Annotated in this window: 51 protein-coding genes (2 of these 51 cut by a window edge); 31 read left to right on the plus strand and 20 right to left on the minus strand. The window is 63.7% G+C overall.

Annotation, left to right across the window (positions count from 1 at the left end; all coding sequences use genetic code 11):
* On the minus strand, window positions 1–356 hold the 5' portion of the coding sequence (locus ACIQUF_RS06020) for a GNAT family N-acetyltransferase (protein WP_403129441.1). 295 nt of this gene lie to the left of the window's left edge; the window shows 356 of its 651 coding nt (coding positions 1–356); it begins with the start codon at window positions 354–356; the stop codon falls past the left edge of the window.
* A 162-nt stretch (window positions 357–518) separates the two neighbouring features.
* On the opposite strand from ACIQUF_RS06020, the gene xthA reads away from it, so the two are divergent.
* Complete coding sequence (gene xthA, locus ACIQUF_RS06025) at window positions 519–1331, plus strand: exodeoxyribonuclease III (protein ID WP_403129443.1); 813 nt, start codon at window positions 519–521, stop codon at window positions 1329–1331.
* Between the two features lie 78 nt (window positions 1332–1409).
* Here xthA and ACIQUF_RS06030 read toward each other — a convergent pair whose 3' ends face one another.
* Together ACIQUF_RS06030 and ACIQUF_RS06035 are read right to left on the minus strand one after the other, a co-directional pair.
* Window positions 1410–2162 carry an anti-sigma factor family protein gene (locus tag ACIQUF_RS06030; RefSeq protein ID WP_403129445.1) on the minus strand — a complete coding sequence of 251 codons (753 nt, stop codon included), beginning with the start codon at window positions 2160–2162 and terminating at the stop codon, window positions 1410–1412.
* Window positions 2159–2680 (minus strand): sigma-70 family RNA polymerase sigma factor, encoded by a 522-nt coding sequence (locus ACIQUF_RS06035; RefSeq protein ID WP_403129447.1) that lies wholly within the window; start codon window positions 2678–2680, stop codon window positions 2159–2161. Before ACIQUF_RS06035 ends, ACIQUF_RS06030 begins: the two co-directional genes overlap by 4 nt.
* Before the next feature lie 130 nt (window positions 2681–2810).
* Between ACIQUF_RS06035 and ACIQUF_RS06040 the strand changes: the two genes are divergently transcribed.
* The 4 genes from ACIQUF_RS06040 to ACIQUF_RS06055 all read left to right on the plus strand — a co-directional run bounded on the left by ACIQUF_RS06040 (window position 2811) and on the right by ACIQUF_RS06055 (window position 6304).
* Entirely contained in the window at window positions 2811–3857 is a 1047-nt protein-coding gene (locus ACIQUF_RS06040; RefSeq protein ID WP_403129449.1) for a catalase family peroxidase, read from the plus strand.
* Window positions 3854–4387, plus strand: coding sequence for a cytochrome b (locus ACIQUF_RS06045; RefSeq protein WP_403129451.1), 534 nt, complete (start codon window positions 3854–3856; stop codon window positions 4385–4387). Before ACIQUF_RS06040 ends, ACIQUF_RS06045 begins: the two co-directional genes overlap by 4 nt.
* 86 nt (window positions 4388–4473) lie before the next feature.
* Complete coding sequence (locus ACIQUF_RS06050) at window positions 4474–5679, plus strand: MFS transporter (RefSeq protein ID WP_403129452.1); 1206 nt, start codon at window positions 4474–4476, stop codon at window positions 5677–5679.
* A gap of 79 nt (window positions 5680–5758) precedes the next feature.
* A complete protein-coding gene (locus ACIQUF_RS06055; RefSeq protein ID WP_346613135.1) occupies window positions 5759–6304 on the plus strand; it encodes a cupin domain-containing protein in 546 nt (181 codons plus the stop codon).
* A 55-nt stretch (window positions 6305–6359) separates the two neighbouring features.
* Here ACIQUF_RS06055 and ACIQUF_RS06060 read toward each other — a convergent pair whose 3' ends face one another.
* Both ACIQUF_RS06060 and ACIQUF_RS06065 read right to left on the minus strand, forming a co-directional pair.
* Entirely contained in the window at window positions 6360–6953 is a 594-nt protein-coding gene (locus ACIQUF_RS06060) for a 2-hydroxychromene-2-carboxylate isomerase (RefSeq protein ID WP_403129455.1), read from the minus strand.
* A gap of 28 nt (window positions 6954–6981) precedes the next feature.
* A complete protein-coding gene (locus tag ACIQUF_RS06065) occupies window positions 6982–7713 on the minus strand; it encodes an SDR family oxidoreductase (RefSeq protein ID WP_403129457.1) in 732 nt (243 codons plus the stop codon).
* 88 nt (window positions 7714–7801) lie between these two features.
* Between ACIQUF_RS06065 and ACIQUF_RS06070 the strand changes: the two genes are divergently transcribed.
* Together ACIQUF_RS06070 and ACIQUF_RS06075 are read left to right on the plus strand one after the other, a co-directional pair.
* Entirely contained in the window at window positions 7802–8365 is a 564-nt protein-coding gene (locus ACIQUF_RS06070) for a TetR/AcrR family transcriptional regulator (protein ID WP_403129459.1), read from the plus strand.
* A complete protein-coding gene (locus tag ACIQUF_RS06075) occupies window positions 8352–8945 on the plus strand; it encodes a DUF4157 domain-containing protein (protein ID WP_403129461.1) in 594 nt (197 codons plus the stop codon). Before ACIQUF_RS06070 ends, ACIQUF_RS06075 begins: the two co-directional genes overlap by 14 nt.
* A 45-nt stretch (window positions 8946–8990) precedes the next feature.
* On the opposite strand, the gene ACIQUF_RS06080 is transcribed toward ACIQUF_RS06075, so the two are convergent.
* Window positions 8991–9983 (minus strand): bile acid:sodium symporter family protein, encoded by a 993-nt coding sequence (locus ACIQUF_RS06080; RefSeq protein ID WP_403129462.1) that lies wholly within the window; start codon window positions 9981–9983, stop codon window positions 8991–8993.
* A gap of 119 nt (window positions 9984–10102) precedes the next feature.
* Between ACIQUF_RS06080 and ampC the strand changes: the two genes are divergently transcribed.
* Both ampC and ACIQUF_RS06090 read left to right on the plus strand, forming a co-directional pair.
* A complete protein-coding gene (gene ampC / locus ACIQUF_RS06085) occupies window positions 10103–11251 on the plus strand; it encodes a class C beta-lactamase (RefSeq protein WP_403129464.1) in 1149 nt (382 codons plus the stop codon).
* A 299-nt stretch (window positions 11252–11550) separates the two neighbouring features.
* On the plus strand, window positions 11551–11883 hold the full coding sequence (locus ACIQUF_RS06090; protein WP_400803356.1) for a hypothetical protein: 333 nt from the start codon (window positions 11551–11553) through the stop codon (window positions 11881–11883).
* A 57-nt stretch (window positions 11884–11940) separates the two neighbouring features.
* Here the strand turns inward: ACIQUF_RS06090 and ACIQUF_RS06095 are convergent, their stop codons facing one another.
* The 4 genes from ACIQUF_RS06095 to ACIQUF_RS06110 all read right to left on the minus strand — a co-directional run bounded on the left by ACIQUF_RS06095 (window position 11941) and on the right by ACIQUF_RS06110 (window position 13971).
* Window positions 11941–12240 (minus strand): hypothetical protein, encoded by a 300-nt coding sequence (locus ACIQUF_RS06095; RefSeq protein WP_403129466.1) that lies wholly within the window; start codon window positions 12238–12240, stop codon window positions 11941–11943.
* Between the two features lie 142 nt (window positions 12241–12382).
* Window positions 12383–12571, minus strand: coding sequence for a hypothetical protein (locus ACIQUF_RS06100; protein WP_400803352.1), 189 nt, complete (start codon window positions 12569–12571; stop codon window positions 12383–12385).
* 140 nt (window positions 12572–12711) lie between these two features.
* Complete coding sequence (locus ACIQUF_RS06105) at window positions 12712–13032, minus strand: YbjQ family protein (protein ID WP_400803349.1); 321 nt, start codon at window positions 13030–13032, stop codon at window positions 12712–12714.
* 51 nt (window positions 13033–13083) lie between these two features.
* Window positions 13084–13971 carry an EamA family transporter gene (locus ACIQUF_RS06110; RefSeq protein WP_403129469.1) on the minus strand — a complete coding sequence of 296 codons (888 nt, stop codon included), beginning with the start codon at window positions 13969–13971 and terminating at the stop codon, window positions 13084–13086.
* Window positions 13972–14204: 233 nt separating this feature from the next.
* On the opposite strand from ACIQUF_RS06110, the gene ACIQUF_RS06115 reads away from it, so the two are divergent.
* The 9 genes from ACIQUF_RS06115 to ACIQUF_RS06155 all read left to right on the plus strand — a co-directional run bounded on the left by ACIQUF_RS06115 (window position 14205) and on the right by ACIQUF_RS06155 (window position 25152).
* On the plus strand, window positions 14205–15602 hold the full coding sequence (locus tag ACIQUF_RS06115; protein ID WP_403129470.1) for a purine-cytosine permease family protein: 1398 nt from the start codon (window positions 14205–14207) through the stop codon (window positions 15600–15602).
* Window positions 15603–15664: 62 nt separating this feature from the next.
* Window positions 15665–16258: a sugar O-acetyltransferase gene (locus ACIQUF_RS06120; protein ID WP_403129473.1), complete on the plus strand. Its 594-nt coding sequence runs from the start codon at window positions 15665–15667 to the stop codon at window positions 16256–16258.
* Between the two features lie 69 nt (window positions 16259–16327).
* A complete protein-coding gene (locus ACIQUF_RS06125) occupies window positions 16328–17383 on the plus strand; it encodes a GlxA family transcriptional regulator (RefSeq protein WP_403129475.1) in 1056 nt (351 codons plus the stop codon).
* Between the two features lie 83 nt (window positions 17384–17466).
* Window positions 17467–18672 (plus strand): NAD(P)/FAD-dependent oxidoreductase, encoded by a 1206-nt coding sequence (locus ACIQUF_RS06130; RefSeq protein WP_403129477.1) that lies wholly within the window; start codon window positions 17467–17469, stop codon window positions 18670–18672.
* Between the two features lie 212 nt (window positions 18673–18884).
* Window positions 18885–19724 (plus strand): glutathione-dependent disulfide-bond oxidoreductase, encoded by an 840-nt coding sequence (gene yghU, locus ACIQUF_RS06135; protein WP_403129480.1) that lies wholly within the window; start codon window positions 18885–18887, stop codon window positions 19722–19724.
* Window positions 19725–19861: 137 nt separating this feature from the next.
* Window positions 19862–21565, plus strand: coding sequence for an amidase (locus ACIQUF_RS06140; protein WP_403129482.1), 1704 nt, complete (start codon window positions 19862–19864; stop codon window positions 21563–21565).
* Window positions 21566–21652: 87 nt separating this feature from the next.
* Window positions 21653–22570 (plus strand): pyridoxal-phosphate dependent enzyme, encoded by a 918-nt coding sequence (locus tag ACIQUF_RS06145; RefSeq protein ID WP_403129484.1) that lies wholly within the window; start codon window positions 21653–21655, stop codon window positions 22568–22570.
* Window positions 22571–22776: 206 nt separating this feature from the next.
* On the plus strand, window positions 22777–23874 hold the full coding sequence (locus ACIQUF_RS06150) for a carboxynorspermidine decarboxylase (protein WP_403129486.1): 1098 nt from the start codon (window positions 22777–22779) through the stop codon (window positions 23872–23874).
* A gap of 33 nt (window positions 23875–23907) precedes the next feature.
* Window positions 23908–25152 carry a saccharopine dehydrogenase family protein gene (locus ACIQUF_RS06155; RefSeq protein ID WP_400803328.1) on the plus strand — a complete coding sequence of 415 codons (1245 nt, stop codon included), beginning with the start codon at window positions 23908–23910 and terminating at the stop codon, window positions 25150–25152.
* 49 nt (window positions 25153–25201) lie between these two features.
* Here the strand turns inward: ACIQUF_RS06155 and ACIQUF_RS06160 are convergent, their stop codons facing one another.
* Window positions 25202–26248: a class I SAM-dependent methyltransferase gene (locus tag ACIQUF_RS06160; RefSeq protein WP_403129488.1), complete on the minus strand. Its 1047-nt coding sequence runs from the start codon at window positions 26246–26248 to the stop codon at window positions 25202–25204.
* A gap of 152 nt (window positions 26249–26400) precedes the next feature.
* Window positions 26401–27978 carry a malate dehydrogenase (quinone) gene (gene mqo / locus ACIQUF_RS06165; protein ID WP_403129490.1) on the minus strand — a complete coding sequence of 526 codons (1578 nt, stop codon included), beginning with the start codon at window positions 27976–27978 and terminating at the stop codon, window positions 26401–26403.
* 141 nt (window positions 27979–28119) lie between these two features.
* Here mqo and ACIQUF_RS06170 point away from each other — a divergent pair, with 141 nt between their 5' ends.
* From ACIQUF_RS06170 to ACIQUF_RS06210, 9 genes are all read left to right on the plus strand, one after another.
* Complete coding sequence (locus ACIQUF_RS06170) at window positions 28120–29340, plus strand: putative DNA modification/repair radical SAM protein (protein WP_403129492.1); 1221 nt, start codon at window positions 28120–28122, stop codon at window positions 29338–29340.
* Window positions 29331–30173, plus strand: a complete 843-nt coding sequence (locus ACIQUF_RS06175; protein ID WP_403129493.1) for a TIGR03915 family putative DNA repair protein — start codon at window positions 29331–29333, stop codon at window positions 30171–30173. Before ACIQUF_RS06170 ends, ACIQUF_RS06175 begins: the two co-directional genes overlap by 10 nt.
* Before the next feature lie 250 nt (window positions 30174–30423).
* Window positions 30424–32592, plus strand: a complete 2169-nt coding sequence (locus ACIQUF_RS06180) for a TonB-dependent siderophore receptor (protein WP_403129494.1) — start codon at window positions 30424–30426, stop codon at window positions 32590–32592.
* 324 nt (window positions 32593–32916) lie between these two features.
* A complete protein-coding gene (locus ACIQUF_RS06185; RefSeq protein ID WP_403129497.1) occupies window positions 32917–35553 on the plus strand; it encodes a nitrate/nitrite transporter in 2637 nt (878 codons plus the stop codon).
* Window positions 35554–35584: 31 nt separating this feature from the next.
* Window positions 35585–39349: a nitrate reductase subunit alpha gene (locus ACIQUF_RS06190; RefSeq protein WP_403129500.1), complete on the plus strand. Its 3765-nt coding sequence runs from the start codon at window positions 35585–35587 to the stop codon at window positions 39347–39349.
* The gene (gene narH / locus ACIQUF_RS06195; protein ID WP_403129502.1) at window positions 39346–40902 is read left to right on the plus strand and encodes a nitrate reductase subunit beta; all 1557 of its coding nucleotides are present in this window, start codon (window positions 39346–39348) and stop codon (window positions 40900–40902) included. The genes ACIQUF_RS06190 and narH overlap by 4 nt, the downstream gene beginning before the upstream one ends.
* The gene (gene narJ / locus ACIQUF_RS06200; RefSeq protein WP_403129504.1) at window positions 40895–41626 is read left to right on the plus strand and encodes a nitrate reductase molybdenum cofactor assembly chaperone; all 732 of its coding nucleotides are present in this window, start codon (window positions 40895–40897) and stop codon (window positions 41624–41626) included. Before narH ends, narJ begins: the two co-directional genes overlap by 8 nt.
* A gap of 13 nt (window positions 41627–41639) precedes the next feature.
* Window positions 41640–42320 (plus strand): respiratory nitrate reductase subunit gamma, encoded by a 681-nt coding sequence (gene narI / locus ACIQUF_RS06205; RefSeq protein WP_403129506.1) that lies wholly within the window; start codon window positions 41640–41642, stop codon window positions 42318–42320.
* Window positions 42321–42332: 12 nt separating this feature from the next.
* Window positions 42333–43115: a peptidylprolyl isomerase gene (locus ACIQUF_RS06210; RefSeq protein ID WP_403129507.1), complete on the plus strand. Its 783-nt coding sequence runs from the start codon at window positions 42333–42335 to the stop codon at window positions 43113–43115.
* Between the two features lie 98 nt (window positions 43116–43213).
* Here the strand turns inward: ACIQUF_RS06210 and ACIQUF_RS06215 are convergent, their stop codons facing one another.
* The 3 genes from ACIQUF_RS06215 to ACIQUF_RS06225 form a co-directional block, all read right to left on the minus strand.
* Window positions 43214–44185: a biotin-dependent carboxyltransferase family protein gene (locus ACIQUF_RS06215; protein WP_403129509.1), complete on the minus strand. Its 972-nt coding sequence runs from the start codon at window positions 44183–44185 to the stop codon at window positions 43214–43216.
* Complete coding sequence (locus ACIQUF_RS06220; RefSeq protein ID WP_403129511.1) at window positions 44182–45069, minus strand: allophanate hydrolase subunit 1; 888 nt, start codon at window positions 45067–45069, stop codon at window positions 44182–44184. Before ACIQUF_RS06220 ends, ACIQUF_RS06215 begins: the two co-directional genes overlap by 4 nt.
* 93 nt (window positions 45070–45162) lie before the next feature.
* Window positions 45163–45921 (minus strand): 5-oxoprolinase subunit PxpA, encoded by a 759-nt coding sequence (locus tag ACIQUF_RS06225; RefSeq protein WP_403129512.1) that lies wholly within the window; start codon window positions 45919–45921, stop codon window positions 45163–45165.
* A gap of 119 nt (window positions 45922–46040) precedes the next feature.
* Between ACIQUF_RS06225 and ACIQUF_RS06230 the strand changes: the two genes are divergently transcribed.
* Window positions 46041–46958 (plus strand): LysR family transcriptional regulator, encoded by a 918-nt coding sequence (locus ACIQUF_RS06230; RefSeq protein ID WP_403129514.1) that lies wholly within the window; start codon window positions 46041–46043, stop codon window positions 46956–46958.
* 4 nt (window positions 46959–46962) lie between these two features.
* Here the strand turns inward: ACIQUF_RS06230 and ACIQUF_RS06235 are convergent, their stop codons facing one another.
* From ACIQUF_RS06235 to gtdA, 5 genes are read right to left on the minus strand one after another with little or no spacing between them, the layout of a single operon-like run.
* On the minus strand, window positions 46963–48156 hold the full coding sequence (locus ACIQUF_RS06235; RefSeq protein WP_403129515.1) for a 3-hydroxybenzoate 6-monooxygenase: 1194 nt from the start codon (window positions 48154–48156) through the stop codon (window positions 46963–46965).
* 37 nt (window positions 48157–48193) lie between these two features.
* A complete protein-coding gene (gene maiA / locus ACIQUF_RS06240) occupies window positions 48194–48835 on the minus strand; it encodes a maleylacetoacetate isomerase (protein ID WP_403129516.1) in 642 nt (213 codons plus the stop codon).
* 18 nt (window positions 48836–48853) lie between these two features.
* The gene (locus tag ACIQUF_RS06245; protein ID WP_403129518.1) at window positions 48854–50206 is read right to left on the minus strand and encodes an MFS transporter; all 1353 of its coding nucleotides are present in this window, start codon (window positions 50204–50206) and stop codon (window positions 48854–48856) included.
* 20 nt (window positions 50207–50226) lie between these two features.
* Window positions 50227–50925 (minus strand): fumarylacetoacetate hydrolase family protein, encoded by a 699-nt coding sequence (locus ACIQUF_RS06250; protein ID WP_403129520.1) that lies wholly within the window; start codon window positions 50923–50925, stop codon window positions 50227–50229.
* Between the two features lie 18 nt (window positions 50926–50943).
* A complete protein-coding gene (gtdA, locus tag ACIQUF_RS06255; RefSeq protein ID WP_403129522.1) occupies window positions 50944–51999 on the minus strand; it encodes a gentisate 1,2-dioxygenase in 1056 nt (351 codons plus the stop codon).
* A 141-nt stretch (window positions 52000–52140) separates the two neighbouring features.
* Here gtdA and ACIQUF_RS06260 point away from each other — a divergent pair, with 141 nt between their 5' ends.
* From ACIQUF_RS06260 to ACIQUF_RS06270, 3 genes are all read left to right on the plus strand, one after another.
* The gene (locus ACIQUF_RS06260; protein WP_403129524.1) at window positions 52141–53109 is read left to right on the plus strand and encodes a LysR substrate-binding domain-containing protein; all 969 of its coding nucleotides are present in this window, start codon (window positions 52141–52143) and stop codon (window positions 53107–53109) included.
* 35 nt (window positions 53110–53144) lie between these two features.
* Window positions 53145–55211, plus strand: a complete 2067-nt coding sequence (gene treS, locus ACIQUF_RS06265; RefSeq protein WP_403129526.1) for a maltose alpha-D-glucosyltransferase — start codon at window positions 53145–53147, stop codon at window positions 55209–55211.
* A gap of 77 nt (window positions 55212–55288) precedes the next feature.
* Window positions 55289–57671, plus strand: the 5' portion of a protein-coding gene (locus ACIQUF_RS06270) for an autotransporter domain-containing protein (RefSeq protein ID WP_403129528.1). Its footprint extends 602 nt past the window's final position; only the first 2383 of its 2985 coding nucleotides appear in the window; its start codon is at window positions 55289–55291; its stop codon lies beyond the right edge, outside the window.

A 57671-nucleotide genomic window follows, 5' to 3' on the forward strand; every position in this document is an offset into this window, starting at 1 on the left:
TGATAATCCATGTAACGACGGGTACAGCGCTGGCCAGTGCCGAGCAGCATACGCAGGCGCCACGCCCAGCTGTCTGCCACGCCCAACCTGCGCTGTGGCGGCACGATCAGCGCCAGCGCAATCAGCCGGTCATCCAGCAGCAGGCCGATTGCCGGCAATTGCAGGTAGAAGTGTTGACGAACCCACTCGCGCACCATGACCCGCAAGCGTCGTTCATAACCAGGGCGCTGGGCCTCGAAGATATAGGCGAAGGTCGGCTCGTGACGGTAGGCGTTGTACAGCAGCGAACGCGCTTCACGGCTGTAGCCGTCATCGAGCGTGCAGATGCGGGCCTGGGCGACAGTGGCTTCGGGCATTGCGGGAAGTCCTCCTGGAATGGGCATACAGTGCCTTGGAGGTGCCCTACAGCGCTTCGTTCACCTCTACGTGCACGTTAGCAGTGCCCCTACGAAGCTGCCACGCTGGTGATGACGGCCGATGTCGGCTAGCATCCGGCCTTTTACCAGGATTGTCTTTCCATGAAGATCGTCTGTTTCAACATCAACGGGCTGCGGGCTCGCCCGCACCAGCTGGCGGCGCTGATCGAAAAGCACCAGCCGGACGTGATCGGCCTGCAGGAAACCAAGGTCAGCGACGATCAGTTCCCGTTGGCCGACGTGCAAGCCCTGGGTTACCACGTGCACTACCATGGTCAGAAAGGCCACTACGGCGTTGCCCTGCTCTCTCGCCAGGCTCCGTTGAGCCTGTTCAAAGGCTTTGCCACCGATGAGGAGGAGGCCCAACGCCGATTCATCTGGGGTACGTTCGCCGATGCCGACGGCACGCCGATCACAATCATGAATGGCTACTTCCCTCAAGGCGAAAGCCGCGACCACCCCACCAAGTTCCCGGCCAAGCAGCGCTTCTACAGCGACCTGCAGGCGCTGCTTGAGGGCCAGTTCAAGAATGACCAACCGCTGCTGGTAATGGGCGACATGAACATCTCGCCCCAGGACTGCGACATCGGCATCGGCCCGGACAACGCCAAGCGCTGGCTGAAAACCGGCAAGTGCAGCTTCTTGCCTGAAGAACGCGAGTGGATGGAACGGTTGAAGGGTTGGGGCCTGGTGGACAGCTTCCGCCACCTGCATCCGGAAGTGGCCGACCGCTTCAGCTGGTTCGACTACCGCAGCCGCGGGTTTGAGGATGAGCCCAAGCGTGGCCTGCGCATCGACCTGATCATGGCTTCGCAGCACCTGGTGCCACGTATCAAGGCGGCGGGGGTGGATTATGACCTGCGCGCAATGGAGAAGCCTTCGGACCATGCGCCGATCTGGCTGGAGTTGAGCTGACCCTGCGGCCTCTTCACCTACCCTGTGGGAGCACCGGCTTCGCCGGTGTTCGCGGCAGAAGCCGCTCCCACAGGGCCGCTAAAGCCCCAACCGCAAAGCCTCCCCCACCCCTGCCCCACGCACATCGTCCGCTGCACTCACCAAGGCGAAATTGTACGCCCCGTGCGACCAGTACCGCGCCTCCAGCTGCCCATCGACCCGCTGCCCTTGCGGCATGCGCTCGTAACGTTCGCCCGGCGAACGCAGGAACAGGCTGATGCGCTGGCCATTGCGGTCCTGGAACACCAACAAAGCCGCCGGCCCCTGTTCGTTGCTCAGCAACCGCGCACCCACTGGCTGGAACCCGTAACCGGTTAGATCAGGCAACTGGCCCACACGGTTGAAGTGCCGGCCAAGCCAGTCGCGCAACTGCGTCGGGTCACTGGCCTGGATATCCAGCGCCTCACTGCCGGCAAACAACCGGTGCGCCTGAACGGCATCGGCCATTGGCAACACACTGCCCGCCAACGTCACCTGCCGCGCTTGCCAGCCACCCAGCCCGCCAACGCCCAAGGCCAGCAACAGCATCGCTGCGGATGCCAAACGCCGTTGGCGGCGTTGGCGCAGGCGCCGCTGCACCTGACCCAGGTCCAGTTGCACAGCACCCGGCCGTTCGCCAAAACCTGCCAGCGCTGCCCGCAGGCGCCGCGCATCGTTACGCCAGGCTTCGATACGCGCTGCCTCATGCGGGTTGGCCGCCAGCCACACCTGCACCTCGGCGCGGCGCGTGGGTTCAAGCCGGTCGTCGACGTAGGCGTGAAGCTCGTCTTCGCTGGGTATCAGGCGTGTCATTTCAGTCTCCGCAAGGCCGGGGGCTGGGGGTTGCTCTCGGTCAGTTCACGCAGGGCGGCACGGGCGCGGGACAAGCGCGACATCACCGTGCCGATGGGGATTTGCAATGCCTCGGCCGCCTCCTTGTAGCTCAGCCCCTCGACACTCACCAGCAGCAGCAGGGCGCGCTGTTCGGTCGATAAGCGGGCGAAGGCTTCAAGGTCGGCCTGGGCCAGGACGATGTTTTCGATGTTGCCCCCGACCGCGTCATCTTCACGTTGGTCACGGCCAAACCACGACAACCAGCGCGCATGCAGGCGCTCGCGGCGCTTGCCGTCGAGAAACAGCCGGTAAAGGATGGTGAACAGCCAGGCGCGCAGCGCATCGGTGTCGCGCTGCTGACTGCTGCGGCTCAGGGCGCGCTCGACGGTGCCCTGCACCAGGTCGTCGGCACTGCCTGGCTCGCGGGTCAGCCACAGGGCAAAGCGGCGCAGCCGCTGCAGCAGCTCGCGCCACTGCTGTTCGTCCAGGTCGTGCATGGCAAGGTACCGGCCTTCGGGTTACTCAGTGTATGGGGCAGACGCCCGGCAAGAAAATCTATTCCCGCCGATGGAATAAGTTTTTCCCTGCGCCGTCGTACCGGCATCTTCACTGAACCGGACGCACACCATGAACTCACCCTTGCACGGGCCGGCCAAGGCCCTGCGCCTGGCCGGTATCGGCGCCGTGATGCTGGCCCTGGGCGCAGGCTTTGCCTATGCAGCCGGCTGGATCGGCAAGCCGCAACTGACCCCGCAACGCATCATCGACACCTTCGAGGCCCAGGCCGGCCACTACCCGGGCTACCGTAAGAACCACGCCAAGGGCTTGTGCGTCAGCGGCTACTTTCAGCCCAGCGGCCAGGCCGCCAAGCTGTCGACGGCGCGTGCGTTCAGCCAGGACCACGTGCCTGTCATCGGCCGTTTCGCCATCGGCGGCGCCAATCCGTTCGCACCCGACACCGGCATACCGGTGCGCAGCCTGGCCCTTCAACTGAGCACCGACGACGGCCAGGTCTGGCGCACCGGCATGAACAACCCACCGGTGCTGGCGGTGAGCACACCGCAAGGCTTCTACGACCAGGTACTGGCCGGCGCGCCGGACCCGGCTACCGGCAAACCGGACCCGGCCAAGCAACAGGCATTCTTCGCTGCCCACCCGGAAAGCGCGGCGTTCCGCCAATGGGCCGCGAACTACAAACCCAGCGACAGCTTCGCCAGCACGCAATACCACAGCATCAACGCCTTCCGCTTGATCGATGCCAGCGGCGCCGCCCAGCCGGTGCGCTGGCAGCTTGAGCCGCAGACGCCTTTCGCGGCGTTGCCCGGCCAGGTAGAGGACAAACAGTTCCTGCAACATGACCTGCAGCAGCGCCTGGCCCAAGGCCCGCTGCGCTGGACCCTGCGCCTGGTCCTGGCCAACCCCGGCGATGCTCAGGACGACCCGGCCAGCCCCTGGCCCGCCGACCGGCGCAGCGTCGATGCCGGCACCCTGGTCATCGAACAGGTCGATGCTCCTGAACAAGGCGCCTGCCGGGATCTGAACTTCGACCCGCTGATTCTGCCAACCGGCATCCAACCGTCCAACGACCCGATCCTTGCCGCCCGCTCGGCCGCCTATTCGGAGTCCTTCAACCGCCGCAGCCGCGAATCCCTCGGCGCAGGAGCCCACCCATGAAGCCTGAAGCTTTCCACCCGCTGGCTCGCCTGCTGCACTGGCTGATGGCGATACTGATCCTGACCATGCTGTTCATTGGCGTGAGCATGGTCGGCGACCTGTCGCTGCGCCACCCTCTGCTGGTGGAGTTGCACAAGGCAACCGGCCTGGCATTGCTGATCCTGGTGATCGTGCGTATCGGCCTGCGCCTGACGCTGCCCCACCCGCCCCTGCCACAGGATCTGCCCGCCCTGCAGCGCATCGCTGCCGGCGCCTCGCACCTGCTGCTTTATGGTTTGATGCTGGCCATGCCACTGCTGGGCTGGGCGATGCTGTCGGCTGGCGGTTATCCACGCCCGCTGCAACTGCCGGCGATCGCCCCGCACGACCTGCAGCTGTACGCGGTATTGCGCCAGGCACATGGCTGGGCCGGCTACCTGTTGTTCGCCACGGTACTGGTGCACCTGGGCGCCGCGCTGATGCATGCACTGGTGCGCCGAGATGGAGTGTTGCGTAGCATGTGGCCTGGCCCCTTGCGTCGCAGTGAGTAAAGACAGGCAATGCAGGGCAGGCTCGACAAACGATAAATATTCTCATTAAGCTGAGCCGCTGCTGCTCACCTGCCCTGGACTGCCCAATGAATGCCGCAAAGGACCCTGCCACCCTGACGCCCGCCAGCACGCTGGACTTACGCCCGCTGCTGCTGGCCAACATGACCTGCACCATGTCGATGATGGCCTTCGTCGCCCTGATCGGGCCCATCGCCCGCCTGCTTGGCATGGCCACCTGGCAAGCCGGCGCGGCGGTGACCGTGGCCGGCGTGGTCTGGGTACTGCTCGCCCGCCCCTGGGGCCGTGCCGCCGACCGCCTGGGTCGGCGGCGCATTCTGTTGCTGGGCAGCGCCGGCTTCACCCTGGCTTACTGGCTGCTGTGTCTGTTCGTCGAAGGCGCACTGCGCTGGTTGCCCGGGGCAACGCTGGCATTTGTCGGGCTGATGATCGCGCGCGGCTGCATCGGGGCCTTCTATGCAGCCATTCCGGTGGGCTGCAATGCGCTGATCGCCGACCATGTCGCGCCACAACAGCGGGCGCGGGCCATGGCGTCGCTGGGCGCGGCGAATGCCGTCGGGCTGGTACTTGGCCCGGCGCTCGCCGCGCTACTGGCCCGGCACAGCCTGAGCCTGCCGTTCCATGTGATGTCGCTGCTGCCCGCCTGCGCGTTCCTGGTGCTGCTGTTCAAACTCAAGCCGCAACCGCTGGCCATCAGCCATTCACCCAGCCCGGTACGGTTGAGCGACCCGCGCTTGCGCCGGCCGCTGCTGGTGGCCTTCAGCGCGATGCTCAGCGTGACCGTGTCGCAGATCATCGTCGGATTCTTCGCCCTCGACCGCCTGCAGCTCGGGCCGGCCGAGGCGGCCCAGGCCGCTGGCGTCGCCCTGACTACGGTGGGCGTGGCGCTGATTTTGTCGCAGGTGATCCTGCGCCAACTGGAGTGGCCACCGCTGAAAATGATCCGCGTTGGGGCGAGCGTCTCAGCACTGGGCTTCGCTGCGGGCTCGCTGGCCACCAGCGCGCCCTGGCTGTGGGGTTGCTATTTTGTCGCTGCTGCGGGCATGGGCTTCGTATTCCCATCGTTCTCGGCATTGGCGGCCAATGCCATGCAAGCGTCCGAGCAAGGCGCTACCGCCGGCTCGATCGGCGCCGCGCAGGGCATGGGCGCGGTGATCGGCCCGCTGGCCGGTACGCTGGTCTACGCCCTTGACCCGCGGCTACCGTTCCTGGCGGTGGCAGTGCTGTTGCTGCTGGTCGGGCTGTGGCCGATGCCCCGCGAACAACGCGCCTGACAAGCACTGCGCGCAAGCCTGCAGAGTGTGTTTTAATGCGTCGCTCATTATTTTTAACACCTCTGATTACAAGGCGGCTATGGACACAGGGACACGACTCAAACTGGTGCGTGAACGCAACAGCCTTTCCCAGCGGGAACTGGCCCGTCGCAGCGGGCTGACCAACTCGACGATCTCGCAGATCGAACAGAACCGCGTCAGCCCTTCGGTCAGCTCCCTGAAAAAACTGCTCGAAGGGATTCCGATGACCCTGGCGGAGTTCTTCAGCTTCGACGAGCCGGTACGGGAAGAGCGCTTCGTGTTTCGTGCCAGCGAGCAGCCGGACCTGGGCCGCAATGGCCTGCGCATGCTGCTGGTCGGCGCCAGCGTCGAAGCCCGGCAGATGCGCATGCTGCGTGAACTGTACGCACCGGGCGCCGACTCGGGCGAGCCGATCGTGCATGCCGAAGGCGAGGAGTGCGGGCTGGTCACGCGCGGCACCGTGGAGCTGTGGGTCGATGGCCAGGTCAGCATCCTCAACTCTGGCGATGGTTACTACATCCCCACGACCCTGCCGCACAGCTTCAAGAACATTGGCCAGGATGAGGCAGAAATCATCAGCGCCAACACCCCGGCCAACTTCTGATCCCGTTGTGAACCTGGCGGCCTCTTCGTGGTAGCCCGCGAAGAGGCCGTCGTGTTTATTGCTTCAACGCCTCTTCGACGAAATCCAGGCGGTCCTGACCGAAGTACATCTGCCCGTCGACAAAGCAGGTAGGCGCGCCAAATACCCCACGTTCCACGGCGTCCTCGGTCACCTGCTTTAGCCTCGCCTTCACTTCGGCGTCAGTCGACAATGCATGAAATTCAGCCGGATCGAAGCCCGCCTCCTCCAGCACCTGCTCCAGTACCTCGATATCCGCGAAGTTACGGCGCTGCGCCCACATCCCGTCAAACAACGCCGCCAGCAAGGCCTCGAAACGTTCCGGCGAGCGCAGCTGAATGCCGATCACGCCCCGCATCAAGGCCAGGGTATTGAGCGGGAAGCCTGGCGGTAACCCGAACGGCACGCCATAGCGCGCAGCAAAGCGACCCAGGTCGGTGAACATGTAACGGCCCTTGGCCGGGATCATCGCGGGCGACGCATTGCCCGTGGCCTGAAAGACTCCGCCGAGCAACATCGGCCGGTAATGCAGCGTTGCGTCATGGCGGGCGCAGAGCGCGGGCAATTGGGTCCAGGCCAAATAGCTGGCGGGGCTCCCCAGATCGAAAAAGAACTCCACGGTCTTGCTCATGCAGCACACTCCTTTGATGAGTCGGGGCTTACCAACGCTCCATCCACGGGCGCAGGTCCAGTTCGAAGGTCCAGGCATCGCGTGGCTGTGCGTGCAGGAACCAGTAGCTGTCGGCGATGTGCGCGGGGTCGAGAATGCCGTCCTGATCCTTGAGCGCATAGCGCTCAGGGAAACTGTCGCGGATGAAGGCGGTGTCGATGGCACCATCCACCACCACATGAGCAACGTGGATATTGCGCGGCCCCAACTCCCGCGCCATGCTCTGCGCCAAGGCACGCAGGCCGTGCTTGGCCCCGGCGAAGGCGGCAAAGCCAGCCGCCCCTCGTGTGCCGGCGGTGGCGCCGGTGAACAAAATAGTGCCGCGCTCACGGACCACCATGCGCCGCGCTACCGCCTGTGCGGTGAGGAAGCCGGCAAAGCACGCCATTTCCCAGATCTTGAAGTACTTGCGCGGGGTTTCTTCGAGAATGCTGCACGGTACATTCGCGCCGATATTGAAGACAAAGGCTTCAATGGGGCCGATATCACGCTCGATGGTTTCGACCAGTTGCGCGACCTCGTCTTCTTTGCGCGCATCCGAACCGAAGCCGTGGGCTTGCCCGCCTGCAGCGCGGATCTCATCCACCAGCGGCTGCAGTTTCTCGGCCTGACGGCGGGTGACGCAGACGATATACCCCTCACGGGCAAAGCGCTTGGCGATTTCGCCGCCGGTGGCATCCCCCGCACCAATCACCAGCACCACTTTTTGTTGTTCTGTCATGCGCGCCTCCATTGATGAATGATCGTTTAGTAAACGAACGCTATGTTATGATCACCGCCATCGTCAAGCCAGCGTTCAGAGGTTTCCGGTGCGCTACTCCACCGATCACAAGCAACAGACTCGCGACAAGCTGCTGGCCAGCAGCGGCGCACTGGCCAAGCGCGGGGGGTTTGCCAGCACCGGCGTCGCTGGGCTGATGAAAGCCATCGGCCTGACCGGCGGTGCGTTCTACAACCACTTCCCGTCCAAGGACGACCTGTTTACCGAAGTGGTCCGTCAGGAGCTCTGCAACAGCCCGCTGGCCCGCCTGGCCAACCAGGGCGCCAGCCGCGAGCGCCTGGCGCGCTGCCTGCAGCAGTATCTGAGCCTGGCGCACCTGCACAATGCCGAGGGCGGCTGCCCACTGCCGCCCCTGGGCGTGGAGATCGCCCGGGCCGAACGGCCAGTGCGCGAAGAAGTCGAGCACTGGCTGGTGGAGCTGCACACGGCCTGGAGCCGGACATTGGAAGACGAGGCGCTGGCCTGGGTATTGATCAGCCAATGCGTCGGGGCGCTGGTGGTCGGGCGCATGCTGGCCACTGAGGCGGTTCAGACGCAGGTGCTGGACGCCAGCCGCAGCTTCGTCGACAGGGCGCTGAATGAGAGCCGCTAGCCTGCTGTGTGCCCTGCTCCTGAGTTCCGCAGCCCACGCCGAGCAAGCTTGCCCGCCTGGGCAATACCAGGTCTGCCTGATGGGCTGTTTCTGTGCGCCCATCGACCCCGGCCAGGCAGGTCAGGTGCTCAAGGACGTCGAAGTCATGGCCTCCAGCAGCCTGGCCTTCGCCCTGCGCCAGGCCCGTGACGAGGCAACGGCCAGCGGCAGCCAATCGATCCCGCTGCATATCCGTGCCCAACTCGAACCCTGGTATGACTTTGCCGTGCTCGATGCTGCGCGCTATCGGGTGGGTGACGAACAGCAGATCAGCGCCGCCAACGCCATGCTGCAAAACCCGGATGTGAATGCGGTGACCTTGATCGACACGATCATCTTCCGGCATGCCGGCGATGCCGAGGACAATGTGGCGCTGTGGGCGCACGAGCTCAAGCATGTGCAGCAGTATCAGGAATTGGGGGTGGAGGAATTCGCCCGGCGCTATACGCGTAATTACGAGGAACTGGAGGGGCCGGCTTACAAAATCGAAGCCGAGGTGAGCAAGGCATTGCGCCAGCGTAGTTCCGGGCAGGCTCGATAGTCTGTACCGGCCCGCTAAGGGGCCGGTATCAGTGACACAGGTTACTCAGGTAGACGCCGGGGAAACCTTGCCCTCCTCCTCGCGGCTGGCATACCGCTGCGCCAACACCGCGCACACCATCAACTGAATCTGATGGAACAGCATCAGCGGCAAGATCATCGCCCCGATTCCACTCCCTACGAACAGCACCTGCGCCATCGGCACGCCGGTCGCCAGGCTCTTCTTGGAGCCGGCAAACAGGATGGTGATGCGGTCTTCAAGATTGAAGCCGAACGCTTTGCCCAGCAGGCGCGTACCGAACAGCACCACCGCCAGCAGAATGCCGCAGACGGCGAACAATCCCGCCAGATGCTGTGGCGATACCGTGTGCCACAAGCCCGTGACCACCGCCTCGCTGAACGCGGTGTAGACCACCAGCAGGATCGAGCCCTGGTCCACCACTTTGAGCCAGCGCGCATTGCGCTTGACCCAGGCACCGATCCAGCGCCGCGCGATCTGCCCGGCGACGAAGGGCACCAGCAACTGCAGGGTGATCTTCAGCACCGCATCCAGACCCGAGCCAGTATCGCCACTGGCACCCAGCAACATCATCACCAGCAGCGGGGTCAGGAAGATACCGATCAGGCTGGAGGCCGCCGCGCTGCAGATGGCCGCCGGCACGTTGCCACGCGCCAACGAAGTGAACGCAATGGCTGATTGCACGGTGGCCGGCAAGGCGCACAGATACAGCACACCAAGATACAACTCATTGCCCACCAGCGGCACGAACAGCGGCTTGAACGCCAGGCCCAGCAGCGGGAACAGCACGAAGGTGCAGGAGAACACCAGCAGGTGCAGGCGCCAATGCCCGGCTCCGGCGATAATCGCCTCACGCGATAGCTTGGCACCGTGCAGGAAGAACAACAGGCCGATGGCAAGGTTGGTCAGCCAGCCGAAATACACCGCGCCGTCGCCCGAGCAGGGCAGCACGGTGGCGATCAGCACGACCCCGAGCAAGGCCAAGGTGAAGTTGTCGAACAACATGCGCAAATACTTCATGAACATTTCCATCTTGTCGTTGTGCAGGGGCAGACGATAAGGTCTGAGGTTTTTTCCTGCTAACGCCGGAACCCCCACCGGTGTCGCCCAACGGACACATACCCGAAAAGGAACCTTGCATGCCCCTCGTTCGCCTCGCGTCGCTCACCGCCGCCACGGCTTTGGCGTTGAGTACGACTTTTGTACACGCGGCTGACCCACTGCAGCGGCGAGTCGACGAAGTCATCCGCCCACTGATGCAGGATCAGGGAATCGCTGGCATGGCCGTAGCGTTGTATGCCAATGGCCAGGCGCACTATTTCAACTATGGCGTGGCCAGCAAGGCCGATAATCAACCCGTCAGCGCAAATACGCTGTTCGAGATCGGTTCGCTGAGCAAGACCTATACCGCCACCCTCGCCGCTTTGGCCAGCGCCGAAGGCAAGCTTGACCTCTACGCCCCAGCCCAGCGCTACCAACCCGCTCTGGCTGGCACGCCGCTAGGCAAAGCCAGCGTGCTCGAGTTGGGTGCTTACAGCGCCGACTGCCTGCCTTTGCAGTTCCCCGATACAGTGAAAACCGACGAGCAGGCGTTGGACTTTTTCCGCAACTGGCAGCCCAAGAGTGAACACGGCACCCAGCGTTGCTACTCGAACCCGAGCCTGGGGCTGTTCGGCGATCTGGCCGCACGCGCACAGCAGAAGCCATTCGCCGAGTTGATGACCCAAGGCCTATTGCCGCAAATGGGCCTGAAGCACACCTATCTGGAGGTTCCCGCCGATGCGCAAGGCCTCTACGCACAAGGTTACGATGCCCAGGATCGCCCGGTACGGGTCAGCCCAGGCCCCTATGCAGACCAGGCCTACGGCATCAAGACCAGCTCCAGTGACCTGCTGCGCTACGTGCGCCTGCACATGCAGCCGGACGAACTGCCACCCGCCCTGAGAAAGGCGGCTGCCCTCACCCAGGCCGGTTATTTCCAGGTCGGGGCGATGACCCAAGGCTTGGGCTGGGAACGCTACCCCTACCCTGTCGCACTCGACACCCTGGTCGATGGCAACAGCCCCCGGCTTATCCGCGAGCCACAGGCCACGCAGCGCCTCGCCCCCGCCCTGCCAGCGCTTCGCGCAGCCTGGTACAACAAGACCGGCTCCACCAATGGTTTTGGGGCCTATGCCGTGTTCATCCCCGCCGCAGGCAAGGCTATTGTCCTACTCGCCAATCGCAATTATCCCAACGAAGAACGCGTGCGCGCAGCCTACCGAATCCTGTCGAGCATAGACCGCTGACAGGCCCTTATAGGGGATTGTCGGACAATATGTAGTGACTAAAAATATTCACTACAAAACCATTGACGCCGCCAATTGCCCTTGGGCATGATGAGGCCGTCTCCCCGATCGGGAGCGGTGGCAAGGGTGTTCCAGGCGGCTTGCGCGGTAACGCAGGCCGCCCGTGGAGAGGGAACTGTCCAAAAGGCAGGTGTAAGAAAGCCCCTGTTGCGATGCTGCTGTAGCAGCCTTGGTAGTGCGCTACATGCTGTGGCGCCAACTGTGAAAATCACCAACAAAAAATGGGTAATGGGGGCTTTATGATGAACTTGAACAACAATCCGACCATCGACCAACTGGCCCAACTGTTCGCCGCGCGCAAAGACAGCCTCGACGACCACCTGCTGTGGGTCAACCAGACCGGCGAAGTGCGCCTCGACCGCCTGCCGCCGAATACGGTCGAAGATGAATTTGAAGCGCACCTGCCCAGCATGCGCGCCCGCTTCAAGGTCTACCGCCGTGGCCAGGGCTACGTCGGCAAGAAGGCCGCCGCCGACACCGAGTTCGTCGGCCGTGTGCTGCAGACCCTGCAACAAGAATGGCCCGCCGCCCGTGAGCGGCAGGCAGTCAAGGTGATCGAGCCGCTCAACTGACGCGTCATTGAGCAGCCACACCACTTCCTGAGCTCGGCCCACATAGGCCGGGCTTTTTCATGCCTGCCGACGCTGGCGCTGCGGCAATGCCAGCGCGCCGGTCGCCAGCGCCCTGGCCCGGTCGACACCCCACACCAGGGCACGGGTCATGGTCTCGCCGGGCCGTGCCGGGTAGTACTCTTCCACCAGCGCCTTGCCGTCCTGGCCATATAACCCGAGGAACAACTGGGTGGCACCGAGCCTCGAAAGGCGCACCTGCACATCGAGGGTGGTACCGTCACTCAATGCTTCATCGTGGCTGCGGCTGTGCAATTGCGCATCGGCCCACTGCCAATAGGTTTCTTCCCTGACTCGCATGGAAAAACACACCTCCTTTCCTGAGATAGCGTCAGAAAAGCACACCGGCATCGATTCGGCGAGCGCAACCCATCGATGCCATGAGCAGGATCAACCCTAGCCAACAAAAACCCCGCCAGAGGGCGGGGTAATGTGAACGGGATCACTTTTTCAACGGAATTCTCGGCGTGAAGCGGCCCTTTTTGCTGCGCTGCAAATGTGCCGGTTGCAGCTGTTCCGAATCGTCCAGGGTCATGTGCCCAAAGCCCAGGCGAAATGCCGCCTGACCGCAACGTACCTGGCTGTTGATCGGGAACGCATCATTCATGTCTTCGAAAAAGGACTCACTCATGCCCTGTTCTCCCTTCAGTGGCGACCGCGCCGGCCTGTGCAACTTTGCCTGGAAAAACGCGATCCGTGAAAGTGAGACTAGCCGGTCACATGCAGACTGCCTGGCCAAATTCACCAGAGCCGACCAGTGGCACTTCGCCTTTATTTCAAGCGCACAGCCGTGCCCGTGGCGAACACAACCACCATGCCGCCCTGCACCGAGGGCATGCTGATTTCAAAGTCGACGCCCACCACCGCATCGGCTTGCAACTGCCGTGCCCGCACTTTCAACTCTTCGGTGGCCTGCTCGCGGGCCTCACGCAGCGCGCTCTCCAGCGTTTGTGAGCGGCCGCCGAAGAAGTCGCGAAAACGTGCGAAGAAATCGCGCACGAAGTTGATACCCTGCACTGATTCAGAGCTGACCACGCCAAGGTATTCGGCGATCGGGCGGCCTTCGAGCTGGCTGGTGGTAGAGATGATCATCGGGAGGCTCCGCTGGCTTGGCAAAAGAGCCAAGTCTAACAAAGCCTTCGATCAGCTTGCGCTCGCCGCCCGCAACCGCTGCGTAAGTTTTGGCCCGAACACATTGACCAGCAACCCCAGCATGACCAACAGCGCACCCCACCCCTGCACCGCCGTCAGCCGCTCACCCAGTAACCAGGCCGAAGAACTCAACCCGATCACCGGCACCAGCAAGGAGAACGGCGCCACCTTGCCCGCAGGGTGGCGCGACAGCAGTTTGCTCCACAGGCTGTAGCCAAGCATGGTGGCGACAAACGCCAGGTAGATCAGCGCCAGCACCGAACTCCAGCCGATATTGGCCAGCGCATGGCCAATCCGCTCCGGCCCTTCCAGCCACCAGGACAAGGCCAGAAACGGCAGCGGAGGAATCAACCCGCCCCAGATCACCAATGCCACCAGGTCAACCGAACCGAAACGGCGGGTGATGATGTTGCCCATGCCCCACATGGCGCCTGCGCACAGGGTCAGCAACAACGCCACCAGCGGGACATGGCCGCTGTCTTCGCTGCCGATCAACGCCAGCCCACTGGCCGCCACCAGTAACCCCAGCACACTCGCCGGGCGCAGTCGCTCCCCCAGAAACATTGCAGCGAAGCCGAGGGTGAAGAAGGCCTGGGACTGCAGCACCAATGACGCCAACCCCGGCGGCATGCCGCTGTACATGGCCTGGAACAGAAAAGCGAATTGGCCCAGGGAGATGGTGGCACCGTAGGCGATCAACCAGCGCCATGGCAAATTCGGCCGTTTGACCAGCAGGACGGCAGGAAACGCGACCAGCAGAAAGCGCAATGCCCCCAGCAGCATCGGCGGCAGGCCATCGAGGCCAACCTTGATGACTACGAAATTGACTCCCCAGGCGACGATCACCACCAGGGCGATCAGCAGGTCCTTGAGCGGCATTGCAGCTTCCTTCTTCAGGCGTTCTAGACATATTTCGTAACAGCATAAGGCCATTTTCGAACACGGGACCAGCACAGTTCCGGCCAACCCTTGCGCAACAGTAGCGCTGTATCAGCGGAAATCGTCCCGCTTGACCGGACTTGTATAGACATGTTCATATCAAGTGGAAACCCGTTGTGCGACGTGCCGCCAACGGCTATCTCCCACACAAAAACAATGAAGCGGAGCCCCCAATGTCCAGCAAATCCGTGCTCGAACGGCGCTCGATCGACTACATCCCCGAAGCTGAACGCCATGGACGGGTGTACAGCCAGTTCACCCTGTGGCTCGGAGCCAACCTGCAGATTACCGCGATCGTCACCGGCGCCCTGGCTGTGGTGCTCGGCGGTGATGTGTTCTGGTCGTTGATCGGCCTGCTGCTCGGGCAGCTGATCGGCGGCGCGGTGATGGCCCTGCATGCCGCCCAGGGCCCACGCCTGGGCCTGCCGCAAATGATTTCCAGCCGGGTGCAATTTGGCGTGTACGGCGCGGCGATCCCGATGGTGCTGGTGTGCCTGATGTACCTGGGTTTCACCGCCACGGGCACGGTGTTGTCCGGGCAGGCCATCGGCCAGTTGCTCAGCGTCAGCGACAGCACCGGCATCCTCATCTTCGCCGCCGTGATCGTCCTCGCCACCCTGGCCGGATACCGGGTCATCCACTGGATCGGGCGGGTGGCCAGCGTGCTCGGCATCATCGCCTTCGTCTATCTGTTCAGCCGCATCCTGATGCTCGCCGACATTGGCCAGTTGCTCGACAACCGCCACTTCAGCTGGGCATCGTTCCTGCTGGCCGTGTCGCTGGCGGCGTCCTGGCAGATCGCCTTCGGTCCGTACGTGGCCGATTATTCGCGCTACCTGCCGCGCAACACTTCGCCGGTCAAGACCTTCCTCGCCGCCGGCCTGGGCTCGGTAATCGGTGCCCAGGCCTCTATGGTCCTCGGTGTGTTCGCCGCTGCCATCGCCGGCGGTCAGTTCACCGGGCGCGAAGTGGCGTATATCGTCGGCCTGGGTGGCGCGGGTACTACTGCGGCGCTCCTGTACTTCTGCATCGCCTTCGGCAAGGTGACCATCTCGACGCTGAACTCCTATGGCAGCTTCATGTGCATCGCCACCATCATCAGCGGCTTTCGTGGCCACCTGACGATCAGCCGCACTCAGCGCCTGGTGTTCGTGCTGGCCATCGTCGGTGCCGCCACCTTGGTGGCCTTGCTCGGCCAGCACTCGTTCCTCACCGCGTTCAAGTCGTTCATCCTGTTCCTGCTGACCTTCTTCGTGCCCTGGAGCGCGGTGAACCTGGTGGACTACTACTTCATCACCAAGGAACGCTACGACATCCCTGCCCTGGCCGACCCGGAAGGCCGCTATGGCCGGTGGAACTGGCCGGGGATTTGCGTGTACACCGTTGGCGTGCTGATCCAGATGCCGTTCATCGACACCAAACTGTACACCGGGCCGATGGTCGCCCATCTGGGCGGCGTGGACGTGTCCTGGCTGATCGGCCTGGTGGTGCCGAGCGTGTTGTACTACTGGGTGGCACGGCGCCGCGCCGCTGATGCACCGCCCAGCCTGATCGTGCCGCAGGCACACTGAAGTTGATGCGAAGGAGGCCTGGTGCGTATGGTGGGCCGTTGCCCCACCTTGAAGAGGAACAGATGCCAGACCTTGAATCGCAACTGAGCCAGATCCGCCAAGGCCAAATCTACAATGACCTCACTCCCGAACTGATTGCAGCTCGGGAGCAGGCGGTATTGCTGACGAACCAGTACAACAATGCATTCTCCAGGCCTGCTGGCGAGCGCGAGGAAATCCTGCGGCAATTGCTGGGCAGCATGGGCACCGCCGTACATTTCGAGCCCACGTTTCGCTGTGAGTTTGGCCTCCACATTCATATCGGCAGCAATTTCTACGCGAACTTCGACTGCGTCATGCTCGATGGCGGCGGCATCACCATCGGTGACAACGTGCTACTGGGGCCGCGTGTCGGCATCTACACATCCAACCATGCGATAGACCCGGCCGAACGCGCAGCGGGTGCTTGCTTTGCCAGGCCGGTGAACATTGGCAACCGGGTCTGGATTGGCGCAGGCGTGCACGTGAACCCAGGGGTGACCATTGGCGATGGGGCCATCATCGGCTCCGGGAGTGTCGTGACGTCGGATATTCCCCCCAACGTGATCGCAGCGGGTGTTCCCTGCCGCGTATTGCGCCCCATTACCGAAGCAGACAAGACCGGCTACACACCTTGAAAAGCTGACGGTTGCCTAAGCCCTGCGAGGCCGCACATACTGCTGTTTTGGCGCTGCACAGGCACGACCATGACCGATATCGCAGGCCAGCTGGAACCACCGCTCAAGCCTGTCGACCATCCACGGGTGGTGGTCTTCGTCGCCTACGAGGCCATGGGCCTGCTCGACCTCAGTGGCGCGCAAACCGTGTTCTGGGCAGCCACCAAGGCCATGGCCGAGCGCGGCTTGCCAGGTTACCGCCTGCACACCGCCAGCCTCGAAGGGGGCTTGCAGCCAACCGCCGAAGGCCTCAGCGTGGCCACCGAACGCCTGGATGATGTCATGGCTCAGGCCGTCGACACGCTGATCGTGCCCGGTGCCCCGGACATCATCCGCGCCCTGCCCGGCCATGGCCCGCTGGTCGCCTGGCTGCGCCGCGCCAGCCTGCACGCCAAGCGTACCGCCTCGGTGTGCAGCGGCACCTTTCTGCTGGCCAGCGCCGGCCTGCTCGACGGCCGCCGCGCCGCCACCCACTGGGCGATGTGCGAGGTGCTGCGGCGCGACTTCCCGGCGGTGCAGGTGGACCACGAATCGATCTTCGTCCAGCAAGGCACGGTGTGGACCTCGGCAGGCGTGAGCGCCGGCATCGACATGGCCCTGGCGCTGGTCGAACTGGACTGCGGCCGCGACGTGGCGATGCAGGTGGCACGCGAGCTGGTGGTGTTCCTCAAGCGCCCTGGCGGCCAGGCGCAATTCAGCGAACTGCTCAAGGTGCAGGGCCAGGACTGTGCCGAGTTCGAGGCCCTGCACCTGTGGCTCAACGACCACCTGGGCGACCCGCAGCTGACCGTCGAGCGCATGGCCGAACAGGCGCACATGAGCCTGCGCAACTTCACCCGGGTGTACAAACTCAAGACTGGCCGCACCCCGGCCAAGGCCATGGAGCTGTTCCGCCTGGAAGCTGCACGACGCCAGTTGGAAAATACCGACAAACACATCGATCAGGTCGCCCGGCAATGCGGTTTCGGTGGCGAAGAACGCATGCGACTGGCTTTCCAGCGCCACCTGGCAGTGACCCCTCGCGACTACCGCGCACGCTTCGCCCGTAGCGTACCGCTGGCCGAAATTCAGGGTTCTTTGGCCTAGGGTGTGGTGCTTCGTCGCCCGTAGCATCGTTGTCCGCAAACAAGGGCTACCTTGTTCTATCCGGACCTTCCAGGAGCACAACGATGAAAAACATCCTGATCATTGGCGCAGGCTTCGCAGGCCTGTGGAGCGCACTCAGCGCCATCCGCCAACTGGACTTGCATGACCGCAAGGATGTAACGGTGACATTGCTTGCGCCGCAGGCCGAATTGCATGTGCGCCCACGCTTCTACGAACCCGAAGTGCATACCATGGCCGCCCCGCTGCAGGAGCTGTTTGAAGCGGTGAACGTGCGTTTCGTACAAGGCACGGCATTCAAGATCGATGAAGACAGCAAGCAGGTGAAGTACCGCACTCAGAGTGGTACAGAATGCGAACTGGGCTATGACCGCCTGATCATGGCCTGCGGCAGCGTGCTCAACCGGCCAGCCATGGTCGGCATCGAGCATGTCTTCGATGTCGACAAGATCGACAGCGCCGCGCGCCTCGAAACTCACCTCAAGTCGCTGGTCAATCTGCCCGACTCGCCAGCGCGCAATACCGTGGTCATTGCTGGCGGCGGCTTCACCGGTATTGAAACCGCCACCGAACTCCCATCGCGGTTGCGCAAGATCCTGGGTGATGGAACACCGCTGCGCGTGGTGGTGATCGACCGTGGCGCGAAGATTGGTGCCGCCCTCGGCGACGGCATTCGCCCGGCCATCGAAGAGGCATCCAGGGAGCTCGGTATCGAATGGATCTGCGGCGCCACCGTGGCCTCGGTGGACCGCGACGGTGTGCTGCTGGACAACGGCCAGCGCATCGACGCACAAACCGTGATATGGACCGTGGGCTTCAAGGCCAACCCACTGACCGAGCAGATCAGCGGCGAACGCGACCGCCAGGGTCGCCTGCATGTGGACGGCAACCTCAAAGTCAAGGGCAACGATGCGGTGTATGCGGCCGGTGATGTGGCGTATGCGGCGTGTGACGAGGTGGGCAACTACGCCGTGATGTCCTGCCAGCACGCCATTCCACTGGGGCGCTACGCTGGCAACAACGCCGCTGCCGAACTGATCGGCGTGGCGCCGATGACCTACAGCCAGCCCAAATACGTGACTTGCCTCGACCTCGGCGCCTGGGGCGCGGTGTACACCGAGGGCTGGGAGCGTACGGTGTCGCCGCCGACTGACAAGGCCGAGGCCAAGGTGCTGAAGTCGCAGATCAACTCGGTCTGGATTTACCCGCCAGCGGCCAATGATCGTGCAGCGGCACTGGCAGCCGCGGACCCGACCATTCCGGTAGCCTGATTATCGGGCCTGTAGGAGCGGCTTCAGCCGCGATCACCGGCGAAGCCGGTGCCATCCACCGCGTCGTTTGAATCGCGGATGAATCCGCTCCTACAGAGATCGCGACAGACAGTTGCACCGCCTATGCATTTGCACATCGCCCAGAACCCATGGCATAGATGCAGGTCCAGTCTGTACATGACCCGCATTTCGCCCTTCAAGGAGTTCCAGGCATGAGCAAGCCCCCCTACGTCCCGCCCAAGGTATGGCGCAACGACGCAGCCTCCGGCGGCCAGTTCGCCAGCATCAACCGCCCGATCGCCGGCCCTACCCATGACAAGGCGTTGCCCGTCGGCGAGCAGCCGCTGCAGCTCTACTCCCTGGCGACCCCCAACGGCGTCAAGGTCACCATTCTCCTTGAAGAACTGCTCGCCCTTGGCCACAAAGGCGCCGAGTACGATGCCTGGCTGATTCGCATCGGTGAAGGCGATCAATTCTCCAGCGGCTTCGTGTCGGTAAACCCCAATTCGAAGATCCCCGCGCTGCTCGACCGCAGCGTCGAGCCGCCGGTACGGGTATTCGAATCGGGCTCGATCCTGCTGTACCTGGCCGAGAAATTCGGCGCCTTCCTGCCAAAGGATCCCGCCGCACGCACCGAAAGCTTGAACTGGCTGTTCTGGCAGATGGGTTCGGCGCCCTACCTGGGCGGTGGTTTCGGCCATTTCTATGTGTACGCGCCGGAGAAAATCGAATACGCCATCAACCGCTTCACCATGGAAGCCAAGCGTCAGCTCGACGTGCTTGAGCGCCGCCTGGTGCAAAGTCGCTACCTGGGTGGCGACGAATACAGCATTGCCGACATCGCCGTCTGGCCATGGTACGGGCAACTGGTGCGCGGCAACCTGTATGGCGCTGCGGAATTTCTCGCGGTAGAGGAGTATCCGCACGTGCAGCGCTGGGCTGAAGAAATTGCTCAACGGCCAGCCGTGCAACGGGGCACGCGGGTCAACCGCACCTGGGGTGATGAAGGCACTCAGGTACCTGAACGGCATTCGGCGGCCGATCTGGACTGATGCAAACGGGGCCGCGTTGCGGCCCCAACAATGCCCGGTTGCAAAAAACCATTTGCCCCCGCGCAAACCTGCGCCCCCGGTGCCCTTCTTGTACACTCCTCGCAAAAGCCCCCACCTGCACAATTTTTGGTGAAAGCATGATCGAGGTAACCGAGGTTTCCATTGCCGAGCTGCGCGACGCGCTCGCAGCAGGCCGCACGACGGCGGTCGAGCTGGTCAAGGCCTACCTGGCGCGCATCGACGCCTACGATGGAGCCGATACCGCCACTGCCTTGAACGCCGTGGTAGTGCGCAATCCAGAAGCACTCAAGGAGGCCGAAGCCTCCGACGCCCGCCGCGCCCGTGGCGAACTGCTCGGCCCGCTCGACGGCATCCCCTACACCGCCAAGGACAGCTACCTGGTCAAAGGCCTGACCGCCGCTTCCGGCAGCCCGGCGTTCAAGGACCTGGTCGCCCAGCGCGACGCCTTCACCGTCGAGCGCCTGCGTGCCGGCGGCGCCATCTGCCTGGGCAAGACCAACATGCCACCCATGGCCAACGGTGGTATGCAGCGCGGCGTCTATGGCCGCGCCGAAAGCCCGTACAACGCCAACTACCTGACCGCACCCTTCGCCTCTGGCTCGTCCAACGGCGCCGGTACTGCCACCGCGGCCAGCTTCAGCGCCTTCGGCCTGGCCGAAGAAACCTGGTCGAGCGGCCGTGGCCCTGCTTCGAACAATGGCCTGTGCGCCTACACACCATCGCGCGGGGTGATCTCGGTGCGTGGCAACTGGCCGCTGACGCCGACCATGGACGTGGTGGTGCCGTACGCCCGGACCATGGCCGACCTGCTGGAAATCCTCGATGTAGTGGTCGCCGACGATGCCGACAAGCGTGGCGACCTGTGGCGTCTGCAGCCTTGGGTGCCGATCAAGGCCGCCTCCGAAGTGCGTCCGAAGTCCTACCTGGGCCTGGCAGCCGATGCCAGCTCGCTCAAGGGCAAGCGTTTCGGCGTGCCGCGCATGTACATCAACGCCGATGCCCAGGCGGGCACCTCCGAAAAGCCTGGCATCGGCGGCCCGACCGGCCAGCGCATCAACACCCGCGCCAGCGTCATCGACCTGTGGAAGCAAGCGCGTCAGGCCTTGGAAGCAGCGGGTGCCGAAGTGCTGGAAGTGGACTTCCCGCTGGTGTCCAATTGCGAAGGCGACCGCCCTGGCGCACCGACCGTGTACAACCGTGGCATCGTCAGCAAGGAATTCCTCCACGACGAACTGTGGGAGTTGTCTGGCTGGGGCTTCGATGACTTCCTGCGCGCCAACAACGATCCCAAGCTCAACCGCCTGGCCGACGTCGATGGCCCGCAGATCTTCCCCCACGACCCGGGCACCCTGCCCAACCGTGAGGATGACCTGGCAGCGGGCATGGACGAATACGTCAACATGGCCAAGCGCGGCCTGAAGACCTGGGACCAGATCGAAACCCTGCCCGACGGCCTGCGCGGCCTTGAAGCCACCCGCAAGCTGGACCTGGAAGACTGGATGGACGTCCAAGGCCTGGACGCGGTGCTGTTCCCCACCGTAGCCGACGTGGGGCCGGCCGATGCCGACGTCAACCCAGCCTCGGCGGACATCGCCTGGAGCAACGGTATCTGGGTCGCCAACGGCAACCTCGCCATTCGCCACCTGGGCGTGCCGACCGTCACTGTGCCGATGGGCGTCATGGCTGACATCGGCATGCCGGTGGGGCTGACCTTTGCCGGCAAGGCGTATAGCGACAATCAACTGCTGAGCTTCGCTGCAGCATTCGAGTCGACCGGCTCGCGCCGCATCGTCCCCCCGCGTACCCCCGCGCTGGCGTGACCGTCCTGGCCACATCGCCGGCTTGCCGGCGATGGGGCCAACTGGTATGACATCCTTCTTTTCGCATCACGCAAATGGAAGGCTGACATGACCCTGCATATTCACACTCCCCTGATCGAATCCCGCCCGCTGTCGCTGGCTGCCGGCCGTGCGGTCTGGCTCAAGCTCGATGCCCTGCAGCCCTGCGGCTCGTTCAAGCTACGCGGGGTGGGCCATGCCTGCGAAGTCCATCACTCCCGTGGCGCCCGCCACTTCGTATCCTCGTCGGGTGGCAACGCCGGCCTGGCGGTGGCCTATGCCGGTCGCAAGCTGGGCGTGCCGGTGACCGTAGTGGTACCGGAGACGACAACCGAACGTGCCAAGGAGCTGTTGCAACAAGAAGACGCCAAGGTGATCGTGCATGGCAGCTCCTGGCAGGAGGCCAATGCCCTGGCACAGACCTTGGTCGGGCCTGACGATGCCTTCATTCACCCGTTCGATGATCCGCTGCTGTGGGCGGGGCATGCCAGCCTGGTCGATGAAGTCGCGGCCAGCGGGTACAAGCCCGATGCGGTGGTGCTGTCGGTCGGCGGTGGCGGCTTGCTCAGTGGCGTGGTCGAAGGCCTCAAGCGCAATGGCTGGGACGACGTGCCGGTGTTGGCGGTAGAAACTGAAGGGGCCGCCTCGCTGCATGCTGCGGTGCAGGCCGGCCACCCGGTGGAGCTGGAGCGTCTCACATCGGTAGCGACCTCGCTGGGCGCCAAGCGCGTTGCTGACCAGGCGTTGGCTTGCGTGCGTGAACATCCGGTGCACAGCGTGCTGGTCAGTGATCGCGCGGCGCTGGAGGCGTGCGAGCGCTTCTTGGCTGACCATCGGGTGTTGGTGGAGCCGGCCTGTGGCGCGGCGCTGGCGTTGGCTTATGAGGCTGATAAGTTGCACGGCTACGAGAATGTGCTGATCGTGGTTTGCGGGGGCGCTACGGCGACATTGGGGCAGATTCAGGCCTGGTTGAAGCAGGCCGACTGAGATCGACTCATCGGATTCTCGTTCATTTCCAAAGCCGGTGATTAGGATGGTCACACAGGCCTGTTCCAATGAGCCCGTCACATTGGGAAAAAATCCCGCCCAACGGTATCGACTACGACGAAATGCCTATCTCGCCCTTTCGATCTGCAGCAAGTGAAGGCACAATGCGTGTCCTTTTTTTGGCCGGCCTGGCCGGGGGCCTTTAAATGATCAAGACGCCGTACTACCTCATCGATAAAACCAAGCTGCTGAGCAACATGGAGAAGATCGCCTACGTGCGTGAACACTCCGGTGCCAAGGCGCTGCTCGCCCTCAAGTGCTTCGCCACCTGGTCGGTATTCGACCTGATGCAGCAGTACATGGACGGCACCACTTCTTCGTCGCTGTACGAGCTCAAGCTCGGCCGCCAGAAGTTCGCCGGCGAGACCCACGCTTACAGCGTGGCCTGGGCCGACGACGAGGTCGAGGAAATGCTCGAAAACTGCGACAAGATCATCTTCAACTCGATCGGCCAGCTGCAGCGCTTTGCCGAACAGTCCGAAGGCAAGGTCCGCGGCCTGCGCGTCAACCCACAGGTGAGCAGCTCCGACTACCTGCTGGCCGACCCGGCCCGCCCGTTCAGCCGCCTCGGCGAGTGGGACCCGGAGAAGATCGAGAAGGTCATCGGGCAGATCTCCGGCTTCATGTTCCACAACAACTGCGAGAACGGTGACTTCGGCCTGTTCGACAAGATGCTCACGCACATCGAAGAACGCTTCGGCCACCTGCTGCACAAGGTCGAGTGGGTCAGCCTGGGTGGCGGCATCCACTTCACCGGTGAAGACTATGCAGTCGATGCCTTCTGCGCACGCCTGAAAGCCTTCTCGCAAACGTACGGCGTACAGGTCTACCTGGAGCCGGGCGAAGCGGCCATCACCAACAGCGCCTCGCTGGAAGTGACCGTGCTCGACACCCTGTACAACGGCAAACACCTGGCCGTGGTCGACAGCTCCATCGAAGCTCACCTGCTCGACCTGCTGATCTACCGCCTCAACGCCAAGATGGCCCCCAACGATGGCGAGCACACCTACATGGTCTGCGGCAAATCGTGCCTGGCCGGTGACATCTTCGGCGAGTACCAATTCGATCGTCCGCTGGCCATCGGCGATCGCCTGTCGTTCATCGACACGGCGGGCTACACCATGGTCAAGAAAAACTGGTTCAACGGTTTGAAGATGCCGTCCATCGCGGTCAAGCAACTCGACGGCAGCGTCGAAGTGGTGCGCGAGTTCGGTTTCGAAGACTACGTTTCCAGCCTGTCGTAAGACAGGCCTTTAAAGTAAGGAGCTAAAGGTAAATTGAAGAAGAACGTTCTTATCATTGGTGCAGGAGGTGTCGCCAAGGTGGTGGCCCACAAGTGCGCGCAGCACAACGACGAACTCGGTCGTATCGCTATCGCGTCACGGAACATCTCCAAATGCCAGGCCATCATCGACAGCGTCAAGGCCAAGGGTAGCCTCAAGGTACCCGCCGACATCCAGGCCTTCTCGCTTAATGCCCTCGATGTCGAGGCGACCAAGGCACTGATCCGCGAGACCGAATCGCAGATCGTGATCAACGTCGGCTCCGCCTTCCTCAACATGTCTGTGCTGCGTGCCTGCATCGATACCGGTGTCGCCTACCTGGACACCGCGATTCACGAAGAACCGGGCAAGATCTGCGAGACGCCGCCCTGGTACGGCAACTACGAGTGGAAACACCTCGAAGAATGCCAAGAGAAGAACATCACCGCCATTCTTGGTGTCGGTTTCGACCCGGGTGTGGTGAACAGCTACGCAAAACTGGCGCAGCAACAGTATTTCGACAGCATTGATTCGATCGATATTCTCGACGTCAATGCTGGGTCCCATGGCAAGTACTTCGCCACCAACTTCGACCCGGAAATCAACTTCCGCGAGTTCACCGGGCAAGTCTGGAGCTGGCAGAACAGCCAGTGGACCAGCAACACCATGTTCGAAGTCAAGCGTACCGACGACCTGCCAGTGGTGGGTTCGCAGAACCTGTACCTGACCGGTCACGACGAGGTCCACTCGATCTCGAAGAACCTGAACGTGCCGAACGTGCGCTTCTGGATGAGCTTCGGCGAGCACTACATCAATGTGTTCACCGTGCTGAAGAACCTCGGCCTGCTCTCCGAGCAGCCGGTCAAGACTGCTGAAGGCCTGGAAGTGGTGCCGCTGAAGGTGGTCAAGGCCGTGCTGCCTGACCCAGCTTCGCTGGCCCCGGGCTACACCGGCAAGACCTGTATCGGTGACCTGGTCAAGGGCACCAAGAATGGCCAGCCGCGTGAAGTGTTCATCTACAACGTGGCCGACCACGAAGAAGCCTTTGCCGAGACCGACAGCCAGGGCATTTCCTACACCGCCGGTGTACCGCCAGTGGCTGCGGCCCTGCTGGTCGCCCGTGGCGAGTGGGATGCCAAGCGCATGGTCAACGTCGAGGAACTGCCCGCCGAGCCGTTCCTCAAGGCGCTGGACGTCATGGGGCTGCCGACCCGCGTGAAAGATGAAAAAGGCGATCGTCCTTGGGACGCTGAAGCCTAAGCAACAAGACGAAGGGGCGCCAACACGGCGCCCCTTCTTTTTTGGTCGGTTATTTCCTGGCTTCCAAGATCAGATTGAATGGCGTCTGCGTCGCCCGCCGAAACTGGCTGAACCCCGCTTCCTCGAACACCGCCCGCAAACGCGCTTCTCCCGCCTGGGCGCCCAACCCCAGCCCGACTTCCTGAGACAGCGAATTTGGTGTGCAGATGAACGTCGAAGCCGCATAGAACAGGCGCCCCACCGGTGTCAGGTTGCCGTCCAGCGAATCCTCGGCATAGGGCTCCACCAACATCACCGTGCCGTCAGCCTTCAAGGCCTTGTAAGCATGCCTCGCCGCGCCGACCGGGTCGCCCATGTCGTGCAGGCAGTCGAAAAAGCACACCAGGTCGTGGTCATGCCCCGGATAATCCTTGGCCGAGGCCTGCTGGAAGCTTACCCGTTCCGATACGCCAGCCTCGCGAGCGCGCTCCCGGGCCGTGGTAATCGACGGTGCGTGGTAGTCGTATCCTGTGAACGTGGAGGCTGGAAACGCCTGGGCCATCACCAGCGTCGAAGCGCCATGCCCACAGCCGACATCCGCCACCTTCGCCCCCGCCTGCAGCTTGTCGACCACGCCATCGAGCGCTGGCAACCAGTCCGCCACCAGGAAAGTGCGGTAACCAGGCCGGAAGAACCGCTCGGTGCCGCTGAACATGCACGGATGATGGTCGCCCCAGGCCAGCCCGCCGTCACCCCGCATGGCCGCCACCAGCTTGTCCTTGTCGTGGAACAGCGCGGCCACCACTGCCGCGCCGCCGGCCATATAGGCCGGTGAGTCTTCCGACGCCAGCACCATCGCCTGTTCTTCGGGCAGCACGAAGCTGCCTTTTTCATGAAGCATATAGCCCGATGCAGCTTGAGCGTTGAGCCATTCGCGCACTAACCGTGGATGGCAGCCGGTCTTCGCTGCCAGCGCCTCAGGGGTCAGCGGCTGGCTGTCGGCCATGGCCCGATACAACCCCAGTTCGTCGCCGAGAATTACATTGGCCAGGGTCGCCGCAGCGCCCATGTCGCCGACCAGCTTGCCCATGAAATCGTGAAGCCTTGCCTCGTCCATGACCTGCCCTCCTCTGCAAGAAGGCCACCGTCAGCAAGGGATGTCCGGTCCGGTGAGGCGATGGTCGGATGGATGGTGAGGGCTCGCCGCTGGGGGAGCAGCGGCGGGCTGGTTGTAAGTTTAGTTGTCCTGCTCGATCGGGACGCCCCCAATCACTGTGCATCCCCCGCTACCGGCGGATTCAACTGCAGCACTTCATTGGTGTACGCCCACTCCTTCTGCACCTCATCCGGATGTTCGTTCAGGCGCATGCCATAAGACGGGATGATCTGCCTGATCTTGGCCTGCCACTGCGGCGAAGCCAGCTTGTCCTTGAACACCTTGCCCATCAGGTCCAGCATGATCGGCGGCGCCGTCGAAGCGCCCGGCGAAGCGCCGAGCAGGCCGGCGATGCTGCCGTCCTTGGACGTCACCACCTCAGTGCCCAGCTTGAGTACCCCGCCCTGGTTGTCGTCCTTCTTGATGATCTGCACCCGCTGGCCGGCCTGCCACAGGCGCCAGTCTTCCTTCCTCGCCTCTGGGAAGTAGGTGCGCAAGGCTTCGAAACGATCATCATCCGACTGCAGCACTTGGCCGATCAGGTACTGCACCAGGTCGAACTCACGCACGCCCACGCGCACCATCGGCCAGGTGTTGTGCACGCTGACGCTGGCGAACAGGTCGAGCAACGAGCCCTGCTTGAGGAACTTGGTCGAGAAGGTCGCGAACGGCCCGAACAGGATCATCCGCTTGCCGTCGAGCACGCGGGTATCCAGGTGCGGTACCGACATCGGCGGCGCGCCGGTTGCGGCGATGCCGTAGGCCTTGGCCATGTGGCGCTGGGCGAGGGTCGGGTTGTCGGTGACCAGGAACGAACCACCGACCGGGAAGCCGGCATAGTCCTTGGCCTCATCGATACCCGACTTCTGCAGCAGTGGCAGCGCCGCGCCGCCAGCGCCGATGAACAGGAACTTGGCGTCGGTGCTGGCGGTGTTACCGTCCTTGAGGTTTTTGTACTCGACGTGCCAGGAGCCATCATCATTGCGGGTGATGTGTTCGACCTCGCTGGACAGCTTGAGATCGAAGTTCGGCCGAGTTTTCAGGTAACCCACGTATTGGCGAGTGATCTCACCGAAGTTGACGTCGGTGCCGATCGGCGTCCAGGTCACGGCCAGCTTCTGGTTGGGGTCACGGCCTTCCATCATCAGCGGCACCCACTTGCGGATCTGCTCGTGGTCTTCGGAGTACTGCATGGGCTTGAACAGTGGGCTGGCTTGCAGCGCCTCGTAACGTTTCTTCAGAAACTTGATGTTGTCGTCGCCCCAGACAAAACTCATGTGCGGGGTGGTATTGATGAAGGAATGCGGGTTTTTCAATACACCCTGCTTCACTTGCCAGGCGAGGAACTGGCGGGTGATCTGGAACGATTCATTGATTTCCACCGCCTTGCTGATATCGATCTTGCCGTTCTTTTCTGGGGTGTAGTTGAGCTCCGCCAGGGCCGAGTGGCCCGTACCGGCGTTATTCCAGCCGTTGGAGCTTTCTTCGGCGACCTTGTCCAGGCGCTCGACCATCTGCATGGACCAGCCGGGTTCCAGCTCGTTGAGCCAGACCGCCAGGGTCGAACTCATGATGCCCCCGCCCACCAGCAGCACATCGACCTTCTTGCTCTCGGCGGCCTGGGCATTGAGCATGCCGAAGGCCAGCGCAAGGCCGGCCAGGGCAAGCTTCGACTTGTGCGTGATGTTCATGACGTCTCCCGCTATCCGTAAAGTCCAGCACAAGCTTAGCTGACGGATTTGGTCGGATATTGAGCGCCGTCGATCACCGCCTCTTGCAATCAATCGATTCTCAAAATACTGTATGAATATTCAGTACCATGAGACAGCCCCATGCAGCTCATCGCCAAGCTCGGCATCCTCGCCGACGCCGCCAAATACGACGCTTCCTGCGCCAGCAGCGGCGCGCCCAAGCGCAGCTCGCGCGGCAGCGAAGGCCTGGGCGCGACCGATGGCATGGGCATCTGCCACAGCTACACCCCGGACGGTCGTTGCGTCTCGCTGCTCAAGGTGCTGCTGACCAACTTCTGCCTGTACGACTGCCAATACTGCGTCAACCGCCGCTCCAGCAACGTGCCGCGGGCGCGCTTCACGCCTGAAGAGGTGGTGCGCCTGACCCTGGATTTCTACCGGCGCAACTGCATCAGTGGCTTGTTCCTCAGCTCCGGCATCATTCGCTCGGCCGACTACACCATGGAGCAACTGATCCGCGTCGCCCGCCTGCTGCGCGAGGAGCACAACTTCCGTGGCTATATTCACCTGAAGACGATCCCCGACGCCGACCCGCTGCTGATCGAGGAAGCCGGGCGCCTGGCTGATCGTCTCAGCGTCAACATCGAGCTGCCCACCGATGCCAGCCTCAAGCGGCTGGCCCCGGAAAAGCACACGCACACCATCCGCCAGGCGATGGGCGTGATTCACCAAGGCCAGCAAGCTGTAGCAAACGAGCCGAAAGCACCGCGCTTCACGCCGGCTGGGCAGAGCACCCAGGTGATTGTCGGCGCCGATGCCACCGACGACAGCACCCTTCTGCGCAACGCCGAGTCGCTGTACCAGGGCTACGGCCTCAAGCGCGTGTATTACTCGGCGTTCAGCCCGATCCCCGACAGCCCCAACAGCGTGCCGCTGGCAGCGCCACCGCTGTTGCGCGAGCACCGGCTGTATCAGGCGGATTTCCTGCTGCGCGGATATGGCTACAAAGCCGGAGAGTTGTTGGGGCAAGAAGGTAACCTGGCGCTGGACATCGACCCAAAGCTGGCCTGGGCGCTGGCCAATCGGGACGTGTTCCCACTGGATGTGAACCGTGCCGAACCCGCGCTGCTGGCACGCATCCCCGGTATCGGTCTGCGTAGCGTGCAACGGCTGGTAGCACTGCGCCGAGAGCGACGGGTGCGCTACGACGATCTGATCCAGCTGCGCTGCGTGCTCGACAAGGCGCGGCCCTTCATCATCACCAGTGACTACCGCCCAGCCCAGGGCGAGCTGCGCAGCGGCCTGTTGCGAGCGCGCCTGCGTGAGCCGCAGGCACCGGTGCAGATGGGGCTGTGGGGGTGATCGCGCTCGATTGCGATGACCTGTTCGCCACCTGGCGCGTCCAGGCGCGCACGATGCTCGGCCATGGAATCGACCCAAGTGAGGTGAGCTGGGCGCAGGGGCCGATCGATGACCTGCTGGCGGTGCCGCAACCGCTGCCCGACGGCCCCGGCCCTTTTCGTGCCAAGGTGCCGGCAGCGCTATTGAGCCTGCTGGAGCAAGCCTCGCGTTACCGTGGCGAGCAACGTTGGAACCTCTTGTACGACGTACTCTGGCGAGTAGCCCATGGCGACCGCACGGCGATGCTTGCGGGGGATCGGTTGGGCAGTGAACTGCACCGGCGCATCAAGCAGGTCAGCCGGGAAGCACATCACCTGCATGCGTTCGTGCGTTTCGTGCCATTGCCGAAGGCGCTTGCCGAGCAGCTGCAACTGGATTTGGTGGCTTATCACGAACCGGCCCATGACATTCTGCAGAGTGCCAGCGCGCACTTCGCCGACCGCCTTGGGCGCCAGCGCTGGTTGATCGCAACGCCTCAGGATGGCATTCGCTTCGACGGCGAGCATTTCGATTATCGGCGCAGTTGCCCGGATGCTTGGCGGCAATGGGCACGCAATGCTGATGACCCTGGCGCTGAATTGTGGCTTACCTACTACCGCCATATCTTCAATCCCGCGCGGCTCAATCCGGATGCTCTGCGTCTGCACATGCCCGGGCGGTTCTGGCGGCATTTGCCGGAAGGGATGCTGATCCCGCAGCTTGAGGGGTTGGCGCGCCAGGGCAAACAGCGAGATGGGCAGGCGGTTGAAGTGGCCAGCCAGCGCGGCAAGCAGATCCCCCATCACAACGACTGAACTCGCTAGTGGGAGCGGCTTCAGCCGCGAACACCGGCAGAGCCGGTGCCATCGACCGTGTCGCTTGCTTCGCGGCTAAAGCCGCTCCCACAACATTGAGCGGCTCTAGCTCGCACCCCAAATGTGAAAAAAATGTAAAAAATCTGGCATACCAGACTTTCACGCTGCGACAAATCCTGACACACTTATTGTTAATCGTTCTCATACGCACTATCAATAACTCTTAACACGCTATAGGAATTTGTCCCTCATGCAGTCGTCCTTCGCGCCCACGCGCCCTTTTCCAGCCCGCAATCTCCTCGCCATGGCCGTGTGCATGGCCATCGCCTCCCCGGCCCTGGCGGAAGATGACCAGCCCACTACCCTGGAACTGGGCGCCACCGAGATCAGCTCCAACCAACTGGGCAGCACCACCGAAGGTTCAAATTCCTACACAACCGGCAGCATGTCCACCGCCACCAAGCTGCCGCTGAGCCTGCGTGAAACGCCGCAAGCAGTTACCGTGATCACCCGCCAGCGCATGGACGACCAGGCGATGACCAGCATCAACGACGTGGTCAAGGCCACGCCAGGGCTGTACCTCGACTATTCCAGCGGCCCGGGTCGGCAGACCTACTCGGCGCGTGGCTTCGACATCGACAACCTGATGTACGACGGCATCCCCAGTGGTTATCAAGGCTGGACCGTTGGCGCGCAACCGAACCTGGCCATGTTCGACCGCGTCGAAGTCGTGCGTGGTGCAACCGGCCTGGTGACCGGCTCCGGCAACCCGTCGGCGGCGATCAACCTGGTGCGCAAACGCCCGCTGGCCGAGCAGAAGGTCACCCTGACCGGCGCCGCTGGCAGCTGGGACAACTACCGCGGTGAAATCGATGCCTCCAGCCCGCTCAACGACAGCGGCACGCTGCGTGGCCGCGTGGTAGCGTCGTACCGCGATGCCAACAGCTTCATCGATGATGTGGAAGAAGACCACGGCCTGTTCTATGGCATCACCGAAGCCGACCTGTCCGAAGACACCACGCTGACCCTCGGTTTCTCACACCAGAAGGACAAGACCAATTACTTCTGGGGCGCCATGCCCACGGCGCTGGACGGCCATCACATGGGCTTCTCGCGCTCCTACAACCCCGGTACCGACTGGGAGAACAAGGACCAGGAGATCAACACCGTCTTCGCCGAAGTGCGCCATCGCCTGGCCAATGACTGGAAGCTGCAGGTCAACACCAACTATTCCCAGCAGGACGCCACCTTCACCGGTTCCTACCAGTCGCGCTGGGCCGGGTTGAATGCGCCGCTGTCGCGCACGGTCTACCAGTCCAAGCACCAGGAAAACCAGGCCGGCGTCGACGGCTTCGTCAGCGGCCCGTTCGAAGCCTTCGGCCGCTCCCACGAACTGGTGGTCGGCGCCAGCAAGCGTATCTACGACATGGACACGCGCAACTACACCCCCTACGAGATGAACTACCCGCTCAATGGCGGCAAGCCCGACTTCGTGCACACTGGCAACACCCGTGAGGTCACCACCCAGGAAGGCGTGTACATGACCACCCGCCTGAGCCTGGCCGACCCGCTGAAACTGATCCTCGGTGGCCGCCTGGACTGGTACGACTATGACAACAAGGAAAGCAGCGCCGCCGACTACAAGGTCACCCGCAACGTCACCCGCTTTGCCGGCCTGATCTATGACCTGGACGATCATCACTCGGTGTATGTCAGCTACAGCGACATCTTCAACCCGCAAAGCTCCAAGGACGCCTCGGGCAGCCCGGTCAAGCCGATCGAGGGCAAAAACTACGAAATCGGTGTGAAGGGCGAGTACTTCGACGGCGCGTTGAACGCCAGCATTGCGCTGTTCCGCATCGACCAGGAAAACCGTGCCGTCGCGCAGACCGACCTGACCGGCTGCAATGACCCGACCAACTGCTACGTCGCCTCCGGCGAAGTGCGCAGCCAGGGCATCGACATGGAACTGCAAGGTGCGCTGACTCGCAACTGGCAGGTCGGTGCCGGCTACACCTACGCCCGTGCCCACACCATCAAGGATGCCGCCACCCCGGCCAACGTGAATCAGCGCTTCGACACCGATACGCCGGAGCACATGTTCAAGCTGACCACCACCTACCGCTTCGAAGGCCCGCTGGAGAAACTGCGTGTCGGTGGCAACATTTCCTGGCAGAGCCGGATCTACAACGACTTCACCGTTGCCGATGGCAGCGAGTACCGCCTGATACAGGGCTCCTACGCCGTCACCGACTTGATGGCTGGCTACCAGGTCAACAAGAACCTCGACCTTCAGCTCAATGCCAACAACGTGTTCGACCGCAAGTTCTACTCGGCCGTTGCTACCTCGGTGGACTACGCTGGCGACGTCTGGGGCAGCCCACGCAACATGATGCTGACAGCCAAATACAGCTTCTGATCGTTCACCTGGCGCAGGGACGCGCTATCTTTTCCGGGCATTCTCCATGCCTGGCCCACCTGGTAAATTTGCCAGTATCCACCCCGCCGTTATTCCAGCAACATCCCTCCAGCATGCACTGCAATGGCACGCTAAATTGGCGATCCGCAATATTGCCATCTAGCCTGTACCCGCAGATAGCAGCACCCATAAAAAGAGAAAGTGCAGTACCAACCGTGATTCAGCTGGCGAGTGGCGTTTTCCAGGAACGGGCTTGATCTGCCCCGGGTACGCTCTCGGCTGATGCACATCCGTCGCTCTTGCACCCCATAGGGAAGTGCTTGCATGGCCACGAATGTTCCAGCCCGAGACCAGTACCGCGCCCTTGGCCTGTCCACCCTGGCCTTCACCTTGTGCTTCGCCGTGTGGACGTTGTTCTCCATCCTCGGCCTGCAAATCAAGGACGAGTTCGCCCTCTCCGATACCCAACTGGGCCTGCTGATGGCCACGCCGGTGCTCACCGGTTCCATCTCGCGAATATTCCTCGGCCTGTGGACTGACCGTTATGGCGGCCGCTGGGTCTTCGGCCTGCTGATGCTGACGTCGGCGCTGTGCGTCTACCTGCTGACATTCGCCGACAGTTTCGCCTTGCTGCTGGTGGCCGCGCTCGGCGTTGGCCTGGCCGGCGGCGGTTTCATCGTCGGCACCGCCTACACCGCCACTTGGTTCGAGCCCGCCCGCCAGGGCACGGCGCTGGGCATCTTCGGTGCCGGCAACGTCGGCGCCGGTCTGACCAACCTGGCCGCGCCGCTGCTGATGCTGGCCTTGGGGTGGCGCGGCGCGGCGCTGGTGTATGCCAGCGTGCTGGCGATCATGGGCGTGCTGTTCATCCTGTTGGCCAAGAACGACCCCCAGAGCGACTCACGCCAGGCCCACCCGGTACCGCTGAGCGAGCAACTGGCACCGCTGACCGAACTGCGCGTATGGCGCTTTTCGCTGTACTACTTCTTCGTCTTCGGCGCCTTCGTCGCCCTGGCCTTGTGGTTGCCGCACTACCTGATGCAGGTCTACGGCCTGGGCCTGGCCGCCGCCGGTGTGGTGGCGGCGCTGTACACCGTGCCGGCGTCGCTGTTCCGCATCCTCGGCGGCTGGCTGTCGGACCGCCACGGCGCGCGCAAGGTGATGTACTGGACCCTGGGCATGTCGGTGCTGTGCACCTTCCTGCTCAGTTATCCACCCACCCGCTACAGCATTACCGGCGTGCGCGGCGAGATCGACTTCGCCATGCATTTGGGCCTGGTCGGCTTCACGTTGATCATCATGGTGCTGGGCTTCTTCATGTCGCTGGGCAAGGCGGCGGTGTTCAAGCACATCCCCAGCTACTACCCGCAGCACGTCGGCGTGGTCGGCGGGCTGGTCGGCATGATGGGCGGCCTTGGCGGCTTCCTGCTGCCGCTGACCTTCGGCATGCTCAACGACGTGGTCGGCATCTGGCAAAGCTGTTTCATGCTGCTGTTCCTGATCGCTGCCGGTGCACTGGCGTGGATGCATTACGCCATCCGCATGGCCGAGCGCGTGGAATGGGCCGCGCGCAGCGAATCCCGCGACCTGCCGGAGCTGTCCACGCCCAGCAGTTTTGTCCTGCGTGAGTGGCACCCGGAAGACCCGGCGTTCTGGGAGGCGACCGGCAAACGCATCGCCACCCGCAACCTGTGGATCTCGATCCCCAACCTGCTGCTGGGCTTCGCCATCTGGATGGTCTGGTCGGTGGTGGTGGCCAAGCTTCCGCTGGCAGGCTTCGACTACACACCCAACCAACTGTTCTGGCTGGCCGCCCTACCCGGTTTGTCGGGCGCTACCCTGCGGATTTTCTACAGCTTCATGGTGCCGATCTTCGGTGGCCGGCGCTGGACTGCGATGTCGACGGCCTCGCTGCTGGTGCCAGCGCTGTGGATCGGCTTCGCCGTGCAGAACCCTGAAACGCCCTATCTGGTGATGCTGATCCTGGCCCTGCTGTGCGGCCTGGGCGGCGGCAACTTCTCGTCGAGCATGGCCAACATCTCGTTCTTCTTCCCCAAGCAGGCCAAGGGCGGCGCCATGGGCCTGAATGCCGGGCTGGGCAACCTGGGTGTCAGCGTCATGCAGTTTCTGGTGCCGCTGGTGATCACCGCCGGGGTGTTCGGCAGCCTGGGCGGGGCGCCGCAAGTCACTACGCAAGGCACACCGCTGTGGTTGCAGAACGCCGGGTTCATCTGGGTGCCGTTCATCCTCGCCGCCGCCGTGGCCGCCTGGTTCGGCATGAACGACATCGCCAGTGCCAAGTCGTCGTTCAGTGACCAGTTGGCGATCTTCAAGCGTAAACATACCTGGCTGATGAGCGTGCTCTACACCGGCACCTTCGGCAGCTTCATCGGCTTCTCGGCGGGCTTCCCGCTGTTGGCCGGGCACTTGTTCCCCGATGTCGACATTCTCAAATACGCCTTCCTCGGCCCGCTGATCGGCGCCCTCTCGCGGGCGTTCTCCGGTGGCTTGGCCGACCGTTTCGGCGGCGGGCGCATCAGCCTGTGGGTGTACGTGGCCATGGCCGCCTGCGTCTGCGGCGTGTTGTGGTTCATCGCCCTGGGCAGCTTCTGGGGTTTCCTGGCGATGTTCCTGCTGCTGTTCTTCTTCTCCGGTGTCGGCAATGCCAGCACCACGCAGATGATCCCGGCGATCTTCCGCGTGCAGACGCCGCGCCTGTTCCCGCACCTGCCGCAGGAACAACAGGCGCTGATGAGCGAAAAAGAATCCGCCGCCGCCGTGGGCTTCATTTCGGCCGTGGCCGCCTACGGCGGTTTTTTCATACCCAAGTCGTTCGGCAGCTCGTTCGACCTCACCGGCGGCCCACAGTGGGCGCTGTACGGGTTCATCGTGTTCTACCTGCTGTGCATCGTGCTGACGTGGTTCTACTACACCCGCGCCAACGCCGAGGTGCGCTGCTAACCGTTGTGCGTAACCGTCACGGAGGAAAGCCATGAGTTTCTTCATCGACCGCCTGCGCTACCTGGTCAAACGCCCACCCGAGTTCGCCGACGGCCATGGTGAAACCCGCGATGAAAGCCGCAACTGGGAAGACAGTTACCGCCAACGCTGGCAATACGACAAGATCGCCCGCTCGACCCACGGGGTGAACTGCACCGGCTCGTGCAGCTGGAAGGTGTACGTCAAGAATGGCCTGGTCACCTGGGAAACCCAGCAAACCGACTACCCACGCACCCGCCCTGACCTGCCCAACCACGAACCGCGTGGCTGCCCGCGTGGCGCCAGTTATTCGTGGTACCTGTACAGCGCCAACCGGCTCAAGTACCCGATGGTGCGCAAGGCGCTGATCCAGCTGTGGCGCGAAGCGTTGGCCGAGCAGCCCGACCCGGTGCTGGCCTGGGCCAGCATCGTTGAGGACCCGGCCAAAGCCCAGCAATACAAGTCGATCCGTGGCCGTGGCGGCTTCGTGCGCAGCGACTGGGACGAACTGCAGACGCTGGTCGCCGCGTCCAATGTCTACACCGTCAAACAATACGGCCCCGACCGGGTGGCAGGCTTTTCGCCGATCCCGGCCATGTCGATGGTCAGCTACGCCGCCGGCACCCGCTACCTGTCGCTGATCGGCGGGGTGTGCCTGTCGTTCTACGACTGGTACTGCGACCTGCCGCCCGCCTCGCCGCAAGTGTGGGGCGAGCAGACCGACGTGCCGGAATCGGCCGACTGGTACAACTCCGGCTACATCATCGCCTGGGGCTCAAACGTCCCACAAACCCGCACCCCTGACGCACACTTCTTCACCGAGGTGCGCTACAAGGGCACCAAGACCATCGCCATCACCCCCGACTACGCCGAAATCGCCAAGCTCTGCGACGAGTGGATGAGCGCCAAGCAAGGCACCGACGCCGCCCTGGCCATCGCCATGGGCCATGTGATCTTCAAGGAATTCCACCTCGACAACCCCAGCGCCTACTTCACCGACTACATCCGCCGCTACAGCGACATGCCGATCCTGGTCGAGCTGGAACAGCGCGAGGACGGCACGCTGGTGCCTGGCAAGCAACTGCGCGCCAGCGACTTTGCCGGCAACCTGGAACAGGCCAACAACCCCGAGTGGAAGACTATCGCCTGGGATGAGCAAAGCGAGCGCCTGGTGGTACCGCGCGGCTCGATCGGATTCCGCTGGGGTGAAAGCGGCCACTGGAACCTGGAATCGGTCGATGCGGAAGGCAGCGAGGTACAGTTGTGCCTGTCACTGCTGGGCCGCCATGACGAAGTGGCGCGGGTGGCCTTCCCGTACTTTGGCGGCATCGAGCGCGAGCATTTCGCCCATGTGCCCGTGCGAGACGTGCTCTATCACCACATCCCGGCCAAGCGCCTGCGCCTGGCCGATGGCCGCGAGGTGCTGGCGGTCACCGTGTTCGACCTCACCGCCGGCAACTACGGCATCGACCGCGGCCTGACTGCCACCGTCGGCGGCAGCAGTGCGGACGACGGCGCCACCGGCTATGACCAGCTCAAGCCCTACACCCCGGCCTGGCAACAGGCGATCACCGGGGTCAAGGCCGAGCAGATGATCCGCATAGCCCGCGAGTTCGCCAGCAACGCCGACAAGACCCACGGCCGCTCCATGATCATTGTCGGTGCCGGGATGAACCACTGGTACCACATGGACCTGAACTACCGCGGGCTGATCAACATGCTGATCCTCTGCGGTTGCGTAGGTAAAAGCGGCGGCGGCTGGTCGCACTATGTGGGCCAGGAAAAACTGCGCCCGCAAACCGGCTGGACGCCTCTGGCCTTTGCCCTCGACTGGCACCGCCCGCCGCGTCACATGAACAGCACGTCGTTCTTCTACAACCACTCCAGCCAGTGGCGCTACGAGAAGCTTGAGGTCAAGGATCTGCTGTCCCCACTGGCGCGCCACGAGGACTTCAGCGGCAGCCTGGTGGACTACAACGTGCGCGCCGAACGCATGGGCTGGCTGCCCTCGGCGCCGCAGCTGGGCATCAACCCACTACGCCTGGCCGCCGCCGCGCAAGCCGCCGGCCAGAGCAGCGCCGACTACACCGTCAGCCAGCTGAAAAGCGGCCAGCTGCGCTTTGCCAGCGAAGACCCGGACAACCCGCAGAACCACCCGCGCAACCTGTTCGTCTGGCGCTCGAACCTGCTCGGCTCGTCCGGCAAGGGCCACGAATACATGCTCAAGTACTTGCTGGGCACGCGCAACGGCGTACTCGGCAAGAACCTCGGCGAAGTCGGCGGGCACAAGCCTGAAGAAGTGGTGTGGAAAGACGACGCCATCGAGGGCAAGCTCGACCTGGTGGTGACCCTGGACTTCAGGATGTCCACCACCTGCCTGTACTCGGACGTGGTGCTGCCCACGGCCACCTGGTACGAGAAGGACGACCTCAACACCTCCGACATGCACCCCTTCATCCACCCGCTGACCGCCGCCACCGACCCGGCCTGGGAAGCGCGCAGCGACTGGCAGATCTACGACGGCATCGCCAAGGCTTTTGCCCGCGTCTGCGTCGGCCACCTGGGCGAGGAAACAGACCTGGTCACCCTGCCCCTGCAGCACGACAGCCCCGGTGAGCTGGCCCAGCCCGAGGTGCGCGACTGGAAAAAGGGCGAATGCGAGGCGATCCCCGGCAAGACCATGCCCTCGCTGATCGAGGTCAAGCGCAACTACCCCGAAACCTACGAGCGCTTCAGCTCGGTCGGCCCGCTGCTCGATACGCTCGGCAATGGCGGCAAGGGCATCGCCTGGAGGACCGAGGAAGAAGTCGAACTGCTCGGCAAGCTCAACTACCACAAGCACGAAGGCTCGGCCGCCGGCCGCCCGCGCCTGGCCTCGGCGCTGGACGCCGCCGAGATGATCCTCACCCTGGCCCCGGAAACCAATGGCCAAGTGGCGGTCAAGGCCTGGGAGGCGCTGTCGAAGATCACCGGCCGCGAACACAGCCACCTGGCGCGGCGCAAGGAAGAGGAGAAAATCCGCTTCCACGACCTGGTCGCGCAGCCGCGCAAGATCATCTCCAGCCCCACCTGGTCGGGTCTGGAAGATGAACACGTGAGCTACAACGCCTGCTACACCAACGTCCACGAACTGATCCCGTGGCGCACCCTCACCGGCCGCCAGCAGTTCTACCAGGACCACCCGTGGATGCGTGCGTTCGGCGAAAGCCTGATGGTCTATCGCCCGCCAATCGACACCAAGGCCGCCGCCAGCGTCGCCGCGCCCAAGCCCAACGGAAATCCGGAAATCGCCCTGAACTGGCTGACCCCGCACCAGAAATGGGGCATCCATTCCACTTACAGCGACAACCTGCTGATGCAGACCCTCTCGCGCGGCGGGCCGATCGTGTGGATCAGCGAAGACGACGCACGCAGCATCGGCGTGGCCGACAACGACTGGATCGAGCTGTACAACGCCAACGGCGCCATTGCTGCCCGCGCGGTGGTCAGCCAACGGGTGCGTCCGGGCATGGCGATGATGTACCACGCCCAGGAACGCATCGTGAACATCCCGGGCTCCGAAGTCACCGGCACCCGTGGCGGCATCCACAACTCGGTGACACGCGTGTGCCCCAAGCCGACCCACATGATCGGCGGCTACGCCCAGCTTTCGTACGGCTTCAACTACTACGGCACGGTGGGCTCGAACCGCGACGAATTCGTCATCGTGCGCAAGATGCACCGGGTCGACTGGCTCGACGGCGAAGGCAACGACTACCAGCAGGAGGCCGTAAAATGAAAATCCGCTCGCAAGTGGGCATGGTCCTCAACCTCGACAAGTGCATCGGTTGCCATACCTGCTCGGTCACCTGCAAGAACGTCTGGACCAGCCGCGAAGGCGTCGAGTACGCCTGGTTCAACAACGTCGAGACCAAGCCCGGCATCGGTTACCCCAAGGAGTGGGAAAACCAGAAGAAGTGGCGCGGCGGTTGGGTACGCAACGCCGATGGCACGATCAACCCCGGCATCGGCGGCAAGTGGCGGGTGCTGGCGAACATCTTCGCCAACCCCGACCTGCCGGAAATCGACGACTACTACGAGCCGTTCACCTTCGACTACGAGCACCTGCACACCGCCAAGAGCGGTGATCACCAGCCGGTGGCACGGCCACGCTCGCTGATTTCCGGCCAGCGCATGAAAAAGATCGAATGGGGCCCGAACTGGGAGGAACTGCTCGGCACCGAGTTCGCCAAGCGCCGCCGCGACGTCAACTTCGACCAGGTGCAGGCGGACATCTACGGCCAGTTTGAAAACACCTTCATGATGTACCTGCCCAGGCTTTGCGAGCACTGCCTGAACCCAGCCTGCGTGGCTTCATGCCCCAGCGGCGCGATCTACAAGCGCGAAGAGGACGGCATCGTCCTGATCGACCAGGACAAGTGCCGCGGCTGGCGCATGTGCGTCAGCGGCTGCCCGTACAAGAAGATCTACTACAACTGGAAGAGCGGCAAATCCGAGAAGTGCATCTTCTGTTACCCGCGCATCGAGACCGGCCAACCCACCGTGTGCTCGGAGACCTGCGTGGGGCGCATCCGCTACCTGGGTGTACTGCTGTACGACGCCGACCGTATCGAAGAAGTGGCCGCCTCGGCCGATGACCGCGACCTGTACCACCGCCAGTGCGACATCTTCCTAGACCCGCACGACCCGGCGGTAATCGCCCAGGCGCGCAAGGACGGCGTGCCGGACAACGTGATCAGCGCGGCGCAGGCCTCGCCGGTCTACAAGTTGGCAATCGACTGGCAACTGGCCCTGCCACTGCACCCGGAATACCGTACGCTGCCGATGGTGTGGTATGTACCACCATTGTCGCCCATCCAGTCCGCTGCCGAGGCCGGGCACGTGGAGTTCGACGGCATACTGCCGAAGATCGAGTCGCTGCGCATTCCGGTGCGCTACCTGGCCAACATGCTCACCGCTGGCGAAGAAGCGCCGGTGGTTTTGGCGCTCAAGCGGCTGATGGCAATGCGCGTGTACATGCGCGCCAAGCATGTCGACGGCACCTTGAACACTGCGGTTCTGGACCAGGTGGGGCTGAGCCAGCAGCAGGTCGAGGACATGTACCGCTACCTGGCCATCGCCAACTATGAAGACCGCTTTGTCATCCCTACCGGCCACCGTGAACAAGTACCAGACGTGTTCGCCGAACGCAGCGGCTGCGGCTTCACCTTCGGTGACGGCTGCAATGGCGGGCGCAACGAAACCAGCCTGTTCGGCGGTCGCAAGCAGACCACCACACTGGTCAAGCCGGTGCAGACCTTCGACCCGCTGGAGGACAGCCGCCATGGATGAAGGCCTGCTGAGCCTGCGCGTGCTGGCGCGCCTGCTCGACTACCCAAGCGCCGAGCTGCTGGCCGCCAGTCCGGAGCTGATCGCGCTCATTCAAGGCGAAACGCGTTGGCCCGCGCCCCTGCGCGCCGAGCTGTCGCACTGGTGCGACGAGCTGGCGGGCAGCGAACTGCTCGACCTCGAAGAAGCCTACGTGGAGATGTTCGACCGCGGCCGGGCGGTATCGCTGCTGCTGTTCGAGCACGTGCATGGCGAGTCCCGCGACCGCGGCCAGGCGATGGTCAATCTGCTGGCCGAGTACGCGGCGGCAGGCTTCCAGCTGGACGCCCGCGAACTGCCCGACCACCTGCCGCTGTTTCTCGAATACCTCTCCACCCGCCCGGAAGCCGAAATTGGCCAATGGCTGGGCGAGATCCAGCCGATCCTCGCCCTGCTCGGTGCGCGCCTGGAAGAGCGCAACAGCCGCTACGCCCTGGTGCCGCATGCCCTGCTGACGCTGATCGGCGCCAGCGACAGCATTGCTGACCTGCGCCCGGCCGCCAGTGCCGAGCCGCCAGACAACACGCCCCAGGCCCTGGACGCCGTGTGGGAAGAAGAAGCGGTGCGTTTCGAGGCCCAGTCCGATCAGGACTGCAGCCTGCAATCGGCCGAAGGCCGTCGTCTGGCCGAGCGCAAGTACCAGGCCATCCCCCAGGTCATCCAGGTCATCCCGCCCAGCGGCCCATGAACGGAGGTGCATCATGTTCGAGGAATATCTGCTTCACCTGGTCTACGGCTACTACCCCTACCTGGCAGGCACGGTATTCCTGCTCGGCAGCCTGTACCGCTTCGACCACGGCCAGTACACCTGGAAGACAGGGTCCAGCCAGATGCTGTCGAGCAAGAACATGCGCCTGGCCAGCAACCTGTTTCACATCGGCATCCTGACGATTTTCTTCGGCCACCTGTTCGGCCTGCTGACACCGCACTGGGTGTACGGCCCGTTCCTCTCGGCCGGTCACAAACAGCTGATGGCGATCATCATCGGCGGCGTGGCCGGGGTGCTGTGCGTGGTCGGCGGTGCGATGCTGCTCTGGCGGCGGCTGTTCAACCCGCGGGTGCAAGCCTCGTCCAGCACCATGGACAACGCGATCCTCATCCTGCTGCTGTTGCAGGCGTGCCTGGGGCTGGTGACGATCTTCTTCTCCTATGGCCACCTGGACGGCGCCATGATGCTGACCCTGGCCAACTGGGCGCAGGCGATCGTGTTGTTCAATGGCGACGCGGCCACCTACCTGAACGACACGCCGCTGATCTTCAGGCTGCATATCTTCCTGGGCCTGACCATCATCCTGCTGTTCCCCTTCACCCGCCTGGTGCATGTATGGAGCATCCCGCTGGGGTACCTGGGGCGCAATTACCAGATCGTTCGGCGGCGCTGAGGAGTGACGAACATGGAGATGATTGCAGTCGAGACGCTACCGGACAGCCCGGCCGTGGTGATCCGGGTGGGCGACACCTTGCTCAGCGAAGCGGATATTGCCAAGGAGACGCCCTTTCATCCGGCGGGGTCATTGCTCGAAGCGCAGCGCAGTGCCGCCCGTGCGCTGGTGGTGCGCGAGCTGTTGAACCAGCGGGCTGCGGTGCTGGGGTTGCAACCGGGTGATGAAACCGTGGCGCAGTTGCTGGACAGTGAACTGAACGTGCCTGAGGCAAGTGAGGCCGACAGCCAGCGGTATTTCAACAGCCACCGCGAGCGCTTTTGCCAACCGGCGCGGATCAAGGTGCGGCATATCCTGCTGCCCGCCGCGCCGGAGGATGCCCGGGCGCGGGATGCGCATTACCGGTTGGGCGAGCAGTTGCAGGCGGAACTCGTTGAGCATCCCGAGCGGTTTACCGAACTGGCGCAGCGCCACTCGGCCTGCCCTTCGAAGGACCAAGGCGGCGAGCTGGGCTGGGTTAGTTCAGGGCAGACGGTGGCAGAGCTGGATCAGGTGCTGCAGCGGTTGCCGGTGGGTTTGCACGATCGGCCATTGGCGTCGCGCTATGGCTGGCATGTAGTGAGTGTGGATGAGCGAGTCGAGCGGATGCCGCTGCCTTATGAGCAGGTGGCGGAGCGGGTGCGCCAGTGTTTGCGCGAAGAGGCGACGCGGCGGGCGTTGCGCGAGTATCTGTTGGCGCTGGAGGCGGAATTTGGAGTTGAGGGATTTCGGCTTGAGGATCCGGCCTCTTCATAGCCTGTACTGGCCTCTTCGCGGCTGAAGCCGCTTCTACAGATACAGTGGGGTAACTGTAGGAGCGGCTTCAGCCGCGAAAAGGGCGGTACAGTCACTCATCAACCAAACAACCTGCCCAGATACCCGAGCTTCTTCTTGTACGACCGCCGCGCCTCCAGCGCCTGCTCCATGCTCACCGGCAAGAACCGCGCCTGCTGATTGGGCTGCATCTGCCCGATCAAATCCAGGTCCGCGCTGATCACCGTGCCGATCATGGCATACCCCCCACCCGACACCGCATCCCGGTGCAGGATGATCGGCTCCAGCCCCGCCGGCACCTGGATCGAACCGATCGGGTAGCAGCTGTCGACGATATTGGAAGGGTCCGAACCGGCACCAAACGGCTGCTCACGGGGCTGGAAACTCAGCGCGCTGCCGCCCCGGTAGCGGTAACCGATGCGGTCGGCTTCGGAACCCACGGTCCAGGCATCGGTAAAGAAGCTTTTCGCCGCTGCCTCGGTCAGGCGATGGAAGTACAAACCCGGCACCACCCGCAACACCACCTCACCGCCCAGCGCCTGGCGCAGGGCCATGGGTAAACTGGCGCCGACGTGGCTCTTGCCGCTGGGCACGCCGACCGGCAACACATCACCGGCCACCAGCTTGCGGCCATTGAAACCGCCCAGCGCCCCCAATGCATACGTGGACCGGCTACCCAGCACTTCAGGCACATCTATGCCTCCTGCTACGGCAATGTAGGCACGCGCCCCCGCTGTGGGGAAACCGAAGCGCAGCACTTGCCCTGCCCTGACCGCAAACGCAGTATCGGGCCGCTGCTCACGCTCATCGAGCAGCGCCGGCATCTGCGCGCCGCACACCGCCACCAGGGCGTCCTGCAGAAACTCCAGCTCCGGCCCCACCAGCGCGCACTCAAGGCCGGCAGCACTCGCCGGGTTGCCGACCAACTGATTGGCCGCACGCAACGCATACTGATCGAGCGCGCCGGAGGGCGGGATGCCCAGGTGGTAATAGCCTTCGCGGCCGAGGTCCTGCACCGAAGTCGCCAGGCCAGGTTTGCGTACCTTGATCATGCCAGCGCCTCCTGCAACGTCTTGGGATAGCCGACCGGGTCGGCGAGAAATGCATCCAGGGAAAATTCCACCTGGCGAATGCGCAGGTCGAAATGGCCGTCCTCGACATTCGCCACCGCCTGGTCGTAGGCCTGGCGGTCTATGGGTTTGAATTGCACGATGTCGCCGGGGCGGAAGAACACCATGTGTTCCTTCAGGTAGCTCAGGGTCTGCTGGGGATCGTAGATCGGTGCCGGGGTGACGCCGAACATCTGGTAGCCCCCTGCCCCGCGCACCGAGTAGATGCAACCGAAACAGCCCCCATGGCCGAGGGTCAGTTTTGGCGTGTCGGTGCGTGGCCGCAGGTACTTGGGCACCTGCAACTGGCGCTCGCGCTCGACCATCTGGAACATGAACGGCAGACCGGCGACGAAACCGACCATCGATACGAACCACGGCGCGCCGCTGTGCGCAGCGATGAACGCCTCGACACCGGCCAGGCCGTTGATCCGCGCCGCGTATTCCAGGTCGGTGCTGTGCGGGTCCTGGTGGCGGTCGCGAAAACGCATGAGGGTTTCGTGGGTCCAGGGGTCGTTGTACAGCACCGGGATTTCGATGATGCGGGTGTGCAGCGAGCGCTCGGCCACCGCCTCGGCTTCGGCGCCGCGCACGGCTTCGAGCAGGGCGTCGGGCGCGATGCGGTCGGGGTCGAAGCGAATCTGGAACGAGGCGTTGGCCAGGCAGATGTCGAGCACGCCCTCCAGCCCCAGGCGCTCCACCGCGCGGGTGACGGCCATGCCCTTGAAGAAGGCTTCCAGCGACATGCTGTCGCTGACCTCGGCGAACAGGTGCTCGTCGGCACCGAAGCTGTAGCGGATCGGGGTACTGGCAAGCGGCTCGGCCATGTCTGCTCCTTTTCTTGGAATCTTTATCGTAAGGCAGGCAAAAACAATGCTGTACAGCGGCACCGGTGTCTGTGCACCGGGTGCCCTTGAAACTCAACGCGGCCTGCGCACCTCGATGCCGGCGGCGTCCAGTGCCGCACGCGTAGCCTCGACCAGGCACAGGGCGCCAGGGGTGTCGCTGTGCAGGCAGATGGAGTCGAATTCGATGGTCAGGTCCTGCCCTTCTACCGTGCGCACCACGCCCTCCTGGCAGGCGCGCAGCACGCGCTTGGCGACCGCTTGCGGCTCATAGCCGCGCACATTGCGGGTGAAGACGATGGAGCCACTCAGGTCGTACTCGCGGTCGGCATAGAACTCGCGCACCACCGGCTGGCCGAGTTCCTGTGCAACTCGGCAGATCACCGAACCGGGCATGCAATACAACAGCAACTCGGGCTCGATGACCTGCAGGTTCTGCACCAGAAGCCGCGCGGCCTCTTCGTCGCGGGCCAGGTGCATGTACAGCGCACCATGCGGTTTGATGTGCTGCAGGCGGACCCCTTGCGCACGGGCAATTTCACGCAACGCACCCAACTGGTAAAGCATGTCGTCGACCAGCTCCTGGGCCGGCGCATTGATGTGCCGGCGGCCGAAACCGACCAGGTCACGGAAGCCCGGATGCGCGCCCACCGCCACACCCAGCGCCTTGGCCCGCTCCACCGTGCGACGCATGGTGCCAGGATCGCCAGCGTGGAAGCCGGTGGCGATGTTGGCCGAACTGATAAAGGCCATCAGTTCGTTGTCGACACCGTCGCCGATGGTCCACGGGCCGAAGCCCTCGCCCATGTCAGAGTTGAAGTCTACTGCCTGCATGCCTGCGCTCCTGGTGCTTGTGACTGTGTGCAGGCCACGTTAGATTCTCTGCCACCCCTTGGGAAGATTTATAAAAAGATAGGGTGTCTTCGGAAAATCAGATACTCCAGGAGTGCTTCGTGTCGTTGACCCTGCGCCAGGTCCGCTATTTTGTCGCCACCGCCGAGATCGGCCAGATCTCCCAGGCAGCGATCCACCTGAATATTTCCCAGTCGGCGGTGACCACCGCGATCAAGGAGCTGGAGGCGATGCTCGGCGCGCTGTTGTTCCAGCGCTCGCCCCAGGGCATGAGCTTGACCGACGCGGGCCGGCACTTTCTCAACCGCGCCTATGTGATCCTGCGCAGTGTCGACGATGCACTGAACAGCCCGTTACCGGACGTGCGCGCCAGCGGCCTGCTGCGCCTTGCCGCAAGCTACACCGTGATCGGCTACTTCCTGCCGCATCACCTGCAGCGCCTTGAACACTGGCATCCGGATGTGACGCTGGAGGTGCACGAGCAGGAGCGCAGCGCCATTGAACAGGGCCTGCTGGAAAGCCGTTTCGACATGGCCGTGGTGCTCACCGCCAACCTCACCCACCCGGATATCGTCTCGGAAACCCTGTTCAATTCCGAGCGCCGACTGTGGCTGCCCAGCCATCATCCGCTGTGCGAACGCTCTGCCGTCAGCCTGGCCGACGTCGCCCGCGAGCCCTTCATTCTGCTGACCGTGGACGAAGCCGAACAAAGTGCCATGCGTTACTGGGAACTGGCCGGCCAGCGGCCCAGCGTGCGCGTACGCACCAGCTCGGTGGAAGCGGTGCGCAGCATGGTTGCCAACGGCAGCGGCGTGGCGATCCTTTCAGACCTGGTGCACCGGCCCTGGTCGCTGGAAGGCAAACGCATCGAAACCGTTACCATCAGCGACCCGGTGACGCCCATGAGCGTGGGTTTGGCCTGGCACCGCGAACGGGCCTTCAGCCCAGCGATGCAGGCGCTGCGCAACTACTTCCACGATGCCTTCCTGGCGCCGCAGCAGCTTTCAGCGCGGCGGTGATCGCTCACCGCTTCATGCAGCTATCGATGTTCCAGCCATACAGCCACTGCACAGCATCGTAGAACTGCGCTTGCCCCCGCCCTTCCCACAGCTGGTTGCGCACCAGCCGCTCGACACCCTTGGCGTGGTACAGCCGGCCCATCTCCCGCGCCGACCACAGTACCCGTGCGGTGCGTGGGATGCGGATCGATTCGTAGAGGCGAAACGCTGCTTGCAGGTCATGTTCACAGGTCTTCACGGCCTGGCCCAGCACCACAGCATCCTCCAGTGCCATGCACGCGCCCTGCGCCAGGTACTGGGTCATCGGATGTGCAGCATCGCCAAGCAGGGTGGCGCGGCCTTCGCCCCACTGCGCCACCGGGTCGCGGTCGGCGGTGGCCCAGCGGCGCCATGAAGTCGGTCGGTCGAGCATTTGCCGAGGCCGCGCGTGGATGCCTTCGAAGTACGACAGCACTTCGTCCTTGCTGCCATCGGTGACGCCCCACTGCTCCTCGTCACGACTGTGGAAGGTGACCACCAAGTTGTACTGCTGGCCACCGCGCAACGGGTAATGCACCAGGTGGCAATGCGGGCCGGCCCACAACATCGGCGCGTTGACGCGCAGGTCCTCGGGCATGTTGTCGACGTCCACCACCGCGCGGTACACCACATGCCCGGTCACCCGCGCCGGGTCGCCGACCATGCGCTCGCGCACCACCGACTTGACACCATCGCAGCCAATCACCGCATCGGCCTGGTAGCGGTTGCCTTTGCTGTCGGTCAGGGTCACGCCGTGGTCGTCCATCTCAAAGCCGGCGATCTGGGTCGAGGTCTGGAAGCGAATCAGCGGGTTCTGGCGTACCGCTTCGAGGATCGACAGGTGAATGTCGGCGCGGTGGATCACCCCGTAGGGGTTGCCGAAGCGTTGCCGGAAGGGTTCGCCGACGTCGACCCGCGCCACTTCGTGGGCATCGAGGGCGTCCATCATGATCAGGTGGTCGGTGAACACCGAGCGGCTGCGCGCCGCTTCGCCGACGCCCAGGGCGTCCAGTGCCGCGTAGGCATTCGGGCCAAGCTGGATACCGGCGCCGATTTCGCCGATATGGTCAGCCTGTTCCAGCAGCAGGACGCGGATGCCCTGGGCTGTCAGGGCCTGGGCAGCGGCAAGGCCGCCGATGCCGCCGCCGACGATGATGATCTGTTGTTGCCTGGCAGTCATGGTTTGTGTCTCCGTGCAGGTTTGCAACCTGGGTTTCTTATTGGATGAAATCGGGCTGGCGTTCGGGCGCGGCCTGTTGGAACGCGGCCTGTGCCTGGCAATGCTGGTACACCGCCATGACCTTGGGGTAGGCCTGCAGGTCGCAGCCCATGCGGGCGGCATTGGCCACCTGCGGGACCAGGCAGCAGTCGGCCAGGGTGGGTGTGGCACCAAAGCAGAACGGGCCATCGCCGTGGCGTTGCAGCAACGCTTCCAGTGCCGCCAGGCCTTCGGCCACCCAGTGCGCATACCAGCGGTCCTTGTCCTCGGCGCGGACGCCCAGCTCACGCTGCAAGTAGCCAAGTACGCGCACGTTGTTCAGCGGGTGGATGTCGCAGGCGACCAGTTGCGCAGCTTCCAGCACCCGAGCACGCAACAGCGGGGCGCTGGGCAGCAGCGGCACCTGGGGGTACAGGGCGTCGAGATAGTCGATGATCGCCAGTGACTGGGTCAGGCTGACCCCGTCGTCGCCAACCAGCACCGGCACCCCACCGATCGGGCTGAGTTCGCGGTGCTGTGGCTGGCGTTGTTCGCCAGTGCGCAGGTTGACCCTGTGGTAGTCGGATGCCAGGCCTTTGAGTGCCAGGGCGATACGCACCCTGTAAGAGGTGGAGCTGTTGAAGAAACTGTAAAGCTGCATGGCGCAAATCCTGCCCGGTCAAAGGGTGATGGGTGAAGTGGCGCGCAGCCCGATGGCAGGCTGCAGGCCCTTGAAGTAGATGGCGGCGGCGGCCAGTACGGCGGGCAGCATGAGCACCGCGAACAGCACCTCGAAGGACAGCCCGACGCCCAGCAGGGCCGCGCCACCGAAGGTGCCGCACACCGCCCCGATGCGCCCTACCCCGTGCGCCCAGCCGACCCCGGTGGCACGCGCGCTGGTGGGGTAGTACGCGGCTGCCAGGGCGTTGGCGCCGACTTGAGAGCCGCTGATGCAAAAGCCCATGCCGGCCACGCTCAAGCCCAGCAGTACGTAGTCGTCATGGCACTGGCCGATGGCCAACAGGCATCCGGCGCCACCGAGCAGGGCCAGTACCAGCACCCGGTGCGCGTCGAAGCGGTCCATGGCTGCGCCCAGGCACACTGCACCGAGCGTGCCGCCGACCTGGAACAGCGCACTGATCAGTGCCGCCTGGCTCAGGCTCAGGCCGCTGTCCCTGACCAGCAGTGGCAGCCAGTTGGTCATGCCATAGATGATCAGCAGGCTCATGAAGAACGCCAGCCACAGCGCCAGGGTGCCGCGCCGCAACGGCTGGGCGAGGATTTGCCGGACCGGCGAGTGACCTGCGCCGGTCTCGTCGACCTGCAGTCCGCCAGTGCCTGCCGGCAAGCGGGCGATACGGCGCAGGATGGCCAGCGCGCGAGGGTCGGCTGAATGACGCCGCGCCAGAAACCGCACCGACTCGGGCAACGCCAACAGCAGCACCGGCAACAGCGCCAGGGGCAGCACGCCGCCTAATGCCAGCACACTACGCCAGCCATACAGCGGCAGCAGTTGCGCCGCCACCACGCCGCCCAACGCCGAGCCCAGGGTGAAACCACAGAACATGCCGGTCACCAGCAGTGAACGCCTGCGCTGTGGGCAGTACTCGGAGGTCAGGGTGATAGCGTTGGGCATGGCACCGCCCAAGCCCAGGCCGGTCAGCAAGCGCAGCCAGGCGAGGCTGTGCAAATCCTGGGCAAACGCAGCGGCCAGGCTGAAGGTGCCAAAGCAGGCCACCGACAGCACCAGCACGCGCTTGCGACCGAAACGGTCAGCCAGCGGCCCAGCCATGAACGCCCCAAGCATCAACCCCACCAGAGCTGCGCCCAACACCGGGCCGAGTTCACTGGCGCCGATCTGCCAGTGCTCGCGCAGGGCCGGAGCAATGAAACCAATGGCGGCGGTGTCGAGGCCGTCGATGGCCGTGACCAGAAAACACAGCAGCAAGATGCGCCACTGGAAAGCGCTGAGCGGCTGGTTGTCGATGAAGCCTTGTACATCCACGGTATTGTTGTTGTCGGTGGAAGACATGAGTGAAACCTCCGGGTCAGTCAGACGACGCGCGCATGGATCTCGCCCAGGCCGTCGATGCCACCCACCATCAGCTCACCGGCGACGACCGCGCCGACCCCTTCGGGGGTGCCGGTCATGATCAGGTCACCCGGCTGCAGCTCGAAGAACCGTGACAGGTAGGCGATGGTTTCCGGCACCGACCAGATCAGCTTGTCGATGTCGCTGCGCTGGCGGTCCTGGCCTTCGACCTGTAGCCAGATCGAAGCCTGCGCCAGGTGCCCGACCTGCTCGGCCGGGTACAGCGGAGCAATCGGCGCGGAGGCGTCGAAGGCCTTGCCGATTTCCCACGGGCGGCCCATTTCGCGCATCTTCATCTGCAGGTCGCGGCGGGTCATGTCCAGGCCCACGGCGTAGCCGAAGACGTGCTCGCTGGCTTGCTCAAGAGGAATGTTGCGGCCACCCTTGCCAATCGCCGCAACCAGTTCGATCTCGTAGTGGTAGTTGTCGGTCTCGGTCGGATACGCCAGCTCCAAGGTCTTACCGGCGTCTACCGGCACCACGGCATCGGCAGGCTTGCAGAAGAAGAACGGCGGTTCGCGATCGGGATCGAAGCCCATTTCGCGGGCGTGCGCGGCGTAGTTGCGGCCCACGCAGTAAACACGGCGCACCGGGAAGCGCTGATCACTGCCGGCAATCGGCAGGCTGGTATGGGCGGCGGGTTCGAACAGGTAAGTCATGGCAGAGGTTTCCTCGGGTCAATGGGTTTCGCGGGCTTCGCGCAGCAGGCCCAGGGCTTGCTGGACCGGGCGGTCGGAATAGCTGAACAGCACGCACTCGTCATCCGCCTGCAGGCTCAACGCGGCCCAGCTCGGTACGACGAAGGTGTCCTTGGGTTCGAAGTGGAAGGTCTGCCCGTCGATGATGGCGCGGCCACGGCCCTCGACCACCGAGTACACGGTGGCGTCGGTGCAACGCGCGGTTTTGCCGACGAAACTGCGTGGCAACAACTGCATGCAGGTACCGATGGTCGGCATGGCCCAACCGCCTGTGGCCGGGTTGATGTAGCGCAGCTTGACGCCGTACCAGGCATCCACCTCGCCCTGGCGCTCCAGGGTCGCCAGGGCCTCGCGGGTACGGCCATAGGGGTAACTGAAGATCGGCGAAGTGCTGCCGCGTACTTCATGGCGCAGCGGCAGCATGTTGGCGCCGTGGCGGGCCAGGCTGTTGCCTTCCGGGCGGCTGACGGGCTGCACCGCTTCAGGGTAGTTTTCGGCAAAGCCTGCGCCGAAGAAGCGCACGGTGGGAATATCCAGGCCGTCGAGCCAGATCACCGGCTCACCACCTTCGGCCTCGCTCGGGTTGCCGTGATCGTGCCAGGTCCAGGACGGGGTGATGATGAAGTCGCCAGGGTGCATGGTGGTGCGCTCGCCGTCGACGGCGGTGTAGGCACCCTTGCCTTCGACCACGAAGCGCAAGGCAGACTGGCTGTGCCGATGGCTGGGGGCAACCTCACCCGGCAGGATCAGTTGCAGGCCGGCGTACAGGCTCGGGGTAATCGACGCCTGGCCGCGAATACCTGGATTTTCCAGCACCAGTACCCGGCGCACGGCCTCCTCGGCGCTGATCAACTGGCCGGCTTCCATCAGGTATGGACGCACTTCGCTGAAGCGCCAAAGTGCGGCCACGCATGCACTGGCGGGCTGTTTGGGCACCAGATTGTGAAGTTGTTCCCAAAGTGGAAACAGCGCTTGGGTGTCAATGCGCTGATAGAAGTCGGCGCGAGCAGTACCCATGTTGTCGTTGTTATTCATCGCATCACCTGTGGTGGGCTATGGTGGGGCTCGTCGTCATGGCGGCGGCCCCGTTGTGGTATCGATTAAACGCCCTTCAGCCATACAGAAAAAATGATAAATTCGTATGCAGCCATACCTAAAACATGATGGAGCAATGCCATGCACTGGACCCGCCGCCTGCGCCCACGCCATCTGCAGTTGCTGGTAACGCTGGCCGAAACCGGCAATCTCAGCGACACCGCGCGGCAGGCCTATACCACCCAGCCGGGGCTGTCGAAGTTTCTCAAGGAGCTTGAAGAAGATGCCGGCGCCCTGCTGTTCGAACGCCACGCCCGCGGCCTGCGCCCGACTGCCGAAGGCACCCTGCTGGTCAACCACGCCCGACGCATCCTCAGCGAAATGCAGCGGGCACAAAGCAATCTCGACGCCCTGCGCGAAGGCAATACGCCCAATGTCGCCCTGGGCACCTCGCCGGCCTCGGCACCCAGCCTGGTGCCTGATGCCATTTTGTATTTCCTGGAAAAACACCCGAAAGCGCAGGTGTCTTTACAGGAAAACACTATGAACGTGCTGCTCGAACGCTTGCAGCTAGGGCAGTTGGATGTGGTGGTCGGCCGCGTCGACAACTACCAGCCGAGCCAGGCCCTGCACAGCGAAATGCTGTTTCGCGAGCCCATGCAGGTGGTCGCCCGCCCCGATCATCCGCTGGCGCAGCGCCAGGGGCTGAGCTGGGATGACCTGTACCAGTACGACTGGCTGCTGTGGCCCCCCGCCACGCCAATCCGCAACCGCCTGGACACGGCGCTGAGCAATGCCGGGCGCAAACCGCTGCCCTGCCGGATCGAGTCGTCATCCCTGATGGCCAACCTGTGGTTGATGCAAAACAGCGACATGCTGTCGGTGGCCTCCGGACGCGTGGCTGAGCATTTTCACGGCCGCGGCCTGTTGCGCCGGCTGGACTTCGAGCTGGACGCGGAAGGCTCGATCGGCATGTGCTGGCGAGACGAGCCGCATATCGAAGTGGCGGTGCTGGACTTGCTGGAAAGTTTGCGCAAGGCGGCGCGCTCGCCGATTCGCAAGGCCAGTGCACACTTGCAGCCGAACGATCTGCCGCAGGCACCGTCATAAGTTGGGCCGGTGCCGCCACGCAGAGAGGACGCGAAATGACTCAACCAGACCCGTCATACGTCAAATGGCTCGAAGACCGTTCCATGCTCAAGGCCTCGCAGGAGCGGGCCCGGCTGTATTCCGGCCAGTCACGCCTGTGGCTCAACCCCTACGCCGAAGCGCAACCGCGTCGCGCCACCGACATCGCCTCGGTGTGGCTGACCGTCTACCCTGACGCGATCATTGCCCCCGAAGGCTGCTCGGTGCTGGGCGCCCTGGGCCATGAAAGCTTGTGGAAGCGCCTGTCGGACATTGGCGTGCAGGGCATCCACACCGGCCCGATCAAGCAGTCCGGCGGCATCCGCGGCCGCGACTTCACCCCCAGCGTCGACGGCAATTTCGACCGCATCAGTTTCGACATCGACCCGCTCTACGGCAACGAGCAGGAACTGGTGCAGATGAGCCGCATGGCCGCCGCCCACAACGCCGTGACCATCGACGACCTGATTCCCTCGCACACCGGCAAAGGCGCCGATTTCCGGCTGGCCGAGCTGGGCCATGGCGCCTACCCCGGGCTCTACCACATGATCGAAATCCGCGAGGAGGACTGGCCGCTGCTGCCGGACGTGCCGCTAGGTCGCGATGCGGTCAACCTGTTGCCAGCCCTGTGCGACGAGCTCAAGGCGCGCCACTACATCGTCGGCCAACTGCAACGGGTGATCTTCTTCGAGCCTGGGGTGAAGGAAACCGACTGGAGCGTGACGCCGCCCATCACCGGCGTCGACGGCAAGACGCGGCGCTGGGTCTACCTGCATTACTTCAAAGAGGGCCAGCCATCACTCAACTGGCTCGACCCCAGTTTTGCCGCTCAGCAAATGATCATCGGCGATGCCCTGCACGCGCTGGACTGCCTGGGCGCACGCGGCTTGCGCCTGGACGCCAACGGTTTTCTCGGCGTCGAGACTCGCACCGACGGCCCCGCCTGGTCGGAAAGCCACCCGCTGTCGATCGTCGGCAACCAGCTGATCGGCGGGATGATCCGCAAGGCCGGCGGCTTCAGCTTCCAGGAGCTGAACCTCACCCTGGACGACATCGCGCAGATGTCCAAGGGCGGCGCCGACCTGTCCTACGACTTCATCACCCGCCCGGCCTATCAACATGCCCTGCTGACCGGCGACACCGAGTTCCTGCGCCTGATGCTCAAGGAAATGCATGGTTTGGGCATCGACCCGGCGTCGCTGATCCACGCCCTGCAGAACCACGATGAACTGACCGTCGAGCTGGTGCACTTCTGGACCTTGCACGCCCATGACATGTACCTGTTCAAGGGCCAGACGCTGCCTGGCAACATCCTGCGCGAGCATATCCGCGAGGAGATCTACGAGCGACTGTCGGGTGAGCATGCACCGTACAACCTGCGCTTCGTCACCAACGGCATCTCCTGCACCACCGCCAGCCTGATCACTGCAGCGCTGGGCATTCGCGACCTGGAGCAGATTGGCCCGGCCGATATCGAGCTGATCCAGAAGGTGCACCTGCTGCTGGTGATGTACAACGCCATGCAACCGGGGGTGGTCGCGCTGTCGGGCTGGGACCTGGTCGGTGCCCTGCCGCTACCGGCCGAGGCGGTGGCTGAAAAGATGGTCGATGGCGATACCCGCTGGATCCACCGGGGCGGCTACGACCTGGCCGGGCTCGACCCGCAAGCCGAGGCGTCGGTGCGCGGCATGCCTCGCGCCCGCTCGCTGTACGGCAGCCTCGACAGCCAACTGGAGCATGTCGACTCATTCGCCAGCAAGGTGAAGAAACTGCTCGCCGTGCGCCAGGCCTACGGCATCGCCAGCAGCCGCCAGGTGCTGGTGCCGGAAGTCAGCAGCCCCGGCTTATTGGTGATGGTGCATGAACTGCCGGCTGGGCGCGGCATCCAGATCAGCGCGCTGAATTTTGGCCAGGAGGTGATTGCCGAGGAGCTTGTGCTGACAGGTTTCACGCCGGGGACGGTGGTGGACATGATCAACGAGACGGTCGAAGGTGACTTGACCGAGGATGGGCGGCTGACGGTGAATCTGGATCCTTATGAGGCGTTGTGCCTGAGGATTGTGAACAGTAGCGGGCATGTCTGAGGCCGGCACTGACTCCATAAAACCGTAATATCCAATGGCCATATTGGGCGCCCCTGAACAAGAACTCTGGTCGCCCAATGCCTTTCACGCCCAACCGCCTGGCCCTGTGCATCGCACTGGCCTGTGCCGCCTTCGCCCCTGCCGCTCTGGCCAAGGATTACCTGATCAACAGCGCCACCACCGAAACGCTGGAACTGAAGAAGTCGGACACCCTCAAGGTGACCTCCAGTGGCAACATCGTGGCCAGCGACGATGATGGCGTGATCCTGCCCAAGCACACCAGCGGTGCCACTGTCAGCGTCGACAACGCCGGCATCATCCGCTCCACCGACGGCCGCGGCATCGACACCAAGGACGAAGGTGAAGACCTCAGCCATTACCTCATCACCAACCAGGCCGGCGCGCTGATCCAGGGCAGCAACGATGGCCTGCGTTTTCAGACCAACCCGACGGCAGGCGGCAGCCTGAAGATCGTCAACGCCGGCACCATCGAGTCGACTGTCGAAGGCCAGGCCATCGACCTGGAAACCCTGAACAACCCGGCCTTCACCACCAGCTTGATCAACCAGGCCAGCGGCGTGATCCACGCGGTGGGCAACGACGCGATCAAGACCGGCTCCAACGCTACCGTGACCAACTACGGGCTGATCTACACCGACACCGCGCCGCAGGACAAGGACGGCCTTGACCAGAAGTACGACGGCATCAAGATCGGCACCTCGACCGGCGTCACCGTGCACAATTACGGCACCATCAGCGCCGACCGTCATGGCGTCGACCTGAAGACCGACGCCACCCTTTACAACTACGACGGTGCCAGCATCACTGGCCGCAATGGCTCGGGCTTTGGCTCCGACGGCAGCGGCACGGTGTATAACTACGGCACCATCACCGGCGCCATTGCCGATGGCAAACTCAACGGCGACGGCGATGGTGTCGACATCGACCTGATCGGCCATATCTACAACGCCGGTACCATTCAAGGCTTGGGCGCCAAAGGCGTCGACAGTGGCGGCCGGCCCAATGGCAGCGAAGGTATCGCCATGGGCGGTGGCACCATCGTCAACACCGCCAGCGGGGTCATCCGCAGCGTCGACAATGGCATCCTGGTCGATGACGGCGCCGAGGGTGCCGGCGTGGCGGCAACCCAGATCAGCAATGCTGGCCGCATCGAAGGCGAAAACGGCTTCGGCATCAAGCTGATCGGCGGGTATGACGATCGCGTGATCAACAGCGGCACCATCAGCGGCGGCAATGGCCTGGCCTTGAGCATGGGTGCTGGCAATGACAGCCTGGTGGTCGAAACCGGCGGGGTGTTCAACGGGCTGGTCGATGGCGGCGATGGCATCGACAGCGTGACCCTCAACGGCACCGGCAGCTTCGGCAACAGCCGCAACTTCGAAACGCTGAATGTGAGCGGCGGTAGCTGGACACTTACCAGCGTCGACGATTTCAGCCAGGGCGGCGTGGTTGCCAGCGGCGCGACGCTGATCAACCAAGGCAGCATCCTGGGCCTGATGCAGGTCGAACAGGGCGCGACCTATGCCGGTGGCGGTTCGGTGGGCGGTCTGCAGGTCGACGGCACACTACAGACCAACACCGGCCTGGGCGTGGCCAAGGTCAATGGCGACATGAGCTTTGGCCAGGGCGCAACCCTGGTATACGGCGTGAACGCCGATGGCAGCAGCGCACCGATCAGCGTCACCGGCACGGCCAACCTGGCCGGCGCTACCCTGCGCGTACAGCCGACCCCGGGCCAGTATCCGTGGCAGAGCCAGTACACCGTGCTGACCGCCGGCGCGGTCAATGGCACGTTCGGCCAAGTCACCAGCGATTACGCCTTCCTCACCCCGACCCTGAGCTACACCAGCAACTCGGTAGGCCTGGCCTACACCCGCAACGACATCGCCTTCGAACACTATGCACAAACTGGCAATGGCTCAGCAGCGGCGCGCAGCCTGGGCAGCCTCGGCCAGGACAGCACCTTGTACAACGCCGTGCTCGGCAGCAGCGCTGCCAGCGCCGGCAACGCCATCGAACAACTGGCAGGCAGCAACACCGCCAACCTGGCGGCCGCAACCCTTGCCGGCACCACTCAGGTGGGCAGCAGCATGCTCGGCGCCATGCAGTCGATGGGCAGCGGCGCCGGATTGTTGGTGGGTTTGAAGGACGGCCACGGCCCTGCCCTGGCCGCTACCGGCGTGCCGCGCGAGGCACGCAACCTCAACGACCCGAACGCCCAAGGGCGAGTCTGGGCTCAAGCACTTGGCAGCTATGGCAAGGTCGATGGCAGCCACGGTGCCAGTGCCCTGGAGCAACGTACCGGCGGCGGTGTGCTGGGCATCGATTGGGCGCTGGCCGGCAACTGGCGTCTGGGGGTACTCGGTGGCTACTCCCGCACGCGCCTGGACAGCACCGGCCTGGACGGCACCGTGCGTAGCTGGCATGCCGGCGTCTATG

This window comes from Pseudomonas sp. NPDC090233 (assembly GCF_044772285.1).
Classification (GTDB): Bacteria; Pseudomonadota; Gammaproteobacteria; order Pseudomonadales; family Pseudomonadaceae; genus Aquipseudomonas.

Coding starts and splice junctions, on each gene's coding strand:
- treS (WP_403129526.1), top strand. CDS start 53,145: ATGACTCAACCAGACCCGTCATACGTCAAATGGCTCGAAGACCGTTCC.
- ACIQUF_RS06180 (WP_403129494.1), top strand. CDS start 30,424: ATGCAGTCGTCCTTCGCGCCCACGCGCCCTTTTCCAGCCCGCAATCTC.
- ACIQUF_RS06170 (WP_403129492.1), top strand. CDS start 28,120: ATGCAGCTCATCGCCAAGCTCGGCATCCTCGCCGACGCCGCCAAATAC.
- ACIQUF_RS06225 (WP_403129512.1), bottom strand. CDS start 45,921: ATGCAGGCAGTAGACTTCAACTCTGACATGGGCGAGGGCTTCGGCCCG.
- xthA (WP_403129443.1), top strand. CDS start 519: ATGAAGATCGTCTGTTTCAACATCAACGGGCTGCGGGCTCGCCCGCAC.
- ACIQUF_RS06140 (WP_403129482.1), top strand. CDS start 19,862: ATGATCGAGGTAACCGAGGTTTCCATTGCCGAGCTGCGCGACGCGCTC.
- ACIQUF_RS06145 (WP_403129484.1), top strand. CDS start 21,653: ATGACCCTGCATATTCACACTCCCCTGATCGAATCCCGCCCGCTGTCG.
- ACIQUF_RS06100 (WP_400803352.1), bottom strand. CDS start 12,571: ATGAGTGAGTCCTTTTTCGAAGACATGAATGATGCGTTCCCGATCAAC.
- maiA (WP_403129516.1), bottom strand. CDS start 48,835: ATGCAGCTTTACAGTTTCTTCAACAGCTCCACCTCTTACAGGGTGCGT.
- ACIQUF_RS06185 (WP_403129497.1), top strand. CDS start 32,917: ATGGCCACGAATGTTCCAGCCCGAGACCAGTACCGCGCCCTTGGCCTG.
- ACIQUF_RS06110 (WP_403129469.1), bottom strand. CDS start 13,971: ATGCCGCTCAAGGACCTGCTGATCGCCCTGGTGGTGATCGTCGCCTGG.
- narJ (WP_403129504.1), top strand. CDS start 40,895: ATGGATGAAGGCCTGCTGAGCCTGCGCGTGCTGGCGCGCCTGCTCGAC.
- ACIQUF_RS06245 (WP_403129518.1), bottom strand. CDS start 50,206: ATGTCTTCCACCGACAACAACAATACCGTGGATGTACAAGGCTTCATC.
- ACIQUF_RS06260 (WP_403129524.1), top strand. CDS start 52,141: ATGCACTGGACCCGCCGCCTGCGCCCACGCCATCTGCAGTTGCTGGTA.
- ACIQUF_RS06050 (WP_403129452.1), top strand. CDS start 4,474: ATGAATGCCGCAAAGGACCCTGCCACCCTGACGCCCGCCAGCACGCTG.
- ACIQUF_RS06250 (WP_403129520.1), bottom strand. CDS start 50,925: ATGACTTACCTGTTCGAACCCGCCGCCCATACCAGCCTGCCGATTGCC.
- ACIQUF_RS06080 (WP_403129462.1), bottom strand. CDS start 9,983: ATGAAGTATTTGCGCATGTTGTTCGACAACTTCACCTTGGCCTTGCTC.
- yghU (WP_403129480.1), top strand. CDS start 18,885: ATGAGCAAGCCCCCCTACGTCCCGCCCAAGGTATGGCGCAACGACGCA.
- ACIQUF_RS06045 (WP_403129451.1), top strand. CDS start 3,854: ATGAAGCCTGAAGCTTTCCACCCGCTGGCTCGCCTGCTGCACTGGCTG.
- ACIQUF_RS06220 (WP_403129511.1), bottom strand. CDS start 45,069: ATGGCCGAGCCGCTTGCCAGTACCCCGATCCGCTACAGCTTCGGTGCC.
- ACIQUF_RS06160 (WP_403129488.1), bottom strand. CDS start 26,248: ATGGACGAGGCAAGGCTTCACGATTTCATGGGCAAGCTGGTCGGCGAC.
- ACIQUF_RS06090 (WP_400803356.1), top strand. CDS start 11,551: ATGATGAACTTGAACAACAATCCGACCATCGACCAACTGGCCCAACTG.
- ACIQUF_RS06120 (WP_403129473.1), top strand. CDS start 15,665: ATGCCAGACCTTGAATCGCAACTGAGCCAGATCCGCCAAGGCCAAATC.
- ACIQUF_RS06115 (WP_403129470.1), top strand. CDS start 14,205: ATGTCCAGCAAATCCGTGCTCGAACGGCGCTCGATCGACTACATCCCC.
- ACIQUF_RS06030 (WP_403129445.1), bottom strand. CDS start 2,162: ATGACACGCCTGATACCCAGCGAAGACGAGCTTCACGCCTACGTCGAC.
- ACIQUF_RS06040 (WP_403129449.1), top strand. CDS start 2,811: ATGAACTCACCCTTGCACGGGCCGGCCAAGGCCCTGCGCCTGGCCGGT.
- ampC (WP_403129464.1), top strand. CDS start 10,103: ATGCCCCTCGTTCGCCTCGCGTCGCTCACCGCCGCCACGGCTTTGGCG.
- ACIQUF_RS06210 (WP_403129507.1), top strand. CDS start 42,333: ATGGAGATGATTGCAGTCGAGACGCTACCGGACAGCCCGGCCGTGGTG.
- ACIQUF_RS06065 (WP_403129457.1), bottom strand. CDS start 7,713: ATGACAGAACAACAAAAAGTGGTGCTGGTGATTGGTGCGGGGGATGCC.
- ACIQUF_RS06095 (WP_403129466.1), bottom strand. CDS start 12,240: ATGCGAGTCAGGGAAGAAACCTATTGGCAGTGGGCCGATGCGCAATTG.
- ACIQUF_RS06150 (WP_403129486.1), top strand. CDS start 22,777: ATGATCAAGACGCCGTACTACCTCATCGATAAAACCAAGCTGCTGAGC.
- gtdA (WP_403129522.1), bottom strand. CDS start 51,999: ATGAATAACAACGACAACATGGGTACTGCTCGCGCCGACTTCTATCAG.
- ACIQUF_RS06055 (WP_346613135.1), top strand. CDS start 5,759: ATGGACACAGGGACACGACTCAAACTGGTGCGTGAACGCAACAGCCTT.
- ACIQUF_RS06130 (WP_403129477.1), top strand. CDS start 17,467: ATGAAAAACATCCTGATCATTGGCGCAGGCTTCGCAGGCCTGTGGAGC.
- ACIQUF_RS06105 (WP_400803349.1), bottom strand. CDS start 13,032: ATGATCATCTCTACCACCAGCCAGCTCGAAGGCCGCCCGATCGCCGAA.
- narH (WP_403129502.1), top strand. CDS start 39,346: ATGAAAATCCGCTCGCAAGTGGGCATGGTCCTCAACCTCGACAAGTGC.
- ACIQUF_RS06215 (WP_403129509.1), bottom strand. CDS start 44,185: ATGATCAAGGTACGCAAACCTGGCCTGGCGACTTCGGTGCAGGACCTC.
- ACIQUF_RS06235 (WP_403129515.1), bottom strand. CDS start 48,156: ATGACTGCCAGGCAACAACAGATCATCATCGTCGGCGGCGGCATCGGC.
- ACIQUF_RS06190 (WP_403129500.1), top strand. CDS start 35,585: ATGAGTTTCTTCATCGACCGCCTGCGCTACCTGGTCAAACGCCCACCC.
- ACIQUF_RS06075 (WP_403129461.1), top strand. CDS start 8,352: ATGAGAGCCGCTAGCCTGCTGTGTGCCCTGCTCCTGAGTTCCGCAGCC.
- mqo (WP_403129490.1), bottom strand. CDS start 27,978: ATGAACATCACGCACAAGTCGAAGCTTGCCCTGGCCGGCCTTGCGCTG.
- ACIQUF_RS06035 (WP_403129447.1), bottom strand. CDS start 2,680: ATGCACGACCTGGACGAACAGCAGTGGCGCGAGCTGCTGCAGCGGCTG.
- ACIQUF_RS06125 (WP_403129475.1), top strand. CDS start 16,328: ATGACCGATATCGCAGGCCAGCTGGAACCACCGCTCAAGCCTGTCGAC.
- narI (WP_403129506.1), top strand. CDS start 41,640: ATGTTCGAGGAATATCTGCTTCACCTGGTCTACGGCTACTACCCCTAC.
- ACIQUF_RS06060 (WP_403129455.1), bottom strand. CDS start 6,953: ATGAGCAAGACCGTGGAGTTCTTTTTCGATCTGGGGAGCCCCGCCAGC.